The organism is Kurthia senegalensis (assembly GCF_000285595.1).
GTDB classification, from domain to species: domain Bacteria; phylum Bacillota; class Bacilli; order Bacillales_A; family Planococcaceae; genus Kurthia; species Kurthia senegalensis.
Genome location: NZ_HE611070.1, coordinates 4,933 through 62,296, shown reverse-complemented (window position 1 = coordinate 62,296; position 57,364 = coordinate 4,933). Strand labels below are relative to the sequence as shown.

The window sequence follows — 57,364 nt, the reverse complement described above, 5'->3', positions numbered from 1 at the left end:
CTCGTTGAACAAAATGCGCATATGGCACTTTCTATTGCGCAGCGAGCGTACGTTATTGAAACGGGGAAAGTCGTTTTATCAGGCGATGCGAAAGAGCTACAAGAGAGTGATGAAGTACGAGCAGCTTATTTAGGTGGTTTGTAAAATAAAGATGTGAGAAGCGGTGTGGAATGTGATTCTACACCGCTTTCTTATCCTTTATATTTGTAAAAACAATTCATTTGTAAGATAATATTTGTATGAAACAGAATATTTTTATTTTTCTGTTAAAAAATTGTGAAGGGGAGATTTGAACGATGATTTATGCAAATCCGAATACCGATGGAGCAGTTGTAAAATTTAAAGCACAATATGAAAACTATATTGGCGGCGAATGGGTAGCACCTGTGAAAGGCGAATACTTCGATAACGTGACACCTGTTACAGGAGAAGTTTTCACGAAAGCACCTAAATCAACTGCAGAAGATATTGAATTAGCTTTAGATGCAGCGCATAAGGCGAAAGATGCTTGGGGTAAAACATCGGCTGCTGAACGTGCGAAAGTGTTAAACAAAATTGCGGATCGCTTAGAAGAAAATCTAGAACTTCTTGCTGTTGCTGAAACATGGGACAACGGCAAAGCGGTACGTGAGACGCTGAACGCAGACATTCCGTTAGCAATCGATCACTTCCGTTATTTCGCTGCAGCAATTCGTTCACAAGAAGGCGGCTTGACGCAACTAGATGATGATACGGTAGCGTATCATTTCCATGAGCCACTAGGTGTAGTTGGTCAAATTATTCCTTGGAACTTCCCAATTTTAATGGCGGTATGGAAACTAGCGCCTGCATTAGCAGCTGGTAACTGTGTTGTATTGAAACCAGCTGAGCAAACGCCAGCATCTATTTTAGTTATGATGGAATTAATTGAAGACCTTGTTCCGGCAGGGGTTATTAACATCGTCAATGGCTTTGGCGCAATCGTCGGTAAAGCATTAGCGACGAATAAACGAATTTCAAAAGTTGCCTTCACTGGTTCGACAGCTGTTGGTCGCTTAATTATGCAATATGCAACAGAAAATATTATTCCAGTAACGTTAGAATTAGGTGGTAAATCACCGAACATTTTCTTCGCCGATGTAATGGACGAAGATGATGAATTTTTAGATAAAGCAGTAGAAGGGTTCGTTATGTTTGCATTGAACTCTGGTGAAATTTGTACATGTCCTTCACGCGCACTCGTACACGAATCAATTTATGATCGTTTTATCGAACGAGCGATTGAACGTGTGAAAGCAATCAAAATCGGGAATCCACTAGATACAGAGACGATGATGGGTGCGCAAAATTCAAATGAGCAACAAGAGAAAATTAAATCATATTTACAAATTGGTAAAGATGAAGGCGCCGAAGTATTAGTAGGTGGCGAAGAAAATCATTTAGAAGGTTTAGAAAATGGTTTTTATATTAAGCCAACGATTTTCAAAGGGCATAACAAAATGCGTATTTTCCAAGAAGAAATTTTTGGACCTGTATTATCGCTTACGACATTTAAAGATTTCGATGAAGCAATCGAAATTGCGAATGATACAGAATACGGTTTAGGTGCGGGTGTATGGTCACGTTCAGGCGATACAGCATATCGTGCAGGTCGCGCAATTCAAGCGGGACGTGTATGGACGAATACGTATCATCAATATCCAGCAGGTGCGGCATTCGGTGGTTATAAACTATCAGGCATCGGTCGCGAAAACCATAAGATGATGTTAGATCATTACCAACAAACGAAAAACTTACTCGTAAGTTATAACCGTAGTCCTCAAGGTTTCTTCTAAACCGAAAGGAGCGAGCAACATGGTAGAACGTGTTGTAGCAACAGATAAAGCGATTGATTTAATTCATTTTTTAAAAGAAAAGTATGGGAAAGGACTCGTATTTCATCAATCAGGTGGTTGTTGTGAAGGGTCTAAACCGCTTTGTTTATTAGAAGGTGATTTTAAAAAAGGTCAAATTGATGTATTACTCGGTTATTTAGATGGCGATGTGCCATTTTATATGCATGAAAACTTGTACAACTATTCAAAACATACGCAACATGTATTAGACGTTGTAGATAGTTTTGGGAGTGGTTTCTCGATTGAAGCAGTCGAAAATAAAAGTTTTCTAATTCGGGCACGTGTTTTTTCTGATGAAGAATATGCCGAAGTGAAAAAAATCATTGAAGCAGAACAGCAAACGCAGTCATAAGAAATGAGACAGGTGAGGAAACTTGCTTGTCTTATTTTTTTATATAAAAATATTGATACAGATTAAACGTTAATAAAACAGTTAAAAATAGTTGAATTAGTACAGTTAAACATTTATGATAGAAACAGAATAAAATTACGAGGAGAGTTGTTCATGTTAGAACCAATTCCAATGAGTACGTCTAAAACGATTCAAACAAGGCTTGTTTTGCCACCTGATACGAACCATATGAATACGATTTTTGGTGGTAAAATTTTAGCATATATTGATGAAATTGCTGCGATTACATCTATGAAGCATGCGAAGATGCAAACGGTAACAGCTTCTTTCGACTCAGTTGATTTCTTTTCACCTGTACGTTCAGGGGAAGTGCTGGAATTAGAAGCGATTGTAAGTAGTACAGGACATTCATCGATGGAAATTTATATTCGTGTTCAATCACGTGATATTGAAACACACGAAAAAAAATTAACGACGGAATCTTTCGTAACGATGGTTGCCGTCGGTGAAGATGGGAAACCACGTGAAGTAGCTGCGGTTTATCCAGAAACGAACGAAGAACGTCGTTTGTTTGAAACAGGACCTGCACGTCGTGCGCACCGTAAAGCGAAAAGAGATTTACCACATTCATTTTTATAAAACGAAAAAAGACAGATGCATTTGTCACATCTGTCTTTTTTATTTGCCATTGCCCATTTTTGAGCAGAATGGACGGTCTTCTGGTAAATGTTCGACGTCACCAACCGCTTGAATGTGATAAGTGCCTTTTTCGTAACGAACGATCGTTAAACTCGTTCCTTCAATAGAAGGTGTGTCCCAAAGATGTTCGATCGATTCGTTGGAGAATGCATTAATTAATACGCGTTTTACGATGCTGTGTGTCACGATTAAGACGTTATCTTCTTCATCATACTTGTCGATAATCGTATCGATCACTTTTTGTGCACGTGTTCGAACGTCGTAAAAATTTTCTCCTTCATTCGAAGTGAAGTTTTCAGGATGATGGAAATATTGTTCGTATTGTGTCGGATACTTTTCAGCAATGGCTGGTAAAGTCATTCCTTGCCATTCTGCAACGTTAATTTCTTTAATGCCAGGTTTAATAAATAACGGTGTTTGATGCCCATCTAATATAAATTTAGCTGTGTCTAATGCTCTTCCACTCGGGCTCGAATAGGCTGCGATAAAGGGTGTTTTACTAAGACGTTTACATAATGCCTTACTTTGTTTTTGACCGTAGGCTGTTAATGGAGAATCAAACCAACCTTGTATGCGTTGTTGAGTGTTCCATTCTGTTTGTCCATGGCGTGTAATATACAATGTAACCATATTGTCGATCCTTTCAAGTGAAATAAAAGATAGTATAGAAGATATTAAAACGAATGTCAAAGCAATAAAAAAGAATCGCTGTGCGATTCTTTTTTTTATCACCACTATAGTAATAGTGGAATTTATTCATTCATTTCTGTTGCGACTTCAAGAAGGCGTTCTGCGGAATCGGCTACTTGTGAAGTAACTTCAGAAATTTCATCTAATATGAGTGTAATTGTCGATACGTCTTGTGTCGTAGACGTATGATTCACTTTAATGCCGGAAACTGCTTTCGTAATCGTTTCAAACGATGTCGATAAATCTTTTTGCATGTCGACACCGACTAAAATTTGTTTATCAACATTTTTAACGGAACTTGACATATTCGCAATGTTTGTTTCCGTATCATGAATGAGCGTCGATACGTTTTGGACGGCTTTTTTCGTTTCCTCTGCTAGTTTTCGTACTTCATTGGCTACGACAGCGAATCCTTTTCCGTGTTCACCTGCGCGAGCTGCTTCAATTGAAGCGTTCAAAGCGAGTAAGTTCGTTTGGTCAGCAATTTCCGTTACGAGGTGGACGATTTCAGAAATTTTTTGTGAAGACGTTTTTAATTCACCCATCGTTTCGTCAAGCTGCTTCACAGAAGAAGACATCGTGCCCATTAACTCGTTTTGTTTCGTTAAAAGAATCGATCCTTTTGTCGATTTTTCTTCGGTTTCATTTACGAAAGCGAGCCCTTGTTTCGTCGCGTTTGAAATGTCTTCTGATTGATTGACTAACGATTGAATCGAAGCGGTCGTTTCTTCACTAATGGCACTTAATTCTTGTGCCGTACTTTGTACAGAGTGCATTAAGGCTGCTTTTTCACGTAAATGACGTTGTTGCAATTCCATCTGTTCATCATCGTACGCTTCAATAACGATTTGTTGCTCTAAATTAATGAACTTCGAAAAAGCATTTACAGCTGTCATAAAGTCTTTCGGTGATAGTTCTTTTCGTTCGCAAAAACCGATAAACGTACTATTCAATGCTTGGAAAGAATTTAAATACCATTTTGAAGGAAGACCGATGACAACGTGTATGTGTGCAATTCGTTTGCGGTCTTCTACGTAAGTATCGTTAATTTGGGCGTCAAACATCGCTTTAATGTGACGCGTCAATGTAACTTTCAAACGCTCAATTGAAGAGTGGTCGTTAATGATTTTCGTTAGTTCAGCCGCTTTGTTAATTGTATTGTAAAACTCTTCAACCATTAAGGGCACAAGTTCGTCGCAATATTTTTTGAAGTGCGAAATAATGGCTAAATCGTCTTTTGTTAAGTTTAATAAGTTAATTTGTTTTGATAAACCGGGGAAGTTACGTACGTCTAACGTGACAGTTGAACGATATGTCTCAATGTTGAACTGTGATTCTGTTTGACGAGATACGGAGCGTTTCCAAATGCTCACTCAATCATCTCCATTCGAATGCGTCTAATCGCGCATTATTCATTATTTATATCGGTCATAAGAAAACATATTGTATAAAAATGATAAAATCTTTAGTTCATAAAAAAATCCTAAGTTTCCTTAGGATTACAATTTAAAATAATCGAGCCAACCTTTGATTTTGAACCAAGCAATCATTGAAATGGCGATAACAAACATACACGCTAAAACGATGTAATATCCGTAATGCCATTCGAGTTCTGGCATGTGTGCAAAGTTCATACCGTACACACCTGCGATAAATGTTAAGGGGATGAAAATCGTCGATACGATCGTTAAAATCATCATAATACTATTCATGCGCACGGCATTCATTGACATGTGACTATCGCGCATATCTGCTGTTAGTTCACGGTTAGATTCAATCATTTCTGTCAGTTTAACGAGATGATCGTGAATATCGCCAAAGTAAGCACGTTCTGGGCCTGCTAGTCCGAGTCTTCCCGAGTTCATAATGCGGTATAAAAGGTCACGCATCGGCAGAACGATTCGACGAATATGGAGTAAGTCACTTCGTAAATCGAATACGTCGTTCATCGCCTTGGCATTTTTTTGATAGTTTAATTGGTCTTCCATTTCATTTAAATGATCTTCGATATTGTAGACCATTGGGAAATAGCTATCGACGAGTTTATCGATGACTTGGTACATCGCATAATAAGAGCCACGTTCCCAAGTCGTTCCTTGATTTATAATACGTTTACGTGCAATTTCTAATTCAGGAACGGCTGTTTTGTGATACGTCACAATGAATTGATCGGCTAAAAAAATATTTACTTCTTCTGCTTCTAATTCACTCGCATTCATTTTATGGACGACTAAAAAATGCGTGTCGTCGTAATAATCAACTTTCGGTCGTTGCAAGCGCATTAAACAGTCTTCGATTGCTAAAGGATGAAAGTGGAAAAAGTTACTAAGCAATGAATTTTCTTTCGGTGTCGCTTGATCAAAATCAATCCAATACCACTCTAGATTTAACTGCTTTAATTCGCTTAGTGGAAAGTCAACGATCGTTTCTTGATCTTTTGTAATCCCTAATGTCCGAATCATCATAACGCCTCTTTTACTAAAAAGTTATTTTTATTTTCCCATAATTACAAGGGGTTTGTCGATGGATTACAAGTATGTATATGTAAAAATCCCGTCATTTCTCATGAGAGATGCGGGATTCTTTTATGAATATCGCTACGTTAAGGTTTCGTCGGAAACCAAGAAGCAAAGGAATGTTCTATTTTAAAATTGGTCGTAATATCCATTGAATTTAAATCGCGTTGAGAAAAGGATGTCTTTAAAAGGAAATATGGCATGACGAGTAAAACGACACAGCACAAAAGAGCAATCGCGCATGTAACAAAAGCTTTTTTCAATAAAATCTTCCTTCCTTTCAATCATGTACATTCAAGGACGTTGAGTCGATGAAAAAAGTTTCTTTTCATTTAGTTATAAAATGCGAATTGTTTGTCAAAAAATAGGGAAGCTTTTATAATATAGTCAAAGATAGTCAAAGTCAGTATGGTAAGCGAGGTGAATGCAGCGAATGAAAAATATTTCGGATATTATTGAAGGCTATTTAAAAGAAGTGATTGAGTTGAATGATAAAGGGTTAGTTGAAATTAAGCGAAGTGAAATTGCAGATATGTTTCAATGTGTACCTTCTCAAATCAATTATGTTATTAATACACGTTTTACAGAAGAACGAGGGTATCAAGTAGAAAGTAAACGTGGTGGTGGCGGTTATATTCGTATTGTTCGCATAGAGCTAACTTCTATTACAGATTTGATTGATGAGATGATTGGGCAACTAGGAAATGCAGCACCTCAACAAGTAACAGAGGATATTGTATTTCGGTTGATAGATGAAGAATTGATTACGAAAAAAGAAGCGAAGCTCATGCTTTCTGCCGTAGATCGCAATGTGTTGAGTCTTAATTTACCGCTTCGAGATGAAATACGTGCACGTATATTTAGAGCCATGTTAACGACTTTAAAATTTGATATGGCAAGAAGATAAGAGGTGTTCATCGTGATTTGTGAAAATTGTAAACAACGTCCTGCAACGGTGACTGTCACACAAGTAAGAGACAATCAAAAAGTGGTCCGTCATTATTGTTCGACGTGTAGCCAACAACTAAATAATATAGGGGTAGAGGAACCCGTATCTGTACAACAAATGTTTGCAGATTGGTTTGGAATTCCGACGTGGTCGACGAATTCACCGAAAAGTCAGCAAGATATAGAACAACCAAATGCTTGCCCAGATTGTGGGATGACCTATCAACAATTTTTGCATGATGGAAAATTCAATTGTCCGACGTGCTATGACGCCTTTAGAGAACAGCTTCCTCAAGTGATGAAACGGCTTCATAACGGAGCGGTACAACATAATGGGAAAGTGCCTGGTGCAGTCAACGAAACGTATCAAATTAAACAACAAATAGAACAAGCAAGAACGGAAATGCGTAAAGCGGTTGAAGAGGAACATTTTGAAGAAGCGGCTGTTTTACGAGATCAAATTAAAACGCTAGAGCGACAACTTCGAGGGGGTGAGATCGATGGAGCATGAGTCTTTATTTAATGCAACAGACGTCAAATGGATGCAAGGGGACGAGGAATATGGAGACATCGTGATGAGTACGAGAATTCGACTCGCACGAAACATTCAACATTTTCGCTTTCCACGTGCATTTTCAGAAGACGAAGCATTTAAAATAGACCAACTCATTTCCAGTGCCTTACTAGATAGTGATGAGTTAGATCAAACGTTTGAACATTTTGATATGTCGAGGATGCCAATTTTACAAAAAAATGTACTCGTCGAAAAGCATTTGATTAGCCCACAGCTAGCGCATAAAGAGCGTACCGGTTCGGTATTAATTGCCCGAGATGAATCGGTCAGTGTGATGATCAATGAAGAAGATCATATTCGAATTCAATGTATGGAACCGGGATTGAATTTAGAAAAAGCGTATTTTAATGCCGATACGATTGATCGTTGTTTAGAAGAGGAAGTCCCTTATGCATTCGACAGTGAGTTTGGATATATGACGAGTTGTCCGACGAATACAGGAACTGGAATGCGTGCATCGGTTATGATGCATTTACCTGCACTGATGATGACGGAACAAATTGAACAAATTATCAGCATGATGCCGAGACTTGGAATGGTCGTTCGAGGTATTTACGGTGAAGGAACGAGCGCTGTAGGGAACTATTTTCAAATTTCAAATCAAGTTACACTCGGTAAAAGCGAGGAAGAAATCTTAACGGATTTACAATCGATTGCCGAACAAATTGTGCAGCGAGAAGTAGAATCGAGACGGGCTTTATTAGAACATGCGTCGGTCGTCATTCATGACCGTGTAAGCCGCGCACTCGGTACGTTGAGATACGCTCAATTCATCACGAGTGATGAGGCTGCAAATTGTTTATCGAACGTACGATTGGGTATAGATTTAGGACTTATAGATAGTATTCCAACAGCGATTTTAAACAAATGTATGTTAATCATACAACCGGGGTTCCTTCAACAATATGTTGGTACGATGTTGAAACCGAATGAGAGAGATATCCATCGTGCCTCGCTGTTGAGAACTTTATTAACAGATAATCATTTACATGAAAAAGGAGACGATTCATATGATGTTTAACCACTTTACGCAACGAGCTCAAAAAGTTTTACAATTAGCACAAGAAGAAGCCATTCGCATGAAACACGAAGCGATTGGTACAGAACATATTTTGCTAGGGCTTATTCGCGAAGGCACAGGAATCGCAGCGAAAGCACTAGAAGCAATCGAAGTGACGCCTGAAATGATTGAAGAAGGCATCGAGAAATTAGTAGGCGTGGGTACGAAAGATTCAGGCCCGGTCGTTCACTACACACCTCGCGCTAAAAAAGTCATTGAACTATCAGTAGATGAATCTCGTAAATTAGGACATACGTACATTGGTACAGAACATATATTGCTTGCGCTAATCCGTGAAGGTGAAGGCGTGGCAGCTCGTGTATTAAATAACGAGGGCGTTAGCTTAAGTAAAGCAAGACAACAAGTGCTACAACTTTTAGGTAGCCATGATACGAATGCAGGAACGGGTGGTGCAAACGCTACTCAAACAGCAAGCACACCAACGCTTGATAGCTTGGCACGCGATTTAACACAAATTGCACGCGAAGGTTCACTTGACCCTGTTATCGGTCGTAGTAAAGAAATTACACGCGTGATTGAAGTATTATCTCGTCGTACGAAAAATAATCCTGTTTTAATCGGGGAACCAGGTGTTGGTAAAACGGCGATTGCAGAAGGTTTAGCACAACAAATCATTCATAATGAAGTGCCTGAAACATTACGTGGGAAACGCGTTATGACACTTGATATGGGGACGGTCGTTGCGGGAACGAAATACCGTGGTGAGTTTGAAGATCGTCTGAAAAAAGTAATGGATGAAATTCGCCAAGCGGGTAACGTTATTTTATTCATCGATGAATTGCATACATTAATCGGTGCAGGTGGTGCGGAAGGTGCGATTGATGCGTCGAATATTTTAAAACCGTCATTAGCACGTGGAGAACTACAATGTATCGGTGCGACAACGTTAGATGAGTACCGTAAATATATCGAAAAAGATGCTGCTTTAGAACGTCGTTTCCAACCTATTCAAGTAGACGAACCATCACCGGAAGAAGCAATTCAAATTATTCGAGGCTTACGTGATCGTTATGAAGCGCATCACCGTGTAAAAATTACAGATGAAGCGGTAGAAGCAGCTGTCACATTAAGTAACCGCTACATTTCAGACCGTTTCTTACCAGATAAAGCGATTGATTTAATGGATGAAGCCGGTTCGAAAGTACGCTTACGTTCATATACGACGCCACCAAATTTAAAAGAACTTGAACAAAAATTAGAGCAAATTAAAGCAGAGAAAAACTCAGCTGTTCAAGGTCAAGAATTTGAAAAAGCGGCAGGCTTGCGTGATACAGAACAAAAATTAAAAGATGAATTAGACGCAACGAAAAAAGAATGGAAAGAAAAACAAGGTCGTGCTGAATCAAAAGTGACAGTGAATGATATTGCAGAAGTAGTGGCAATGTGGACAGGTATTCCGGTAGCGAAAATTGCACAGGAAGAATCTGAAAAGTTACTGAACTTAGAAGAAGAGTTACACAAACGTGTCGTAGGGCAAGGTGCAGCAGTAGAAGCAATTTCTCGTGCAATTCGCCGTGCACGTGCGGGCTTAAAAGATCCGAAACGTCCGATTGGTTCATTTATTTTCTTAGGACCAACAGGTGTCGGTAAAACAGAACTAGGTCGTGCGTTAGCAGAAGTGATGTTCGGTGATGAAGATGCAATGATTCGAATCGACATGTCTGAATACATGGAAAAACATTCGACTTCTCGTTTAGTAGGCTCACCTCCAGGTTATGTCGGTTATGATGAGGGTGGTCAATTAACTGAAAAAGTTCGTCGTAAACCATACTCTGTCGTATTATTAGATGAAATTGAAAAAGCACATCCAGACGTGTTCAATATTTTATTACAAGTATTAGATGATGGTCGTTTAACGGATTCTAAAGGACGCGTTGTTGATTTCCGTAATACGGTTGTCATTATGACATCGAACATCGGTGCGGAAGCATTGAAATACCGTAAGTCGGTTGGTTTCGGTGCACAAGAAACGGCAAAAGCGGCAGAAACATCAAAAGATGTAATGTTAGAAGAATTGAAAAAAGCATTCCGTCCAGAGTTCTTAAACCGTATAGATGAAACAATCGTCTTCCAATCACTGAAAAAAGAAGAACTTGTAGAAATTGTTAGCAAAATGTCAGAGCAATTAACGAAACGTTTAGCTGAACAAAAAATTGAACTTGAATTAACACCAGCAGCACTCGATAAAATCGCAGAAGAAGGATACGACCCAGAATACGGGGCTCGCCCAATTCGTCGAGCATTACAAAAACATGTAGAAGACCGTTTATCAGAAGAAATTCTGAAAGGTGAAGTTTTAACAGGAAATGTGGTCGTTTTCGATGTTGATGCAGATGGGAAGTTCATCGTTTCAACGAAACAACCGGCAACTACAGAAAAATAAACGATTTAATAAAAATGGAACGTCTTGCTTAACGCTAGGCGTTCTTTTTTGTATATAATCGAAGTAACAACAGAACGGCTTGAGGAGGATTTTATGGCTAAGAAGAAATCAAAATTTGTATGTAATGAATGTGGATATGAAACAGCTAAATGGATGGGGCGTTGTCCGGGTTGTGGACAATGGAATACGATGGTGGAAGCGATAGAAATTGTATCAAAAGGACCACGTGGCGCTTTTAAACATTCAGAAAGTGTAGCGGCAAAAGCGACACCAATTATTTCAATTGAAACGCAGGAAGAACATCGTGTTCCGACAGAGTTAGTTGAATTCAACCGCGTACTCGGTGGAGGAATCGTTCCGGGTTCACTTATTTTAATCGGTGGAGACCCGGGGATTGGGAAGTCAACATTGCTACTACAAGTGTCTGCGCTACTATCGAATAAAGGACAGCGCGTACTGTACGTATCTGGGGAAGAATCGATTCGCCAAACGAAATTGCGTGCTGAACGACTCGGCGTTAAGTCAGAAGAGTTGTACATTTATGCAGAAACAAATTTAGAAATGATTAGTGAAACAATCGAACAAACGTCACCGAAATTCGTCATTATTGACTCTATCCAAACCGTGCATCATCCGGAAGTGACGTCTGCACCGGGTAGTGTGACACAAGTACGAGAATGTACGGGTGAGTTGATGCGTATCGCCAAAACGAAAAACATTGCTATTTTCTTAGTCGGTCACGTGACGAAAGAAGGTCAAATTGCCGGTCCACGAATTTTAGAACATATGGTAGATACGGTGCTTTATTTTGAAGGCGAACGCCACCACAATCACCGTATTTTACGTAGTCAAAAAAACCGCTTCGGTTCAACGAACGAAATTGCTATTTTCGAAATGGTTCATGGGGGATTAAAAGAAGTGTTAAATCCATCTGAAATGTTTCTAGAAGAACGATCTCAAGGAGCACCGGGTTCGACAATCGTTGCGTCAATGGAAGGGACGAGACCGATTTTAGTTGAAATTCAAGCGCTCGTTTCACCATCGAGTTTTAACTATCCGAAACGTATGGCAACAGGACTTGACCAAAACCGTGTATCACTTTTAATGGCGGTACTTGAGAAACGAATGGGCTTCATGTTGCAGTCTCAAGATGCGTATATTAAAGTCGCTGGTGGTGTAAAATTAGATGAGCCTGCGATTGATTTGGCAGTACTCGTTTGTATCGTTTCAAGCTTTAAAGATTTATCAGCGAATCCGACTGATTGTTTTGCTGGAGAAGTTGGACTGACAGGAGAAGTACGTCGTGTGACGCGAATTGAACAACGTGTAAACGAAGCATCGAAATTAGGGTTTAAACGTATTTTCATTCCGAAATCAAATATCGGTGGATGGGATTTTCCAGAAGGAATTGAAGTTATCGGTATTGAGACGGTCAACCAAGCATTGAAACAAGCGTTCAAAGAATTGTAAGAACAAGGTTAGAGAAAGCGAAAAAAAGGCAATGTATGTATAATGAGGTAGTAAGAGGAGGTGCATTAAAATGTTGAAAAGAATGATCCAAATTATGTTCTTGTTAATTGGGGGAACACTCGGACTTGTCTTGTTACCGCCTTTATTTTCACTTATTCATTTATCTGATAATCCGTGGATTAACAACCCGTACGTTTCTGTTTTATTAGGAGCAATCGTTTTGTTCGTAGTATCCCTCTTTGTTGCTGATTACTTTGTAAAACTTTTGAAATGGATGGAAGAACGTTTATTGAAAGTGCCGAGTGGTGATGTACTGTTCGGAACGCTCGGTTTAATTATCGGACTGTTACTCGCTTACTTAGTGAGCGTTGCATTATCAAGCATTCGTATTCCGGTGTTTTTAACAGTTATTCCAATCTTAGTGTCAATCATATTAGGGTACTTAGGTTTCCAAGTAGGATTTAAACGAAGAGAAGAATTAATGTCTGTCTTTTCATCACGAGCTGCTAAAAAGAAACAACAAGATGTAAAAGAAAGTACCCTTGGTACGTATAAATTACTCGATACGAGCGTGATTATTGATGGACGTATTGCAGATATTTGCCGTACTGGTTTTGTGGAAGGAACACTTGTAATCCCTCAGTTCGTATTGACGGAGTTGCAACATATCGCCGATTCTTCTGATACACTAAAAAGAACGAAGGGACGCCGAGGGTTAGATATTTTGAAAACATTGCAAAAAGAATATGCCTCACAAGTTCTACTCACAGAAGTTGATTTTGAAGATGTACCAGAAGTCGATTTGAAACTTGTTCGTCTCGCTAAAAAGATGGATGGTCAAGTTGTAACGAATGATTTTAATTTAAATAAAGTGTGCGAGTTGCACAAAGTGAAAGTATTAAATATTAATGATTTAGCGAATGCTGTGAAACCGGTCGTTATTCCCGGCGAAGAAATGCACGTCGTTGTCATTAAAGAAGGGAAGGAACACAATCAAGGTGTTGCTTACTTGGATGACGGAACGATGATCGTCGTGGAAGATGGTAAGACGTATATCGGGGATGCGATTACTGTTGTCGTAACGAGCGTACTTCAAACATCTGCTGGACGAATGATTTTTGCTAAAAAGAAAAAAGAAAAAGAAAACGGCTAGAAGCTTGTCTTCTAGTTCTTTTTTTGTAGAGGAGTTTACTACATGCAATACGATGTAATTTTACCGGCAGCCGGAAGTGGCAAACGAATGGGTGCAGGAAAAAATAAATTGTTTTTACAATTGAAAGAAAAAACAATTTTAATTCATACGCTACAAGTATTTGAAGAAGATTCATGGTGTAGAGGGATTTACTTAGCTGTGAAAGATACAGAGCGTGAAGTAATTGAAGCGCTACTACAAACGCACGGTATTACGAAAGTAAAGGCGATGCCAACTGGTGGAGATGAACGCCAACATAGCGTGCAATCTTGTATGAAAGAAATTGGACAAGGTGAAATCGTTCTCGTTCACGATGCGGCACGTCCATTTATTACACAATCGATTATTCATGAATTAGCGGAAGCAGCACTCGAAAAAGGTGCGGCTGTAGCAGGCGTTCGTGCGAAAGATACGATGAAGCGTGTAGAAGCAGGAGTTATTCAAGAAACGGTCGATCGCTCAACGCTTTGGATGATTCAAACGCCGCAAGCTTTCCGATTTGATTGGTTGAAAGAAGCGGAAGATGCTGCGGAGCGTGACGACTTTTTAGGTACAGATGAATCGATGCTCGTCGAACGCCAAGGACAATCTGTTCATATTGTTGAGAGTAGCTATGAAAATGTTAAAATAACAACAAAAGAAGATTTGGTTTTCGGTGAAGCTATCTTAAACCAACGTATTGGAGGATAAATTATATGTTTCGCGTAGGACAAGGTTTTGATGTACATGAATTTGCAGAAGGACGCCCATTAATTATCGGCGGTATTGAAGTGCCGAGTGACAAAGGATTACTCGGTCATTCAGATGCAGACGTTTTATTACACACAGTGACAGATGCAGCATTAGGTGCAATTGGTGAAGGCGATATCGGTCATCATTTCCCAGACACAGACCCTGAATGGGAAGGAGCAGACTCTGCTAAATTACTTGCGTACATTTGGGAGAAAGTCGAAGCAAAAGGGTACAAATTAGGGAATGTCGATTGTACGATTATGGCACAAGCACCTAAGATGGCACCTTACGTTGATCAAATGCGTGCGCGTATCGCACAGTTGCTTCATGCAGACGTAGATCAGGTGAACGTGAAAGCAACGACAACTGAAAAATTAGGGTTCGTCGGTCGTAAAGAGGGGATTGCAGCGATGGCAACAATTCTATTAATTAAAGGCTAACTTCCTTTAAATTTCCCAACTCGAGTGGTAAAATGAAAAAAGTTGAATTTTTTTCTCGACAAAATAGGAGGATTTTAATCATGACTAACAAAGTTCGTGTTCGTTATGCACCAAGTCCAACAGGACATTTACACATCGGTGGCGCACGCACAGCACTATTCAATTACTTATATGCAAAACACTATGACGGAGACTTCGTATTCCGTATTGAAGATACAGATGTAGCTCGTAATATCGAGGGCGGAGAAGAATCACAACTTCATAACCTAGCTTGGTTAGGGATTGAACCTGTAGAATCTCCAATAATCGGTGGTCCATACGCGCCTTACCGTCAAATGGAACGTTTAGATATTTACAAAGAACACGCTGAAAAATTAATCGAAATGGGCATGGCATACAAATGTTTCTGTTCATCAGAAGATTTAGAAGCAGAACGTGAAGCGCAACGTGCAAACGGTGTTGCTGCTCCAATGTATAACGGCCACTGTCGTAACTTATCTGCAGAAGAAGTGGCAGAAAAAGAAGCATCCGGCGCACCTTACACAATTCGTTTCAAAGTACCAGAAAACGAAACGTACAAATTCACTGACTTAATTCGTGGCGAAGTAACATTCGAATCGAAAGATATCGGTGACTGGGTAATCGTGAAAGCAAACGGTATCCCAACTTACAACTATGCAGTCGTATTAGATGACCACTTCATGAAGATGACACACGTTTTCCGTGGTGAAGAACATTTATCAAATACACCTAAACAATTAATGGTTTACCGTGCATTCGGTTGGGAAGCTCCTCAATTCGGTCACATGACTTTAATCGTTAATGAAAACCATAAAAAACTTTCAAAACGTGATGAATCAATTATCCAATTCATCTCTCAATACAAAGAACTTGGTTACTTACCAGCTGCAATGATTAACTTCCTTGCATTATTAGGTTGGTCTCCAGAAGGTGAAAATGAAGTATTCTCTATGGAAGAGTTAATCGAACAATTCGATGAAAAACGTCTTTCTAAATCACCATCTATGTATGATACACAAAAATTAAAATGGATGAACAACCAATACATGAAGAAATTAACTCATGAAGAAGTTGTAGCGCTATGTCTTCCATTCTTACAAAAAGCTGGTCGCATTGCTGAAAATCCAACTGCAGAAGAAGCAGAATGGGCTGGTAAATTAATCGGTCTTTATCACGAACAAATGAGCTTCGGTGCTGAAATTGTTGAGCTTTCTGAGATGTTCTTCACAGATTCTTTAGAATTAACAGATGAAGAAAAAGAAGTATTAGCTGGCGAACAAGTTCCTGAAGTACTTGCTACATTCAAGAAAAACCTTGAAGAATTAGAAGAGTATGAAGCTCCAGCAATCAAAAAAGCAATCAAAGCAGTTCAAAAAGAAACAGGTCATAAAGGTAAAAACTTATTTATGCCAATCCGCGTAGCGACAACTTTCGAAATGCACGGTCCTGAACTTGCAGACGCTTTAGAAATTTTAGGTAAAGAAACAGTAATCAAACGCCTAGAAAGTTTCAATAAATAATTGAAATGAAAAAAAGCTGTACTTCTTTGCTTCATGCAAAAGGTGCAGCTTTTTGTTATGCGTGACAATGTAGTATGCAAAAGATGTGTTTCATTGTAAAATAGCGTATAACTAGTATACTGATTTTATTATTTTAAAACGATGAAGAGGAGAAGTACGGATGACCAGCTCACGAGAGAGAATCACCACGGCTGAAAGTGATTTGAGTGATGGAGTCCGGAAATGCACCTCAGAGTATTGAGCTGAAAGACAGTAGGCCAATCGGTTTCGTCCACGTTATCGGACGTTTAAGCGGGAATGTATCGATTACATTTCAAGCAGAGTGGAACCGCGCGAAAGGCGTCTCTGTCTACACGTTAGATAGAGATGTCTTTTTTTATGGCTATTAAAGGGTAAGAGAGTTACTAGCAACTGCGAAGTCATTTCGTATAAAATAAAAGCATATACAATTTAAATTTTTAGCAAATAAGCTTGATTATAAGGAGAGAATAAATTTATGGCTATTCAAATTTTTAACTCACTTACACGAGAAAAAGAAAACTTCGTACCGATCGAAGAAGGCAAAGTGCGCATGTACGTATGTGGACCGACTGTTTATAATTACATTCACATCGGGAATGCACGTCCTGTAATCGTTTACGATACAGTACGCCGTTATTTAACATACCGTGGATTTAAAGTAGATTACGTTTCAAACTTCACGGACGTTGATGACAAAATCATTAAAGCAGCAAATGAATTAGGCGAAGAAGTACCTGAATTAACAGAACGCTTTATTAACGCTTATTTTGAAGACATTACAGCATTAGGTTGCCAAAAAGCAGATTCTCATCCACGTGTAACAGAACATATGGATGCAATCATTAACTTTATCGCTGTACTTGTAGAAAAAGGCTACGCTTATGAATCACAAGGAGATGTGTATTACCGTACTCGTAAATTCCAAGGATACGGTAAGCTATCTCATCAATCAGTAGATGATTTAAAAGTCGGTGCGCGTATTGAAGCGGGCGACAAAAAAGATGATGCACTTGATTTCGCTCTTTGGAAAGCTGCGAAACCAGGTGAAATTTTTTGGGAAAGTCCATGGGGTAAAGGCCGCCCGGGTTGGCACATTGAATGTTCTGTTATGGTTCACGAACATTTTGGTGATACAATTGATATTCATGCTGGTGGACAAGATTTAACATTCCCTCACCATGAAAATGAAATTGCTCAATCAGAAGCTTATACAGAGAAGAAATTCTCGAACTATTGGATGCATAACGGCTATATTAATATCGATAACGAAAAAATGTCAAAATCACTTGGTAACTTCATTTTAGTGCATGATATTATTCAACAAATCGATCCACAAGTATTACGTTTCTTCATGCTATCTGTTCACTATCGTCACCCAATTAACTTTGCGCAAGATTTAGTAGAAGCGGCAGAAAATGGTTTAGAACGTCTACGTACGTCTCGCAAAAACCTTGTTCACCGTTTAGAAAATACAGCAGATTTAGCAGGGAAAGAAGATGCTATTTTTGCGGCAGTAGCAGAAGAACGTGAAAATTTTATCGCAGCAATGGATGATGATTTTAATACTTCAAATGCGATTGCAGCATTGTTCGGTTTATCAACAATTGCTAATAAATATTTGAACGAAGAAAATACAAATGCGGCAACATTACGTAGCTTAATCGAAGCGCTTGATGAATTATCTAGTGTATTAGGTTTAGTATTAAACGTAAAAGAAGAATTGCTAGACGAAGAAATCGATGCATTAATCGAGGAACGCCAACAAGCTCGTAAAGACCGTAACTTTAAACGCTCAGATGAAATTCGTGATCAACTAAAAGATATGAATATTATTTTAGAGGATACGCGTCAAGGCGTTAGATGGAAACGAGGTTAAGAGAAGTGGGAGAACTTCGAAATATAGATGTTAAACAACTGAACGCATTAGCTTTAGCTTATATGGGAGATGCTGTTTTGGAAATTGCGATTCGCGAGCATTTATTGCGCGCAGGTCGTGTGAAACCAAAAGTATTACACCATGAAGCAACACATTACGTATCGGCAAAAGCACAAGCAATGGTCGTGCATAAAATGATGGACGAACAATACTTCACAGAAGAAGAATTAGCTGTACTACGTCGTGGGCGTAATGCAAAATCGGGTTCTGTACCGAAAAACACAGACGTACAAACATACAATTACAGTTCTGCTTTTGAAGCGGTCTTAGGCTTTTTACATTTAACAGGTCAAAAAGAACGTGCAGACGGTATTATTCAATATGCGATTAAAGCTGTTGAAGAGAATAGAGAGGTGTCTAAATAAATGAAATATGGTCGTAGTAATAGCCAAGATGCAGGTCGCAAAAAACCTGCTCGTAAACCAGAAGGTAGCCGCAAGTGGAACGAACAAAGTTCTGAAGGTGGACGTAACCAAGAAGGTCGTAAATTTGATGGCAATCGTAAACCAGAAGGTCGCAAATGGGATCAAGAACGTCCACAACGTAAAGAACGCCAAGAAACTGTAGCGAACGATGTAACAGTAGGTGAAGAAGAAATCGATCATTCGAAAGAAATGATTGCAGGGAAAAATCCAGTACTTGAAGCACTTCGTTCTACACGTGACATTAATAAAATTTGGATCGCAGAAGGCGTGAAGAAAAACGGTATTAAAGAATTGTTAGACATGGCGAAAGAACGCCAAATCGTCGTTCAATTCGTACCGAAACAAAAAATTGATAACTTATCATCTGAAAACCACCAAGGTGTCGTAGCTTCTGTTGCTGCATACAATTATGCTGAATTAGATGACGTTTTCAAATTAGCAGAAGAACGTGGAGAAGATCCGTTCATTATGATTTTAGATGAACTAGAAGATCCTCATAACTTAGGTTCTATTATGCGTACTGCAGATGCAGTTGGAGCGCACGGTATTATTATTCCTCGCCGTCGTTCTGTATCGTTAACAGCAGTCGTTGCAAAAGCATCTACTGGTGCGATTGAATACATCCCAACTGTTCGTGTAAATAATTTATCTCAAACAGTAGATGAACTAAAAGAACGTGGTGTTTGGATTGCAGGAACAGATGCCAAAGGGTCACAAGATTATCGTCGTATGGACGCTACATTACCTTTAGCTGTTATTATCGGCAGTGAAGGTCGCGGTATGGGTCGTTTATTAAAAGAGAAATGTGATTTCTTATACAACTTACCAATGGTAGGTCACGTAACATCACTGAATGCTTCAGTTGCAGCTTCTCTATTAATGTACGAAGTATATCGTAAACGTCACGAATTGTAAGAGAGGTTTGCCTATGAAGGAATTGTTAATCGTCGACGGGTACAACATGATAGGTGACTGGGAAGAATTGAAGCAGTTAAAAGACTATCAATTACTCGAAGCACGTAATCGTCTAATTGAGTTGTTAGCTGAATATCAAGCGTATTCGCAATATACTATTACTGTCGTATTCGATGCGTATCAAGTCCCAGGTATTGCCACGAAAGAAAAACAACATGATATTGAAATTATTTATACAAAGATTAAAGAAACAGCCGATGATTGTATTGAAGCGTTGACGATGGACTTGTTAGAAAAGTACGGTCGACGCACGCATATTACGGTTGCAACATCAGACATGGCAGAACAAAATATCATTTTCGGAAATGGTGCACTTCGCATGCCCGCACGCGAACTTGAAACAGCTGTGAAAGAAGCTTTATCTCATATTTCAAAAACAGTTCAAACTGATTATACTAAGCATCGAAAATTTTCGAATCGTTTGCAAGTGGAACCAGAAATCGCTAGCAAATTGGAACGAATTCGAAGAGGCTTGGAGTAAGACGATTCTACGAAAAAACGTATTTGAGGTGATTTTGTGATAAATGAATTACAACATCTAAACTTGAAAGACATGACCGACGAGCAGCTCGTTCTAGCATCTCGACACGGTAATGATGAAGCGTTAGAATTTTTAATTACGAAATACAAACCGTTAGTTCGCATGAAAGTGAAGTCTTATTTTTTAATTGGCGCAGATAAAGAAGATATTATTCAAGAAGGGATGATTGGGTTGTTTAAGGCAACGCGAGACTTCAATTCTGAGCAAGCTTCTTTCAAAGTATTCGCTGAAGTATGTATTATGCGTCAAATTATTACGGCAATCAAAACAGCGACACGTCAAAAACACATTCCGCTTAATTCATATGTTTCACTCGATAAACCGATTGGTGATGACGAACAAGCGAGTACGTTACTTGATATTTTAGAATATGGAGAAGACGGAGATCCTGCTACATTTTTAATTAATCGTGAACGTTTAGCAGACGTTCAAAATGAAATAAATAAAAAATTGAGCAGACTCGAGCAAAAAGTTTTAGCGTTGTATGCAGAAGGTTGTACTTATCAAGAAATTGGTCAAATTTTGAACTGTGAAGTAAAAACTGTAGACAATGCTTTGCAACGAGCAAAGAAAAAATCCGGGCTACAAAAGTCCTCTAAACAGGCTTAAGCATTTATTGACATCTTATGGTATTAGATGTTAGGCTGTATAAGGACAAATGCCTGAAAGGTGATATGTTATTATGTCAAATAAAGTTGTGCTATGCTGCGAAAAATGCGGTGCACGTAATTATAATTTACCCGCCCCAAAGGATAGCTCAAAAAGAATGGAATTAAAGAAATATTGTTCTAACTGTAATGAACATACATTACACAAACAGACAAGATAAATTTCGTTAATCATATAAGATTTTTATTTTATTCGGAGGTTAGGTTAGATGGGAAAGCTTAAAACATTCTTCAGAAATGTTCTTTCTGAAATGCGAAAAACTAGCTGGCCTAAACGTAAAGAGCTTAGCAAATACACACTAGTTGTACTTTCTACATTACTCTTTATGGCAGTGTTCTTTATGCTAGTGGATTTAGGAATATCAAAATTATTCCGCATGTACTTGGATTTATAAGCGAAAAAATGTTAATATTTCTGAAAGGGCCCGTAGCAACACGGGTTTTTTCATTTGCCTTTAAAAAAGGAGGGAACGGACTTTAACGTCCTAACTACTATGGAAAAAAATTGGTATGTCGTTCATACTTACTCTGGTTATGAAAACAAAGTTAAATTAAATCTTGAAAAACGTATTGAAACAATGGGTATGCAAGATAAAATTTTCCGTGTAATCGTTCCGGAAGAACAAGAAACAGAAGTAAAAGATGGTCGTAAAAAAGTATATATGCGTAAAACATTCCCAGGTTATGTTTTAGTTGAATTAATCATGACAGATGACGCTTGGTATGTTGTTCGTAATACACCAGGAGTAACTGGTTTCATCGGTTCTTCAGGTGGTGGGGTAAAACCAACTCCTTTACTTCCGGAAGAAGTAGAACACATTTTAAATAAAATGGCTGAAAACAATCAAGGTGTTGATCTTGACTTCGCTGTTGGCGATTTAGTTGAAGTATTAGAAGGGCCTTTTGCGCACTTCCAAGGTACTGTTGACGAAATTCTTGCAGAAGAAGGAAAAATTAAAGTTACAGTTGATATGTTCGGTCGCGAGACTACAATGGAAATGAACTTTGAACAAGTATTAAAAGTTTAATTAATTTAATGTACTTGCCTTGAATTATTAAAAGTGTTATTATTTTTTAGGTCAGACTATCAGATAGTCGACTATAGTAATTTTTAATGTTATCGGAAATAAGCCGACAGACAGATATTGAGTGGGAGGGGTAACCCTTTGACCACATCACGGACTTAAGGAGGTGTGTCTCGTGGCTAAAAAAGTTGTAAAAGTTGTAAAACTTCAAATTGGCGCTGGTAAAGCAAATCCAGCACCACCAGTTGGTCCTGCTTTAGGTCAAGCAGGTGTTAACATCATGGGATTCTGTAAAGAATTCAATGCTCGTACACAAGACCAAGCAGGTTTAATCATCCCAGTTGAGATTTCTGTATTTGAAGATCGTTCATTCACTTTCATTACAAAAACTCCACCAGCTGCAGTATTATTAAAAGTTGCAGCAGGTATTAAATCTGGTTCTGGTGAACCTAACAAGAAAAAAGTAGCTACAGTGAAACGCGATCAAGTTCGCGAAATCGCTGAAACTAAAATGCCTGACTTAAACGCAGGTTCAGTAGAAGCTGCTATGTTAATGGTAGAAGGTACTGCACGTAGCATGGGTATTATCGTAGAAGACTAATCCCATTACTTGATAAAGTATTGTTTTTTGGAGGTTGCGCCCGTTTCTGATAGAAATATTTGAAACACGCAGCCTTTATTCGTGGGAGGGAATTCCCGCTATAACCACAATCAAGGAGGAAATTTATAATGTCTAAACAAGGTAAAAAATTACAAGACGCTGCTAAATTAGTAGATAAAACTAAAACTTATTCTGTAGCAGAAGCTGCTGAACTAGCAAAAGAAACTAGCAAAGTAAACTTCGATGCAACAGTAGAAATCGCTTTCAACTTAAATATCGATACTCGTAAAAACGACCAACAAATCCGTGGTGCAATCGTGCTTCCAAATGGTACTGGTAAAACTCAAAAAGTTTTAGTATTCGCTAAAGGTGACAAAGTGAAAGAAGCTGAAGCTGCTGGCGCTGATTTCGTAGGCGATGCAGAATACATCCAAAAAATTAAAGATGGCTGGTTCGATTTCGATGTTATCGTTGCAACACCAGACATGATGGGTCAAGTTGGTCAACTTGGTCGCGTATTAGGACCTAAAGGTTTAATGCCAAACCCTAAAACTGGTACAGTTACTTTCGATGTAACTAAAGCAGTTAACGAAATCAAAGCTGGTAAAGTTGAATACCGTGCTGACAAAGCTGGTATCGTACACGCACCAGTAGGTAAAGTTTCATTCGAAGCTGATAAATTAGCTGAAAACATCCAAACTTTAGTTGATGTTATCGTTAAAGCTAAACCTGCTACTGCTAAAGGTGTTTACCTTAAATCAGTACACGTTACAACAACTATGGGACCATCAATCAAACTTGATCCTTTAGCTCTTGTAAAATAATTTAATGTTTGACAAACAAAAACTCATCTGATAAGATGAGTTTTGTTGTGAATTATCCATTTGTACCAAAGATAGTAGGGGCGGCTTAGTATCGCTTAATCATCCTGCCGAGGGCAAAGGAATCATTCTCTATTTAGATGATGAATTTCTGCTCCTTGTCAGTCAAATGATGAGGAGCTTTTCTTTTGTTGGTATAAATGACTCATTCTTATAGGAGGTGTCAATAATGAGCAAAGCAGTAGAAGCAAAACAAACTGTTGTTGAAGAAATCGTTGGTAAATTCCAAAACGCTGCATCTGTAGTCGTAGTAGATTACCGCGGTCTTACTGTTGGTCAAGTAACTGAATTACGTAAACAATTACGTGAAGCAGGCGTTGAATTAAAAGTATACAAAAATACTTTAGTTCGCCGTGCTACTGAACAAGTTGGCCACGCTGAACTTAATGAAGTACTTACTGGTCCTAACGCAATCGCATTTTCTAACGAAGATGTTGTTGCTCCAGCACGTATTATCAATAACTTCGCTAAAGAAAACGAAGCTTTAGAAATTAAAGCTGGTTTAATCGAAGGAAACTTCTCTACTTTAGAAGAAGTAAAAGCTTTAGCAGAACTTCCATCACGCGAAGGTTTACTATCAATGCTTTTATCAGTGCTACAAGCACCAATGCGCAACTTCGCGCTTGCAACAAAAGCTGTTGCAGACCAAAAAGAAGAACAAGGCGCTTAATAGCTGCTTAGTCTTCACCGCATCTTGAGATGCACAAAAAATAAAAAATTAGATTCCAATATAGGAGGAACTCATAATGAACCAAGAACAAATCTTAGCTGCAATCAAAGAGATGACAGTTTTAGAATTAAACGACTTAGTAAAAGCAATTGAAGAAGAATTCGGCGTAACTGCTGCTGCTCCTGTAGCTGCTGCAGGTGCTGCTGCTGGCGCTGCTGAAGAAAAAACAGAATTCGATGTAGTATTAACATCTGCTGGTGATTCTAAAATTAAAGTAATCAAAGTGGTTCGCGAAATCACTGGCTTAGGTCTTAAAGAAGCTAAAGAAGTTGTAGATAACGCTCCTAAAGCTCTTAAAGAAGCTGTAGCTGCAGCTGAAGCTGAAGAAATCAAAGCTAAACTTGAAGAAGTTGGCGCATCTGTAGAAGTTAAATAATTTCTACTAACTTACTGAAAAAGCTCGTCAATTGCGACGGGCTTTTTCTTCATTTTACGTGATGGGAGGGCATCGAAATGCCAGATCATTATTATTCAAAAAACCCTGGGGTTGAGAGTAAACCGCGTAGATGGAACTTTAATCTGAGAGGATTTTCCTTTATATTTGAAACCGATGCAGGTGTTTTTAGCAAAAGCGAGGTAGATTTTGGATCCCGTGTGCTAATTGATCGATTTGAGTTACCAAATGTCGAGGGGGATATTTTAGACGTAGGTTGTGGCTATGGCCCGATTGGTTTATCAATCGCAAAAAGCTATCCGGAACGCATCGTTCATATGATGGATGTCAATGATCGTGCGATGAACTTGGCACGTAAAAATGCTGAGTTAAACGGAGTTCAAAATGTGCGTATTTACGAGAGCGATGCTTTAAGTGTTGCTCAAACAGAGGATGTCGCTTGCGTTTTGACGAATCCGCCAATTCGTGCCGGTAAACAAACTATTTTCCGCTTTTACGATCAAGCTTATGAATTACTAAAAGAAGATGGAGAACTTTGGATTGTTATTCAAAAGAAACAAGGTGCACCATCGACTGTAGATCATTTAGGGTTGAAATTTAAAGAAGTCACAGTAGTCGATAAAGAAAAAGGGTATTGGATTATTAAAGCAGTGAAATAACTTAAATAATTGAATAAACTGTTCGTCAATATTTATAGATTGACTTGACAAAAACGCTGTGTTATTATAAGAAAATGCAAAAATATTAATTTGAAGTCGTATGCCTACTTGACGAAAAAGTCAATAGGATGGCTGAAAATTAAATTTGGTTAATCGAAAATGAGATCATTTTAGACTCGTTTTCTTTTTTGTCTTGTGAAAAATTGCAATTCACAAGATCTAATATCGCTTTATTGAGGGGTGAATGAGTTGACAGGTCAACTAGTTCAGTACGGACAACACCGCCAGCGTAGATGCTTCGCGCGTATTAAAGAGGTGCTAGAACTTCCGAATCTTATCGAGATTCAAACTGCTTCTAACGAGTGGTTTTTAGAAGAAGGCTTACGTGAAATGTTCCACGATATTTCACCGATTGAAGACTTCACAGGAAATCTTTCACTAGAATTCGTCGACTACAGTCTTGGAGAACCAAAATATGATGTCGATGAATGTAAACAACGTGACGTTACTTACGCAGCACCACTTCGCGTAAAAGTACGTCTTCATAATAAGGAAACTGACGAAGTTAAAGAACAAGAAGTATTCATGGGTGACTTCCCACTTATGACAGAAACTGGTACTTTCGTTATTAACGGCGCAGAACGCGTTATCGTTTCCCAATTAGTAAGATCACCAAGTGTATACTATCACGATAAAACAGATAAAAACGGTAAAAAAGGTTTCGGCGCTACAGTCATTCCTAACCGTGGTGCATGGCTTGAATACGAAACAGACGCTAAAGATGTTGTCTACGTTCGTATCGACCGTACACGTAAATTACCTGCAACGGTATTATTACGTGCATTAGGTTTTGCATCAGATCAAGAAATTATCGAACTTGTTGGCGACAACGAGTATTTACGTAATACTTTAGAAAAAGATAACACTGATAGTACTGAAAAAGCACTATTAGAAATCTATGAACGTCTACGTCCAGGTGAACCACCTACAGTAGAATCAGCTCAAAACCTATTGTATTCTCGTTTCTTCGACCCTAAACGCTACGATTTAGCAGCTGTAGGTCGTTACAAAATGAACAAAAAACTTCATATTAAAAACCGCCTATTCAACCAAACATTGGCTGAAACATTAGTGAACCCTGAAACTGGGGAAATCTTAGCGGAAAAAGGTACAGTAATCGATCGTCGTGTGTTAGACCGCATTACGCCATTCCTAGAAGGCGGCGTAAACTTCAAAACACTTTCTAAAGTGGGCGGCATCATCGAAGGCGATATTCTTGTACAAGAAGTTAAAATCTTTGCACCAAATGATGAGTCTCAAAAAGAAATTAAAGTTATTAGCAACGCTTATATCGATGATGAAGTAAAACATCTTACTCCAGCTGACGTAGTAGCTTCTGTTTCTTACTTCTTTAACTTATTACACGGTGTGGGCGATACTGATGATATCGATCACCTAGGTAACCGTCGTTTACGTTCAGTAGGCGAATTACTACAAAACCAATTCCGTATCGGTTTATCTCGTATGGAACGTGTTGTACGTGAACGTATGTCTATCAATGATACTGCTGCAATTGTTCCACAACAATTGATCAATATCCGTCCAGTAATTGCGGCTATTAAAGAATTCTTCGGTAGCTCTCAATTATCACAATTTATGGACCAAACGAACCCATTAGCAGAATTAACGCACAAACGTCGTCTTTCTGCATTAGGACCTGGTGGTTTAACACGTGAACGTGCTGGTTTCGAAGTACGTGACGTTCACTATTCTCACTATGGCCGTATGTGTCCAATCGAAACACCAGAGGGTCCAAACATTGGTTTAATTAACTCTCTATCATCATATGCAAAAGTAAATCCATTCGGTTTCATCGAAACACCATATCGTCGTGTTGACCCTGAAACAGGAAAAATTACAGAACATATCGATTACCTTACAGCAGACGAAGAAGATAACTACGTAGTTGCTCAAGCAAACTCACCACTTAGTGAAGATGGTACATTTGCTGAGGAAGAAGTAGTAGGTCGTTTCCGTGGTGATAACTCAGTATTCAAACGCGATACTGTAGATTATATGGACGTATCTCCTAAACAAGTAGTATCTGCTGCAACAGCATGTATCCCATTCTTAGAAAACGATGACTCTAACCGTGCTCTTATGGGTGCCAACATGCAACGTCAAGCTGTTCCACTTCTAAACCCAGAAGCACCATTCGTTGGTACTGGTATGGAACACGTCAACGGTCGTGATTCAGGTGCCGCAGTTGTAGCTAAATACAAAGGTATCGTTGAGCACGTTGAAGCTCGTTACATCTCAGTTCGTACAATCGAAGAAGTAGATGGTAAAGAAGTTAAAGGCGATTTAGTTCGTTATAAATTACAAAAATTCACTCGTTCTAACCATGGTACATCTATCAACCAACGTCCGTTAGTTAAAGTAGGCGATCGTGTTCAACCACGTGACATCCTTGCAGATGGTCCTTCAATGGAAAAAGGTGAACTTGCACTTGGCCGTAACGTAGTCGTGGCATTCATGACTTGGAACGGTTACAACTATGAAGATGCCGTTATCATGAACGAACGTTTAGTGAAAAATGATGTATACACTTCTGTTCATATTGAAGAATACGAATCAGAAGCTCGTGATACAAAACTTGGACCTGAAGAAATCACTCGTGATATTCCGAATGTCGGCGAAGAAGCGCTTCGTAACTTAGATGACCGTGGTATTATCCGTATCGGTGCTGAAGTTAATGATGGCGATATCTTAGTAGGTAAAGTAACGCCTAAAGGTGTAACAGAACTTACTGCTGAAGAACGTTTATTACATGCAATCTTCGGTGAAAAAGCTCGTGAAGTACGTGATACTTCACTACGTGTTCCTCATGGTTCTGGTGGTATTGTACTTGATGTTAAAGTATTCCACCGTGAAGATGGCGACGAATTATCTCCAGGTGTAAACCAAATGGTTCGCGTTTATATCGTTCAAAAACGTAAAATTCGCGTTGGGGATAAAATGGCCGGCCGTCATGGTAACAAAGGGGTTATCTCTCGTATTCTTCCAGAAGAAGATATGCCATTCTTACCAGACGGTACACCAGTCGACATCATGCTTAACCCATTAGGTGTACCATCACGTATGAACATCGGACAAGTACTTGAATTACATTTAGGTATGGCTGCACGCTATTTAGGCGTACACATGGCTACACCGGTATTTGATGGTGCTACTGATGAAGACGTATGGCATACAATGGAAGAAGCCGGCATGAACCGTGACGGTAAAACAATTCTTTATGATGGACGTTCTGGTGAAGCGTTCGACAACCGCGTATCAGTTGGGGTTATGTATATGATCAAACTTGCGCACATGGTTGATGATAAACTTCACGCACGTTCAACTGGACCATATTCACTTGTTACGCAACAACCATTGGGTGGTAAAGCTCAATTTGGTGGACAACGTTTCGGTGAAATGGAAGTTTGGGCTCTTGAAGCATATGGTGCTGCGCACACACTTCAAGAAATCTTAACTGTTAAATCAGATGACGTTGTAGGTCGTGTGAAAACATATGAAGCAATCGTTAAAGGTGAACCAGTTCCAGAACCAGGCGTTCCAGAATCATTCAAAGTATTAATTAAAGAACTTCAATCATTAGGTCTAGACGTGAAAATGTTAAACATCAATGATGAAGAAGTTGAATTACGTGATGATGAAGAAGATGATGTTCCATCAGCTGACTCATTAAACATCGCTGCTAAAAAAGAAGAAGCAAAAGAAACTTCTTCTGAACAATAAGATTTAAACTTTTACGGGACATGGACAGGACCTCTTTTGGGCTTGTCCTACTTCCCGTTTATAAACTAAAAATCAGTCGTCGAGCTAATTAAAAAGTCAAAAATGACTTCATTACTAGAGGGAGGTAGGCTCCTTGATAGACGTTAATAATTTTGAATATATGAAAATTGGTCTGGCTTCACCTGATAAGATCCGTTCTTGGTCTTACGGTGAAGTTAAGAAGCCCGAAACAATTAACTATCGTACTTTAAAACCAGAAAAAGATGGTTTGTTCTGTGAACGTATCTTTGGACCAACAAAAGACTGGGAATGTCACTGTGGTAAATACAAACGTGTACGTTATAAAGGTGTCGTTTGTGACCGTTGTGGCGTAGAAGTCACACGTGCAAAAGTTCGTCGTGAACGTATGGGTCACATTGAATTAGCAGCACCAGTATCACACATTTGGTACTTCAAAGGTATTCCAAGTCGTATGGGACTTATCTTAGATATGTCTCCACGTGCACTTGAAGAAGTAATTTACTTTGCTTCTTATGTAGTAATTGAATCTGGCGATACTCCTTTAGAGAAGAAACAACTTCTTTCTGAAAAAGAATATCGTGCTTACCGTGAAAAATTCGGTAATACATTCAAAGCTGCAATGGGTGCAGAAGCGATTAAAGACTTATTAAGAGAAATTGATTTAGAAAAAGAATCAATTGAACTTAAAGAAGAGTTAAAAACTGTTCAAGGACAACGTCGTACACGCGCTATTAAACGTTTAGAAGTTGTTGAATCATTCCACCACTCTGGCAACCGTCCAGAATGGATGATTTTAGATGTACTACCAGTAATTCCTCCAGAATTACGTCCAATGGTACAACTTGATGGTGGTCGTTTCGCAACATCTGATTTAAATGATTTATATCGTCGTGTCATCAACCGTAACAACCGTTTAAAACGTTTATTAGACTTAGGTGCTCCTGGCATCATCGTTCAAAATGAAAAACGTATGTTACAAGAAGCTGTTGATGCATTAATTGATAATGGTCGTCGTGGCCGTCCTGTTACAGGTCCTGGTAACCGTCCATTAAAATCTCTTTCTCATATGTTAAAAGGTAAACAAGGTCGTTTCCGTCAAAACTTATTAGGTAAACGTGTCGATTACTCTGGTCGTTCTGTAATCGTTGTTGGTCCATCTTTAAAAATGTACCAATGTGGTTTACCAAAAGGTATGGCAATCGAATTGTTCAAACCTTTCTTAATGAAAGAATTAGTTGAACGTGGCTTAGCTCACAACATCAAATCTGCTAAACGTAGCATCGAACGTCAAAAAGAAGAAGTTTGGGATGTTTTAGAAGACATCATGCGCGAACACCCAGTATTACTGAACCGTGCACCAACTCTTCACCGTCTTGGTATTCAAGCGTTCGAACCAACACTAATTGAAGGTAAAGCAATCCGCTTACACCCATTAGTATGTACTGCCTACAATGCCGATTTCGATGGTGACCAAATGGCGGTCCACGTTCCACTTTCTGCTGAAGCCCAAGCTGAAGCTCGTTTATTAATGCTTGCCGCACAAAACATCTTGAACCCTAAAGATGGTAAACCAGTAGTAACGCCATCTCAAGATATGGTCTTAGGTAACTACTACCTAACTCTTGAACGTAAAGGTGCTATCGGTGAAGGTACAGTATTCGCTGATCGTGATGAATTAAATGTTGCATACGAAAACAACGAAGTGCATTTACACACTCGTATTGCGATTCGTGCTGCATCTCTTAACAACAACACATTCACTGAAGAACAAAATAAACAATTATTAATTACATCTGTTGGTAAAGTTATTTTCAATGAAATCTTATATTCTGATTTCCCTTACATTAACGAACCAACTACTGATAATTTACAAGTTGGTATTGCAGATAAATACTTCGTACCAACGACTACGAATGTTAAAGAACACTTAGCAGAAATGGAAGTTTCTAAACCATTCACTAAAAAATATCTTGGTAAAGTTATTGCCGAAGTATTCGATCGCTATCACATTACAGAAACATCTAAAATGTTAGATCGTCTTAAAAACTTAGGCTTTAAATATTCTACAAAAGCTGGTATTTCAATTGGTATTTCAGATATCATCGTATTACCAGATAAACAAGAAATTTTACATGAAGCTCAAGTAAATGTAGATAAAGTTCAAAAACAATTCCGTCGTGGTTTAATTACTGAAGACGAACGTTATGATCGTGTTATCTCATTCTGGAGTGACGCAAAAGATGTTATTCAATCTAAACTGATGAAATCTCTTCCAGATACTAACCCTATCTTCATGATGAGTGACTCAGGTGCCCGTGGTAACGCATCTAACTTTACGCAATTAGCTGGTATGCGTGGTCTGATGGCCAACCCGGCTGGTCGTATTATCGAATTACCAATCAAATCTTCATTCCGTGAAGGTTTAACGGTATTAGAGTACTTCATCTCTACCCATGGTGCTCGTAAAGGTCTTGCCGATACAGCACTTAAAACAGCCGATTCAGGTTATCTTACTCGTCGTCTTGTTGACGTTGCACAAGATGTTATTATCCGTGAAGACGACTGTGGTACAGATAAAGGCCTTGAGATTTCTGCCCTTAAAGAAGGTAACGAATTAATCGAAACATTAGAAGAACGTGTCTTAGGCCGTTATGCTAAGAAAACGATTGTTAACCCGCAAACTGGCGAAGTAATCGTTGCACCTGATGAATTAATCACAGCTGAACTTGCTCGTAAAATCGCTGAAGCTGGTATCGAAACAGTTACAATCCGTTCTGCTTTCACATGTAACACGAAACACGGCGTATGTAAAAAATGTTACGGTATGAACTTAGCTACTGGTGACGAAGTAGAAGTAGGGGAAGCAGTTGGTATTATCGCTGCCCAATCTATCGGGGAACCAGGTACACAGTTAACAATGCGTACTTTCCATACAGGTGGGGTTGCCGGTGCCGATATCACTCAAGGTTTACCTCGTATCCAAGAAATTTTCGAATCTCGTAATCCTAAAGGTCAAGCTTTAATTACTGAGATTTCAGGTACTATTGTAGAAATCGAAGAAATTCGCGAAGGCTTGAAAGAAATTACAATCCAAAGCCCAATCGAATCTCGTAAATACACAGCTCCATACAACGCTCGTTTATTAGTTCAAGAAGGCGACCAAGTGTCACACGGTCAAATGTTGACTCAAGGTTCAATTGATCCAAAACAATTGATCAAAGTTACAGATGTAGCAACTGTAGAAAAATATTTACTAAAAGAAGTACAAAAAGTATACCGTATGCAAGGTGTAGAAATCGGTGATAAACACATCGAAGTAATGGTACGTCAAATGTTACGTAAAGTTCGTATTATCGAAGCTGGTGACACTGAATTGCTACCAGGATCTCTTGTTGATATCCACCAATTCACTGAAGCAAACCGCGCGATCTTAATGGCTGGTGACAAAGCACCTGCTACTTGTCGTCCGGTAATCTTAGGTATTACTAAAGCTTCATTAGAAACTGAATCATTCTTATCTGCGGCTTCATTCCAAGAAACAACTCGTGTGTTAACGGATGCAGCAATCAAAGGTAAACGTGATGAATTACTTGGCCTTAAAGAAAATGTTATTCTTGGTAAACTTGTACCAGCTGGTACAGGTATGCAACGCTACCGTCAAATCGAACTTGCCGGTCCAGCAGCACAATCTAAAGAAGAAGCAACTTCTGCTGAATAATAAATCAGTAAAAAACCCTAGCGATTTTCGCTAGGGTTTTTTATTTAGTTGACAACGTTTGTATACAATGATAATATATTTTAGGTTGATAGTTGATTGTCTATCATTTCATGGACGAAACGTCTAAGGGAAAAAATAAAACAATAATCCATGTTAATAAGCAGACAGTAAGCACAGATACGGTTGGTCGTGGAACGTAGCGTTGTTACTCTAAGATGTAACAGGTGAATAAACCACGCATGCGGTGCGACGGCACAAATTTTGGTGTTCCCGTTGCATTGAATAACCAGGCAGACTCTTGGTAGAGATAATCACGCTCATGTAAAATGCCACTGTAAAAGGAAATACTGAATTGTAGTTTTTGCGCAGATCACGCAAAAGCTTTTGTTTTTAACTAAAAATGAACCACCTGGATGTGTGGATTTAAACAAAGCAATGAGAGGAGGACATATCGATGCCTACAATTAACCAATTAGTACGTAAGCCTCGTCAATCCAAAAGTAAGAAATCTAATTCACCAGCTTTAAACAAAGGCTACAACAGCTTTGCTAAAAGCTTAACTGATGTTAACTCACCACAAAAACGTGGTGTTTGTACTCGTGTTGGTACAATGACACCTAAAAAACCTAACTCAGCGTTACGTAAGTACGCTCGTGTACGTTTAACTAACCAAATCGAAGTTAACGCTTATATTCCTGGTGAAGGCCATAACTTACAAGAACACAGTGTTGTTCTTATCCGTGGCGGACGCGTAAAAGATTTACCAGGGGTACGTTATCACGTAGTTCGTGGTGCTCTTGATACTGCAGCTGTACAAGGACGTATGCAATCACGTTCATTATACGGTGCTAAAAAACCAAAAGAAAAAAAATAATCTTAAAATAAGTATTTAATGCTTGAAAGGAGGAAAACACATGCCTCGTAAAGGTCCTGTTTCCAAACGTGACGTGTTACCAGATCCACTTTATAATTCAAAACTAGTAACTCGTTTAATCAACAAATTGATGGTAGATGGTAAAAAAGGTACTTCTCAAAAAATCTTATACGGAGCGTTCGATTTAGTTAAAGAACGTGCTGGTAAAGATCCTCTAGAAGTATTTGAAGCAGCATTAGAAAACGTAATGCCAGTTCTTGAAGTTCGTGCTCGCCGTGTCGGTGGTGCAAACTATCAAGTACCAGTAGAAGTTCGTCCAGAACGTCGTACTACTTTAGGTCTTCGTTATTTAGTAAACGCTTCTCGTCTTCGTGGCGAAAAAACTATGGAAGAACGTCTTGCTAATGAAGTACTTGACGCTTCTAACAACACTGGTGCGGCAGTTAAAAAACGTGAAGATATGCACAAAATGGCTGAAGCCAACAAAGCATTCGCTCACTACCGCTGGTAAGATTTATCCTATACTAAATATCCATTATGGAAGGAGAAATTCCGCATGACTAGAGAATTCTCACTTGAGAACACTCGTAATATCGGAATCATGGCTCACATTGATGCTGGTAAAACAACAACTACTGAGCGTATCCTTTATTACACTGGTAAGATTCACAAAATCGGTGAAACTCATGAAGGCGCTTCTCAAATGGACTGGATGGAGCAAGAGCAAGAACGTGGTATCACTATCACTTCTGCTGCGACAACAGCCCAATGGAAAGGCCACCGTGTAAACATTATCGATACACCAGGACACGTAGACTTCACTGTTGAAGTTGAACGTTCTCTTCGTGTACTTGATGGTGCGGTTACTGTACTTGATGCTCAATCAGGTGTAGAACCACAAACTGAAACAGTATGGCGTCAAGCTACAACTTACGGCGTACCACGTATCGTATTCATTAACAAAATGGATAAAATCGGTGCGAACTTCTTATACTCTGTAGGAACTTTACATGAACGTTTAGAAGCAAACGCTCATCCAATTCAATTACCAATCGGTGCTGAAGACGAGTTCCACGCTATCATTGACTTAGTAGAAATGAACGCTACTTTCTACAAAGAGGGCGATGACGGTTCTCACGCAGAAGTTAAAGAAATCCCTGCTGAATTCAAAGAACAAGCAGATGAATACCACGAAAAACTTATCGAAGCAGTTGCTGAATTAGATGAAGATCTAATGGAAAAATACTTCGCTGGTGAAGAAATCACTAAAGAAGAATTAAAAGCAGCTATTCGTAAAGCTACTTTATCAGTAGAATTCTACCCAGTAGTATGTGGTACTGCATTTAAAAATAAAGGTGTTCAATTAATGCTTGATGCAGTAATTGACTACCTTCCAGCACCAACAGATGTTGAATCTATTAAAGGTACATCTGTTGATGGAGACGAAGAAATCGTACGTCATTCTTCTGATGATGAACCATTCTCTGCACTTGCGTTTAAAGTTATGACTGACCCTTATGTTGGTAAATTAACTTTCTTCCGTGTATATTCTGGTGTTCTTCAATCTGGTTCATACGTACAAAACTCTTCAAAAGGTAAACGTGAACGCGTAGGTCGTATCCTACAAATGCACGCTAACAGCCGTGAAGAAATCTCTGAAGTTTACGCTGGTGACATTGCTGCTGCAGTAGGTCTTAAAGCTACAACTACTGGTGATACTCTATGTGCAGAAGATAGCTTAGTTATCCTTGAATCTATGGAATTCCCAGAACCAGTTATTTCTCTATCTGTTGAACCTAAATCTAAAGCTGACCAAGATAAAATGGGTCAAGCCCTACAAAAACTTCAAGAAGAAGATCCAACTTTCCGCGCTCACACTGACGTTGAAACTGGTGAAACAATCATCTCAGGTATGGGTGAACTTCACTTAGATATCTTAGTTGACCGTATGAAACGTGAATTCCACGTTGAAGCTAACGTAGGTGCTCCTCAAGTATCTTACCGTGAAACTTTCCGCCAAGCGGCTAAAGTTCAAGGTAAATTCGCTCGCCAATCTGGTGGTCGTGGTCAATACGGTGATGTTCATATCGAATTCTCACCAAATGAAGAAGGTAAAGGCTTTGAGTTCGAAAACGCTATCGTTGGTGGTGTAGTTCCTCGTGAATACATCCCAGCTGTAGAAGCAGGACTTAAAGACGCATTAGCAAACGGTGTATTAGCAGGTTTCCCTCTAATCGACGTTAAAGCTCGCCTTGTTGATGGTTCATACCATGATGTCGATTCAAATGAAATGGCATTTAAAGTGGCTGCATCACTTGCAGTTAAAAAAGCAGCAACTGCTTGTAACCCAGTTCTTTTAGAACCAGTTATGAAAGTAGAAGTTGTAATGCCAGAAGAATATCTTGGCGATATTATGGGTAACATCACTGCACGTCGTGGACGCGTAGAAGGTATGGAAGCTCGCGGTAACGCTCAAGTCGTTCGTGCGATGGTTCCTCTTGCTGAAATGTTTGGGTATGCAACTACTTTACGTTCATCTACTCAAGGTCGCGGTACATTCTCAATGGTGTTCGATCACTACGAAGAAGTTCCAAAATCAGTTTCAGAAGAAATTATCAAAAAACACAAAGGTTAATTTCTAATTAAATAATTTTTAATTGAAATTTCCGTTGTTTTCAAGTATAAATAACTTGTATGCTATATCTTTCTTGTAATACAGGGCCCGTTTTACAAGAAGATATGACTATAAAACTTATAACTAAAAAACTTTATAAACCCTAGGAGGCACATTTAAAATGGCTAAAGAAAAATTCGACCGTTCTAAAACCCATGCTAACATTGGTACAATCGGACACGTTGACCATGGTAAAACAACTTTAACTGCAGCAATCGCTACTGTTCTTGCTAAAAAACAAGGCGGTGAAGCTAAATCATACGCTGATATCGATAACGCTCCAGAAGAAAAAGAACGCGGTATCACTATCAACACTTCTCACATTGAATATGAAACTGACACTCGTCACTACGCTCACGTTGACTGTCCTGGACACGCCGATTATGTTAAAAACATGATCACTGGTGCTGCACAAATGGATGGCGCGATCTTAGTAGTATCTGCTGCTGATGGTCCAATGCCTCAAACTCGTGAACACATCCTTTTATCTCGTAACGTTGGTGTACCATACATCGTGGTATTCTTAAACAAATGTGATATGGTTGATGACGAAGAATTACTAGAATTAGTTGAAATGGAAGTTCGTGACTTATTATCTGAATACGGCTTCCCTGGCGATGATGTTCCTGTAATCAAAGGTTCAGCTCTTAAAGCTTTAGAAGGCGAAGAAAAATGGGAAAATGCGATCGTTGAATTAATGGACGCTGTAGATTCTTACATCCCAACTCCAGAACGTCAAACTGACAAACCATTCATGATGCCAGTCGAAGATGTATTCTCTATCACTGGTCGTGGTACAGTTGCAACTGGCCGTGTTGAACGTGGTCAAGTTAAAGTCGGCGATGTTGTTGAAATCGTTGGTATCACTGACGAAACTGCTCAAACTACTGTAACAGGTGTTGAAATGTTCCGTAAATTATTAGATTACGCTGAAGCTGGCGATAACATCGGTGCTTTATTACGTGGTGTTGCTCGTGAAGATATCCAACGTGGTCAAGTACTTGCTAAACCAGGTACAATCACACCTCACACTAAATTCTCTGCAGAAGTTTACGTGTTATCAAAAGAAGAAGGTGGACGTCATACTCCATTCTTCTCTAACTACCGCCCACAATTCTATTTCCGTACTACTGACGTAACTGGTGTAATCACGTTACCAGAAGGTACTGAAATGGTAATGCCTGGCGATAACACTAAAATGAACATTGAATTAATTCACCCAATCGCTATTGAAGACGGTACTCGTTTCTCAATCCGCGAAGGTGGACGTACAGTTGGTTCAGGTGTTGTTTCTAACATCGAAAAAGCTTAATTCTTTCTTTAACTAGATTGATTTAACTTTCATAAAAGAGTGTGTAGCATTTATGCTGCACACTCTTTTTTTATTGTTCTTTCTTAAAAGAAGTACGTGTTTCTTCTATATAAAGAAATTTCTTTTTAATAACTATTTATTTTTAAGTTAGATCGGAAAATTACGCAATGTTATAAGAAGTGCAATCTACTACAAACGTAAGCGTTTTCGAATAAATGAGTTAATTAACAGAAAAATTACTCTTCTTTTTAATGAAGGGGAATGGGTTGCTATCTTATGAAAAATTTTATATACTAGAAAACGTTGAAAAGCAGGCGAAATAAATTATTATTTAGAGAAGAACCGCATAGAATAGCGCAATTAATTTTTTAAAAGAAAGTTGTTGCACATAATATAAATATTATGTATAATATAAATGTTGGTCTTTGACTGCGATGAAACGGGAGGTTACCGACACACCCGGCCGCATTGCCATGGCGAGTGTTTGGAAAATTTCCGTGGAGAATTGTCTAGGAAATAGGCGAAAAGGAGGGAAAATAATGGCAAAACAAAAGATTCGTATTCGTTTAAAAGCATATGATCACAGAATTTTAGATCAATCTGCTGAAAAAATCGTAGAAACTGCTAAACGTTCAGGTGCTGGTGTATCAGGTCCGATCCCACTACCAACAGAACGCTCTGTTTATACAATTTTACGTGCTGTCCACAAATATAAAGACTCACGTGAACAATTTGAAATGCGTACGCATAAACGTCTTATCGATATCGTTAACCCAACACCACAAACTGTTGATGCGTTAATGAAATTAGATTTACCATCAGGCGTTGATATTGAAATCAAATTATAATGCATGGTAAACAATAAAAAACTTTTTTAATTATCCACAGGAGGTGTGACACATGACCAAAGGAATCTTAGGTAGAAAAATCGGTATGACGCAAGTCTTCGCTGAGAATGGTGATTTAATCCCTGTAACAGTTATCTCTGCTACTCCAAACGTAGTTCTTCAAAAGAAAACAACTGAAACAGACGGCTACGAAGCAATCCAAATTGGTTTCGAAGATAAACGCGAAAAATTATCTAACAAACCAGAACAAGGACACGTTTCAAAAGCTAACACTGCTCCTAAGCGCTTCATTCGCGAAATTCGCAATGCTGACTTAGCTGATTACGAGATTGGTCAAGAAGTCAAAGTTGAAATTTTCGCAGAAGGCGATGTAGTAGATGTAACAGGTGTTACTAAAGGTAAAGGGTTCCAAGGTGTTATTAAACGTCACGGACAATCACGTGGTCCAATGGCCCATGGTTCTCGTTACCACCGTCGCCCAGGTTCAATGGGTCCAGTTGCTCCAAACCGCGTATTCAAACAAAAGAATTTACCGGGTCAAATGGGTGGCAACGTTGTAACTATCCAAAACTTAGAAATCATTAAAGTTGACGTAGAACGCAACTTATTACTTGTTAAAGGTAATGTTCCTGGTTCTAAAAAAGCATTAGTAACAGTTAAATCTGCTATTAAAGCTAACTAATTTTCCGAAGAAAGGAGGAAACAGGAATGACAAAAGTAAATGTACTTAGTCAAACAGGTTCTTCTGTAGGTGAAATCGAATTAAACGATGCTATCTTCGGAATTGAACCAAATGAAGCTGTACTTTTTGACGCTATCGTTGCACAACGTGCTTCTTTACGTCAAGGTACTCACAAAACTAAAGGTCGCTCAGAAGTTTCTGGTGGTGGTCGTAAACCATGGCGTCAAAAAGGTACTGGCCGTGCCCGTCAAGGTTCTATCCGCTCTCCACAATGGCGTGGCGGTGGTATCGTATTCGGTCCTACTCCACGTAGCTATGCATACAAACTTCCTAAAAAAGTTCGTCGCTTAGCACTTAAATCAGCTCTTTCAACTAAAGTTGCTGAAACAAACTTCTTAGTAGTTGATGCTCTAACTCTAGATGCACCAAAAACTAAAGAATTCGTGAAAGTTCTTGCTGATTTATCAGTAGAAACTAAATCACTTATCGTTACTGCTGACGTGAATGAAAACGTAGCATTATCTGCTCGTAACATCCCAGGCGTAACTGTTCTAACAGCTGAAGGTATCAACGTTTTAGATCTAGTATCTGCAAACAAAGTTGTTATCACTAAAGACGCTGTAGCTAAAATTGAGGAGGTGCTTGGTTAATGGAAGCACGTGAAGTACTAAAACGTCCTGTCATCACTGAGCGCTCTTCAGAACTTATGGCAGAACAAAAATACACATTCGAAGTTGACACTCGTGCCAACAAAACAGAAGTGAAAGATGCAGTTGAATCTATCTTTGGCGTTAAAGTTTCTAATGTAAACATTATGAACGTTAAAGGTAAAAAGAAACGCGTTGGCCGCTACACTGGTTTAACAAACAAACGTCGTAAAGCTATCGTAACTTTAGCTGAAGGCGAAATCGAATTATTCGAAATGTAATTATAGATTGCATTTTTAATTTATAAAGGAGGGAATACACATGGCGATTAAAAAGTACAAACCAACCACAAATGGCCGTCGTAACATGACGTCATCTGACTTTGCTGAAATCACTACTAATACACCTGAGAAATCATTATTAGTTTCTAAAAAACGCAAAGCTGGTCGTAATAACCAGGGTAAAATCACTGTTCGTCATAATGGTGGTGGCCACAAGAAACAATACCGTATCATCGATTTCAAACGTAATAAAGATGGTATCGTAGGTAAAGTAGCTACTATCGAATATGATCCTAACCGATCTGCAAACATCGCATTAATTAACTATGCTGATGGTGAAAAACGTTATATCCTAGCTCCGAAAGGTCTAGAAGTTGGCATGACTATCGTTTCTGGTCCAGAAGCAGATATTAAAGTAGGTAACACATTACCTATCTCTAACATTCCAATGGGTACAACAATCCACAATATCGAGTTAAAACCTGGTAAAGGTGGACAACTAGTACGTTCTGCAGGTACATCTGCTCAAGTATTAGGTAAAGAAGATAAATACGTAATCGTACGCTTACAATCTGGTGAAGTTCGTATGGTCCTTAACACTTGCCGTGCTACAATCGGTGAAGTTGGTAATGAACAACACGAATTAATCAAAATTGGTAAAGCTGGACGTAAACGCTGGATGGGTAAACGCCCAACTGTTCGTGGTTCTGTAATGAACCCTAACGATCACCCACATGGTGGTGGTGAAGGTAAAGCTCCAATCGGACGTAAATCTCCAATGACTCCTTGGGGTAAACCTGCAATGGGTTATAAAACTCGTAGTAAAAGAGCTAAATCTAGCAAATTTATCATTCGTTCTCGTAAAAAATAATGTGATTGAATTGCGTTTCTTCGGGAACGCAATTCAATCATGGAGGGAGGTTCCGAAATGGCTCGTAGCTTGAAAAAAGGACCATTTATTGATGAACACCTTATGAAAAAGGTAGAAGCATCAAATAATTCTGAAAAGAAAAAAGTTATTAAAACTTGGTCTCGTCGTTCTACTATCTTCCCGAACTTTATCGGTGAAACAATTGCAGTATATGACGGACGTAAACACGTTCCTGTATACGTAACAGAAGATATGGTAGGTCATAAATTAGGTGAATTCGCTCCAACACGTACTTTCAAAGGTCACGGTGGGGACGATAAATCAACTAAAGTACGCTAATTAAGAGGGGAGGTAAACTATAATGCAACAAGAAGCTAAAGCTATCGCTCGCACAGTTCGCATTGCTCCTCGTAAAGTACGTCTAGTAGTAGACTTAATCCGAGGTAAACAAGTCGGTGAAGCTATTGCTATCTTAAAACATACTCCAAAAGCTGCTTCTCCAGTAGTGGAAAAAGTTTTAAAATCAGCAATCGCAAATGCAGAGCACAACTATGATTTAGATGTTAACAACCTTGTTATTTCTAAAGTATTTGTTGACGAAGGTGCAACATTAAAACGCTTCCGTCCACGCGCACAAGGACGTGCTAGCGCAATTAACAAACGTACAAGCCACATCACACTTGTGGTATCTGAGAAGAAGGAGGGATAATACGTGGGTCAAAAAGTACATCCAATAGGTTTACGTGTTGGTGTCATTCGTGATTGGGAATCTCGTTGGTACGCTGAAAAAGATTACGCAACATTACTTCACGAAGATATCAAAGTTCGTAAATTCATCGAAGAAACTTTAAAAGAAGCTTCAGTTTCTAAAGTAGAAATTGAACGCGCAGCAAATCGCATCAACATTACAATTAATACTGCTAAACCAGGTATGGTAATTGGTAAAGGCGGCCAAGAAGTGGAATCACTTCGTAAAGCCCTTAACAACATGACTGGCAAACGCGTACACATCAACATTGTTGAAATTAAACGTGCAGATCTTGACGCTCGTCTAGTAGCTGAAAACATCGCTCGTCAATTAGAAAACCGTGTATCATTCCGTCGTGCACAAAAACAAACAATTCAACGTACTATGCGTGCAGGTGCTAAAGGTATCAAAACTCAAGTATCTGGTCGTTTAGGTGGCGCTGATATCGCACGTGCTGAACACTATAGTGAAGGTACTGTTCCACTTCATACTCTTCGTGCTGACATTGATTATGCTCATGCCGAAGCAGACACTACTTATGGTAAATTAGGTGTTAAAGTATGGATCTACCGTGGTGAAGTCCTTCCTACTAAAAAGAACTCTGTGGAAGGAGGCAAATAATTATGTTATTGCCAAAACGCGTTAAATACCGTCGTGTACACCGTGGCAAAATGCGTGGTCAATCAAAAGGCGGCAACACAGTAACATTCGGTGAATACGGCTTACAAGCTCAAACAGCTAGCTGGATCACTAACCGTCAAATTGAAGCTGCTCGTATTGCTATGACTCGTTATACAAAACGTGGTGGTAAAGTATGGATTAACATTTTCCCACACAAACCTTACACTAAAAAGCCTCTAGAAGTACGTATGGGTTCTGGTAAAGGTGCTCCTGAAGGTTGGGTAGCAGTTGTAAAACCAGGTCGTGTAATGTTCGAAATCGGTGGCGTTACTGAAGAAGTAGCCCGCGAAGCACTACGTTTAGCATCTCACAAGTTACCAGTAAAATGTAAGATCATTAAACGTGAAGAAATTGGTGGTGAATCTAATGAAGGCTAATGAAATCCGTGAACTTGCAACTGTTGAACTAGAAGGCAAAGTGAAATCACTGAAAGAAGAGCTTTTCAACCTTCGCTTCCAATTAGCGACTGGTCAATTAGAAAACACAGCTCGTATCCGCGAAGTGCGTAAAGCAATCGCTCGTATGAAAACTGTTATTCGTGAAAGAGAAATCAGTGCAGATTAAACTGATAAAGGAGGTTTGCAATCATGACTGAGCGTAATCAACGCAAAGTTTACACAGGCCGCGTTGTTTCTGATAAAATGGACAAAACTGTTACAGTTGTAGTCGAAACTTACAAGAAACACTCACTTTACGGTAAACGTGTAAAATACTCTAAGAAATTTAAAGCGCATGATGAAAACAACACTGCAAAAGTTGGAGACATCGTACGTATTATGGAAACTCGTCCGCTATCAGCTACTAAACGTTTCCGTTTAGTTGAAGTTGTAGAAGAAGCGGTTATTATCTAATAAATTTCGGTAATTTATTTAATAAAGATCCGAAGGGAGGTAACCTAAGTGATTCAACAAGAAAGTCGTTTAAAAGTTGCCGACAACTCAGGTGCTAAAGAAGTATTAACTATCAAAGTACTAGGTGGTTCTGGCCGTAAAACTGCTAACATCGGTGATGTTATCGTTTGTACTGTTAAGAAAGCAACACCAGGTGGCGTTGTCAAGAAGGGCGAAGTAGTGAAAGCTGTTATCGTTCGTACTAAGTCAGGCGTTCGTCGTAATGACGGTACTTACATCAAATTTGATGAAAACGCATGCGTAATTATCCGTGATGATAAATCACCTCGCGGAACTCGTATTTTCGGACCAGTTGCACGTGAACTACGTGATGACAACTTCATGAAAATCGTTTCATTAGCTCCGGAAGTTCTTTAATTTCAGGAAAGTGCCAACAAGGAGGTGCGACATAATGCACGTTAAAAAAGGCGATAAAGTAATGGTTATCTCTGGTAAAGATAAAGGCAAAACAGGCGTTATCTTATCAGCGGTTCCTAAAAAGGATCGCGTGTTCGTTGAAGGTGTCAACATCGTTAAAAAACACGTAAAACCAAACCAACTTAATCCACAAGGTGGTATTGTTTCTCAAGAAGCTGCAATCCACGTTTCGAATGTAATGCTAATCGATCCTACAACTGGCGAGCCGACTCGCGTAGGTTTTAAAGTAGAAGATGGCAAAAAAGTTCGTGTATCTAAAAAGTCAGGTAAAGTAATCGACTAATATTTAAAAAAGAAGGGAGGTACACAAATGAGCCGCCTAAAAGAAAAATATTTAAATGAAGTATCAACTTCATTAATGAGCAAATTTGAATATACTTCAACTATGCAAGTACCAAAAGTAGAAAAAATCGTAATCAACATGGGTGTTGGTGACGCTGTTCAAAACTCTAAAGTATTAGATGCTGCTGTTGAAGAATTAACATTAATTGCTGGTCAAAAACCAGTTATTACTAAAGCTAAGAAATCTATCGCTGGATTCCGTTTACGTGAAGGTATGCCAATCGGTACAAAAGTTACTCTTCGCGGTGACCGTATGTACGATTTCCTAGATAAATTGATCTCTATTTCACTTCCTCGTGTACGTGACTTCCGTGGTGTTTCTAAAAAAGCATTCGATGGTCGCGGTAACTACACTCTAGGTGTTAAAGAACAATTAATCTTCCCAGAAATCGATTTCGATAAAGTTTCTAAAGTACGCGGTATGGATATCGTTATCGTAACTACTGCGAACTCTGACGAAGAAGCTCGCGAGTTGTTAACTCAATTCGGTATGCCATTCCAAAAATAAGATAGGAGGGCTAGAACGTGGCTAAAAAATCAATGGTTGTTAAACAACAACGTACTAAAAAATTCAAAGTTCAAGATTACACACGTTGCGAACGCTGTGGTCGTCCGCACTCTGTATATCGTAAATTTAAACTTTGCCGTATTTGTTTCCGTGAACTTGCTTACAAGGGACAAATTCCTGGCGTTAAAAAAGCCAGCTGGTAATCCCCTAAATTGGGAAGGAGGTAAAATGTAATGACAATGACAGATCCAATTGCAGATATGCTTACTCGCATTCGTAATGCGAACATGGTACGTCACGAGAAATTAGAGCTTCCAGCTTCTAATATCAAAAAAGAAATCGCTGAGATTCTTAAACGTGAAGGTTTCGTACGTGACGTTGAGTATGTCGAAGATGATAAACAAGGTATTATCCGTATCTTCTTAAAATATGGTCAAAATAACGAACGTGTTATCACAGGCTTAAAACGTATTTCTAAACCAGGTTTACGTGTTTATGCTAAATCTGAAGATGTACCTAAAGTTCTTAACGGCTTAGGTATCGCTTTAGTTTCAACATCACAAGGCTTAGTTACAGATAAAGAAGCTCGCGCTAAAAAAGTTGGCGGCGAAGTTTTAGCATACGTTTGGTAATAAGCAACAAAAGAATGGAGGTGCAACAATAAATGTCTCGTATTGGTAAAAAAATTATCGAAGTGCCTGCAGGCGTTACAGTTTCAGTAGATGCTGAAAACGTAGCAACTGTTAAAGGTCCGAAAGGCGAACTAGTTCGTGCTTTCCACAAAGATATGAAAATCGTACAAGAAGGTAACGTGATCTCTGTAGAACGTCCTTCTGATTCTAAAGAACACCGTACAAACCACGGTACGACTCGTGCCCTATTAGCAAATATGGTTACTGGTGTATCTACAGGTTTTGAAAAAGCTCTTGAGCTTGTCGGTGTAGGTTACCGTGCACAATTGCAAGGTAAAAAATTAGTTCTTAACGTTGGTTACTCTCATCCAGTAGAATTTACTCCTGGTGAAGGTATCGAAATTGAAGTACCTGCTAACACTAAAGTTATCGTAAAAGGTGTTTCTAAAGAACAAGTTGGTGCATTAGCATCTAACATTCGTGACGTACGTCCTCCAGAACCTTATAAAGGTAAAGGGATTCGTTATGAAGGCGAATACGTTCGTCGTAAAGAAGGTAAAACAGGTAAATAATGCTGCCTAAGCATTAGGAAGGAGTGACCTTTAATGATTACGAAACAAGATAAAAATCAAGTTCGTAAAAAACGTCATGCGCGCGTACGTGCTAAAGTTTCAGGTACTACACAACGTCCTCGTTTAAATGTGTACCGTTCAAACAAACACATCTACGCTCAAGTGATTGATGATATTCAAGGTGTTACACTTGTATCTGCTTCAACAATGGAAACAGGATTTGAAGGTACTGCAAGTAACATCGAAGCTGCTAAAAAAGTTGGCGAAACTATCGCTAAAAAAGCTGCAGACAAAAACATCAAAGCGGTTGTTTTCGACCGTGGCGGTTACTTATATCACGGACGCGTACAAGCTTTAGCTGAAGCTGCACGTGAAAATGGTTTAGAATTTTAATAAGAAGGAGGTTCACATTCAATGGGTCACATTATTGACGCAAACAGTCTTGAACTTGAAGAACGCGTAGTTACTATTAACCGTGTTGCTAAAGTTGTTAAAGGTGGACGTCGTTTCCGCTTTACTGCATTAGTTGTTGTCGGAGATCGCAATGGCCATGTAGGTTTTGGTACAGGTAAAGCACAAGAAGTACCTGATGCTATTCGCAAAGCTGTAGAAGATGCGAAGAAAAACTTAATCGAAGTTCCACGTGTTGGTGGTACTACTCCACACTTAGTAGTGGGTAAATTCGGTGCAGGTAACATCATGATTAAACCTGCTTCTCCTGGTACAGGGGTTATCGCAGGTGGTCCGGTACGTGCCGTACTAGAACTTGCTGGTATTTCTGATATCTTATCTAAATCTCTAGGATCTAACACACCAATCAATATGGTTCGTGCTACAGTCCAAGGTTTATCTGAATTAAAACAAGCTGAAGAAGTTGCAAAACTTCGCGGTAAATCAGTAGAAGAACTTTTAGGTTAAGGGAGGGACATACACAATGACAAACGTATTAGAAATTACCCTTACTAAAAGCCCAATCGGCGCTAAACCAGGTCAAAAGAAAACTCTTGAAGCTCTAGGTTTACGTAAAATGCAACAAACTGTAACAAAAGCAGATAACGCTGCTATGCGCGGTGCTGTTACGAAAGTATCACACTTAGTTACTGTTACTGAAAAATAATTCCATATCTTACAATAAGGAGGTGCCTCTAAATGAAACTTCATGAATTACAACCAGCAGCTGGTTCACGTAAAGTACGTAACCGCGTAGGTCGTGGTATCGCTACAGGTAACGGTAAAACGTCTGGTCGCGGTCACAAAGGTCAAAACTCTCGTTCTGGCGGTGGCGTACGTCCTGGCTTCGAAGGTGGTCAAAACCCATTATTCCGTCGTTTACCAAAACGCGGTTTCACAAACATTAACCGTAAAGAGTTCGCTATTGTGAACCTTGACGCTTTAAATCGTTTTGAAGAAGGCACAGAAGTAACTCCAGCTTTACTTATCGAAGCTGGCGTTGTGAGCAACGAAAAATCAGGTATTAAAGTACTTGGTAACGGTTCTGTTGAGAAAAAATTAACAGTTAAAGCTCATAAATTCTCTGCTTCAGCTAAAGCAGCTATCGAAGCTGCAGGCGGAAACATTGAGGTGATCTAATGTTTCAGACTATCGCTAACCTATTCCGTGTTAGAGATATCCGAAATAAGATCATTTTCACACTTTTGATGTTGGTGATTTTCCGTATTGGAACATTTATCCCGGTACCAAATGTGGATGCAAACGTATTAAAGCAAACCGATGAACAAAGTTTAGTAGGTTTCCTTAATATGTTTGGTGGAGGAGCGTTACAAAACTTCTCCATTTTCGCGATGGGAATTATGCCTTACATTACGGCATCAATCATCGTTCAACTGTTACAAATGGATGTTGTGAAAAAGTTCACTGAGTGGTCAAAACAAGGTGAAGTTGGACGCAAAAAAAGCGCTCGATTTACACGTTATTTTGCAATTGTCCTAGCATTTATTCAGTCTATCGCTATGTCATATGGCTTCAACCGTATGTATGGCGGTAGTTTGATTAATGAAGAAGGTTTATTAACTTATTTTACAATTGCAATTGTGTTAACTGCTGGAACAGCATTTTTATTGTGGTTAGGCGAACAGATTACTGAAAAAGGTGTGGGAAATGGTATTTCCATTATCATCTTCGCGGGGATCGTTGCAGCATTACCAAATACAGTTAATCAAATTTATGCGCAAGAATTTGAAAATGCCGGTGATCAATTATTCATCAACATCGTCAAATTCGCCCTTATTGCTCTAGTCGTTTTAGCTATTGTTGTTGGAGTTATCTACTTCGAACGCGCAAGTCGTAAAATTCCAATTCAATACTCAAAAGGCTCAGGCAATATTCGCGGAGCGCAAAAATCTCATCTTCCGTTGAAAGTTAATGCGGCTGGGGTTATCCCAGTAATCTTCGCTGTTGCGTTTATCGTAACACCTAGAACAATCGCAACTTTCTTCGGTGATGGAAAAGTCGCTACTTTCATTCAAAACACGTTTGATTATTCAAAACCTGTTGGGATGATCATTTACGTTGCATTGATTATTGCATTTGCATACTTCTATGCATTCGTACAAGTAAATCCTGAGAAAGTAGCGGATAACTTGAAGAAACAAGGTGCTTATATCCCGGGTATTCGCCCAGGTAAAAGTACTGAATCGTATCTTACAAGTGTGTTATATCGCTTAACTTTTGTAGGGTCTATTTATTTATCAATTGTTGCAGTGTTACCGATTTTATTCGTTAACATTGGTGGTCTTCCACAATCTGCACAAATTGGTGGTACAAGCTTAATCATCGTAGTCGGCGTAGCTCTTCAAACGATGACTCAACTTGAATCACAATTAACTAAACGACACTATAAAGGTTTTATGAAATAACTTTGGTTGGCTTAGAGACGTTCTTGGACGTTTCTGATACAACCATAAATTATATATTGGAGGGTTTACCGTATGAATATCGTTTTAATGGGTCTACCTGGTGCTGGTAAAGGTACTCAGGCAGATAAAATTATTGAAAAGTACGACATCCCTCATATTTCTACAGGCGATATGTTCCGTGCAGCTATGAAAAATGGTACGGAACTAGGCTTACAAGCAAAATCTTTCATCGATCAAGGTGCTTTAGTACCCGATGAAGTAACGATCGGTATCGTTCGTGAACGCTTAGCTGAACCTGACTGTAACCAAGGATTCCTATTAGATGGTTTCCCACGTACAATTGAACAAGCTGAAGCTTTAGATCAAATCTTAGCAGATCTTGGACGTAAAGTTGAACATGTGATCAACATCGAAGTAGAACAAGATGAATTGGTTAAACGTCTAACAGGTCGTCGTATCTGTAAAGTATGTGGCTCTTCTTATCACTTAGTATTCAACCCACCAAAAGTTGAAGGCGTATGTGATAAAGATGGAGGAGAACTTTATCAACGAGCTGACGATAATCTAGAAACGGTTTCTAACCGTCTAGAAGTAAATATCAAACAATCTCAACCATTGCTTGATTTTTACACTAACAAAAAAGTTTTAACAGATATTAACGGTCAGAAAGATATCAATGATGTCTTTGCTGATGTTGATGCTCTTCTTAAGAGCAGCCGCAACTAATACCCGAGTCACGGGCGCAGAAATCTCTGCCTCGGCGAGGAAAACGTGCTGCGGTAGCACAACGGAAAGTTATTTTCGAGAGCTGCAAAAGCATATTGTGCCCGGTCTATGCACTGATGAATTATTGCTTCGTTCGAAGGATTCCCTTTGTCCTTGATGCAATATTAATTCTGAAAGGGTATAATGGGTTTCGTGTAAAGTATCTGTAGATTACAGGTATGCACAGATCTCATCCAAGGACATACATTCCAAGTGATCGCGTTGACATTAAGGATACTGATTCTGGAATTTTTCCAGGGATGTGAGAACGAACCCAAGACGTCTTTCGAACATCTCTCATATAATCCAAGCAATGTTAGACGAGTATTTTTAAAGAACACTTGACTGAATACGTTTGAATTTTACGGTGAGAACCTGAATTGCATATAGAAGGGAGACAGGCTTGATGGCGAAAGACGATGTAATTGAAATCGAAGGTACGGTTCTTGAAACTTTGCCAAACGCGATGTTTAAGGTAGAATTAGAAAATGGTCATACAGTTCTAGCTCACGTAAGTGGCAAAATCCGTATGCACTTTATTCGTATTCTTCCAGGAGACAAAGTTACAATTGAACTATCTCCATACGACTTAACTCGCGGTCGTATCACATACCGTTTTAAATAATCTTTTGCGCTCCGGACCACTAAGGAGGTTAGGTAAGATGAAAGTAAGACCATCTGTGAAACCAATCTGCGAAAAATGTAAAGTTATTCGTAGACGCGGTAAAGTAATGGTAATCTGTGAAAATCCTAAACACAAACAAAAACAAGGATAATATAAAGGAGGTGCACATCGTACATGGCACGTATTGCTGGTGTTGATATTCCTCGCGAAAAACGCGTTGTAATTTCATTAACTTACATCTACGGTATTGGTAGCACTACTGCTAAAGCTGTTTTAGCTAACGCAGGTATTGCTGAAGATATTCGTGTAAAAGATCTTACTGAAGATCAATTAAACAAAATCCGTGAACAATTAGACACTTACAAAGTGGAAGGTGACTTACGTCGTGAAATTTCACTTAACATTAAACGTCTAATGGAAATCGGTTCATTACGTGGTATCCGCCACCGTCGCGGTTTACCTGTTCGTGGTCAACATACGAAGAACAACGCACGTACGCGTAAAGGTCCTCGTAAAACTGTAGCGAACAAGAAAAAATAATTAAGTAAAGGAGGTCGCGCTTAACAATGGCACGTAAACAACAAGCTCGTAAACGTCGTGTGAAAAAAAATATCGAAGCCGGTATTGCTCACATCCGTTCTACATTTAATAACACAATTGTTACTATTACAGACGTACAAGGTAACGCAATTTCTTGGTCATCAGCTGGTGCACTAGGTTTCCGTGGTTCACGTAAATCTACTCCATTCGCTTCTCAAATGGCTTCAGAAACTGCTGCCAAAACTGCAATGGAACATGGTTTAAAAACTATCGAAGTAACTGTTAAAGGTCCTGGTGCTGGTCGTGAAGCTGCAATTCGTGCACTTCAATCTGCTGGTCTAGAAGTTACAGCTATCAAAGACGTAACTCCAGTTCCTCATAACGGTTGCCGCCCACCAAAACGTCGTCGTGTATAATAAATAGTTGCAACTTAATCATGAATTAAGTTAAACTATCATATGCACTAACTTTGTATTAGGACAATCTTATTTGATTGACATTCGATTTTAACAAACAAATGATGGATTGAAACCATACATTCGATGTTTTATAAGGAGGGTAAATTGAATGATCGAAATTGAAAAACCAAAGATTGAAACCGTTGAGATCAGTGATGATTTAAAATACGGCAAGTTTGTTGTAGAGCCACTTGAACGTGGTTATGGAACTACTTTGGGTAATTCTCTACGTCGTATCCTTCTGTCTTCTTTACCAGGAGCTGCTATTACATCAATTCAAATTGACGGCGTATTACACGAATTCTCTACTATTGAGGGTGTCGTAGAAGATGTTGCTTCAATTATCTTGAATCTTAAAAAGCTAGCTTTAAAAATTTACTCTGATGAAGAAAAAGTCATTGAAATTGACTTTAAAGGCTCAGGTACAATCACTGCCGCTGATATTACTCACGACAGCGATGTAGAAATTTTAAACCCAGATCTATATATTGCAACTGTTGCTAATAATGGTCATCTTCGCATGCGTATGTATGCACAACGTGGACGTGGATACACTCCAGCTGATCAAAACAAACGCGAGGATCTTCCTATCGGCGTTATCCCGATCGACTCTATTTACACTCCAGTTTCACGCGTCAACTTCACAGTGGAAAACACTCGTGTTGGTCAATCGACTGACTTCGACAAACTTTCACTTGATGTATGGACAGATGGCAGCATCGGTCCTAAAGAGGCGATTTCGCTCGGAGCTAAAATTTTAACCGAGCACTTGAACATCTTCGTTGGTTTAACTGATGAAGCACAAACTGCTGAAATCATGGTTGAAAAAGAAGAAGACCAAAAAGAAAAAGTTCTTGAGATGACTATCGAAGAATTAGATCTTTCTGTTCGTTCTTACAACTGCCTAAAACGCGCTGGCATCAATACTGTTCTTGAACTTGCACACAAGTCTGAAGACGATATGATGAAAGTACGTAACTTAGGTCGTAAATCATTAGAAGAAGTGAAAGCTAAGTTAGAAGAGCTTGGTTTAGGATTACGAGAAGAAGACTAAGCATACACTTTTAAACATATATTTTATTACGATCAGTAATTGAACAAAGGAGGGAAATATCCATGGGTTACAGAAAACTTGGACGTACAAGTTCTCAACGTAAAGCAATGCTTCGCGATTTAGCTACAGACTTAATCGTAAACGAACGCATTCAAACTACAGAGACTCGTGCCAAAGAATTACGTTCAGTAGTTGAAAAAATGATTACTTTAGGTAAACGCGGTGACTTACACGCTCGTCGTCAAGCTGCAGCTTTTATCCGTCGTGAATTAGCTACAACAACTGACGCTGAAGGCAACGAAGCAACTGTATTCGCACTTCAAAAGTTATTTGATGATGTAGCTCCACGCTACGCTGACCGTCAAGGCGGTTATACTCGCATTATGAAAGTTGGACCTCGTCGTGGTGACGGTGCTCCTGTAGTTGTGATTGAATTAGTTTAATTTAATCCTGCTATGCTAAATGCAGTGGAGGGTGTACTGTTCGCATCATAATGATGAACTTTGCACCCTCTTTTTTTAAAATATGATTTATACGACAACAACAAAAAGCTGAGTGTTATGATGAGCGATTACGGTCGACTCGTTTAGCTCTACGCACCCCATTCGCTTTTAAGTCTGAGCAACTTAAAAGGAGATTTTCGATTTTAGCGCATTTCTCTGAATGGGGTGCGCGCTTTTTTTGTTTATGGCGATAATTTGCAATAAACTGATAAAAAGACGACTTTGCTGAATAGGCAAAGTTGTCTTTTTTGTATACAATAAACTTTATCGGAACGATAACGTCCGTTAGAATGAATAGTAGAGAATAGCTGAGCGAGAGAGGAGCTTTACATGATGAATGAAATACTGAAATTAAACAATATTACATTTACATATGCTCCAGAACAAGAAGAAGTGAAGAATGCGGTAGAAGATGTCTCTTTCACTGTGAATGAGGGAGAATGGATTGCGATCGTAGGTCACAATGGTTCTGGAAAATCAACGTTAGCCAAAATTATTAATGGCTTATTGTTTACGGAGCAAGGAACAGTAGAAGTAATGCAAAAACTGATGAATGAAGAAAATTTATGGGACATTCGTTCTCAAATGGGGATGGTCTTTCAAAATCCGGACAATCAATTTGTCGGTGCAACGGTGCAAGATGATGTCGCTTTTGCGCTCGAAAATAATGGTGTTCCTCATGAAGAGATGGTTGCACGTGTACATGAAGCACTTGCACAAGTGAAAATGGAGCAATTTTTAGATCATGAACCACAACATTTATCAGGTGGTCAAAAACAACGTGTTGCGATTGCAGGCGCACTTGCATTGAAGCCACGTTTATTAATTTTAGATGAAGCGACTTCTATGTTGGACCCACAAGGACGAAAAGAAGTACTTGCGACAGTACGAAAATTACGTGAAGATACGGGACTTACCGTACTGTCAATTACGCATGATTTAGAAGAGGCTATTTTAGCGGATCGTTTGTTATTTATGAACGGTGGACAAAAATTTGCGGAAGGTACGCCGAAAGAGATTTTTGATTTAGGCGACCAACTAATCGAGTTAGGTCTCGACTTACCTTTCCCTATCAAAATGTCAAAATTACTAATGGCTCAAGGTGTCTCTCTACAAGGAAATGCGATGTCAGAAGAAGAGTTGGTGAATGATATATGGATATCAAACTTCAAAAAGTAAGCTATCGTTACGGGATGGGTACACCTTTCGAAAAACGTGCACTTTATGATGTCGATTTACACATTCGCAGTGGTAGTTACCAAGCAATTATCGGGCATACCGGTTCTGGAAAGTCGACGATTTTACAACATTTAAATGCTTTGCTGAAACCGACAGAAGGACAAGTTCAAATTGGGGATGCGATAATCGAACGTAAGAAAAAACCGAAAGATTTACGACCTGTCCGTCAAAAAGTAGGAATCGTATTTCAGTTTCCAGAGCATCAATTGTTTGAAGAGACGGTTTTGAAAGACGTTATGTTCGGACCGATGAATTTTGGAGTGGAAGAGGCGGAAGCAGAGCAGCGTGCACGGAATATGCTAACGCTCGTTGGTTTACCAGAAACGGTGCTAGAAAAATCACCATTCGATTTATCAGGTGGACAAATGCGTCGTGTCGCCATCGCAGGTGTTCTTGCGATGCAGCCAGAAGTCATCGTTTTAGATGAACCGACAGCAGGGTTAGATCCAAGAGGTCGTCAAGAAATTATGGAGTTATTTTATCGTTTGCATAAAGAACAAAATTTAACGATGATTCTCGTGACACATAGTATGGAAGATGCTGCACGATATGCAGACCAAATTGCAATTATGCATGAAGGTCGTTGCGTGCTGAATGGAACACCGCGCGACATATTTAGCGATTCTGAACAGCTTGCGGCATATCGTTTAGAAGTACCGCGCATCATTCAGTTTCAAAAGCAATTAGAAGCGCGTATCGGTCTTTCATTAGGAGAATTATGCTTGACGGAAGAACAGCTCGTTAGGGTATTATCACGTGTTGTGAAGGAGCGTGAAGCGCAATGACTAAAATGATATTTGGACGGTTTCTACCAGGGGATTCATTCGTTCATAAAATGGATCCACGTGCAAAACTATTATTCGTCTTTATTTTTATTATTGCCGTATTTATCGCAAACAGTACGTGGTCTTATGCAGCATTACTCGTGATCACGTTGCTTATTATGCTCATGTCGAAAATTAAATTACGTTATTTAATTAATGGCTTAAAACCTGTATTGATTTTGATGGTGTTTACGTTACTCTTGCACGTTTTCTTCACGAAAGGTGGCGCGTTAGTCGTTGATTTTGGTTGGGTGAACATATACGAAGAGGGGATTCGACAAGGGATTTTTATTTCAGTTCGATTTTTAGTACTCGTATTCATTACGTCTATTTTAACGCTGACGACATCTCCGATTGCGATTACAGATGGATTAGAAATTTTACTATCACCGTTTAAGAAAGTGAAGTTACCTGTGCATGAGTTGGCATTGATGATGTCGATTGCGCTACGCTTCATTCCAACGTTGATGGACGAAACAGATAAAATAATGAAGGCACAAATGGCACGTGGTTCAGATTTAACGACGGGTCCAGTGAAAGATCGTGTGAAAGCCGTCGTTCCATTGCTTATTCCTTTATTCGTAAGTGCGTTTAAACGCGCGGAAGATTTAGCGACAGCTATGGAAGTACGAGGTTATCGCGGAGGTGAGGGGCGCACGCGTTATCGTTTATTGAAATGGACGATGCGAGATACGCTTGCATTACTCGCTTTACTCGTGATGATTGCAATCCTCGTATTGTTACGTAATTAGGAGGTACAGCATGAAAAAACGTTTGAAAGCAGTTATTTCTTATGACGGAACGAATTTTGCGGGGTATCAAGTACAACCGAAGCAACGTACCGTACAGGAAGAAATTGAAAAAGTATTAACGCGCATGCACAAAAGTAAAGAGACGGTGCATATCGTAGCGAGTGGTCGTACAGATGCACGTGTACATGCGCTCGGACAAGTGATTCATTTTGATACGACATTAAACATTCCGATGGATAAATATATTATTGCCCTAAACGTACAATTACCACATGACATTCGCTTTTTAGAAATGGAAGAAGTCGAAGCGGATTTTCATGCGCGTTACAGTGTACACGGCAAACAATATCGTTACATTTGGTCATGCTCGGATATATTAGATCCGTTCCGTCGTTTTTATACGACGCCAACGAATGGGCATAAACCAGATGTAGCACGTATGGAAGCGGCAGCGAAGTACATTATAGGGACACATGATTTCTCTTGTTTTTGCGCAGCGAACACGAGTGTGAAAGATAAAGTCCGTACGGTTGAGTCGTTGCGCTTCGAGACACATGGTGATGAATTGCACATGGTGATTTCGGGAAATGGGTTCTTATATAACATGGTTCGCATTATTGCGGGCACATTGTGGGAAGTAGGAACTTTGAAACGCGAGCCAGAAGAACTACAACAAATCGTGGAATCAATGGATCGAGGACGTGCAGGAAAAACAGCAGCACCTCAAGGGTTGTATTTAGAAAAAGTACATTATCCGCATTAATACAACACGTCCTCGTGTTTTTTCAAAAACGCTTGACTTAAGTTGCTCGATGTTATAAGATGATGTATGGTATTTTCATTACCCCACAAGATGAGCCCCGAATCTTTTCTTATGCGGATAAAGAAAACAATTGGAACAGATTTTATAGAATTAATTGAAATTGTAGGAGGATACTAACAATGATGCGTACAACATTCATGGCTAAAGGCCACGAAGTAGAACGTAAATGGTTCGTTGTTGACGCTGAAGGCCAAACTCTTGGTCGTTTAGCTTCAGAAGTAGCAGCTATTTTACGTGGTAAAAATAAACCAACATTCACACCGAACGTTGACACTGGTGATCACGTGATCATCATCAATGCAGAAAAAATCGAATTAACAGGTAACAAATTACAAGGTAAAATTTATTATCGTCACACTCAATACTCAGGCGGTTTAAAACAACGCACTGCTGGCGAAATGAAAGAAAAATACCCTGTACAAATGCTTGAATTAGCAGTTAAAGGCATGCTTCCTAAAAACTCTTTAGGTCGTCAAACTTTCACAAAATTACACGTTTATGCTGGCGCTGAACACCCACACGCAGCACAACAACCAGAAACTTATACGCTTCGCGGATAATTAATTAGAGGAGGACAATATCTTGGCACAAGTTCAATATATCGGCACAGGCCGTCGTAAAAGCTCTACTGCCCGCGTACGTTTAGTACCAGGCGAAGGCAAAATCGTAATCAACAATCGCGCAGTTGAAAACTACGTACCATTCGAAACTTTACGCGAAATTATTAAACAACCATTAGTAGCTACTGAAACTCTTGGCAGCTATGACGTTTTTGTAAATGTTAACGGTGGTGGTTTCACAGGTCAAGCTGGCGCAATCCGCCACGGTATCGCTCGTGCGTTACTAACAGTTGACCCTGATTTCCGTCCAGCACTTAAATCTGCAGGTTTACTTACTCGTGACCCTCGTATGAAAGAACGTAAAAAACCAGGTCTACGCGGCGCTCGTCGTGCACCTCAATTCTCAAAACGTTAATCTTTCTTTACAGATTACAAAAAAGCCATTTTCTTCGGAAAA

General features: G+C 39.2%; 70 protein-coding genes and 2 other annotated features (1 of these 72 cut by a window edge). Of the genes, 67 read left to right on the top strand and 3 right to left on the bottom strand.

All coding sequences use genetic code 11. The features are described 5' to 3' along the window. From KSHG_RS13730 to KSHG_RS13715, 4 genes are all read left to right on the top strand, one after another. A protein-coding gene (locus KSHG_RS13730; RefSeq protein WP_010308119.1) for an ABC transporter ATP-binding protein crosses the window boundary here: on the top strand, positions 1-144 show its end. The gene continues 567 nt to the left of window position 1, outside the view; the window shows 144 of its 711 coding nt (coding positions 568-711); its start codon lies off the left edge, out of view; it ends in the stop codon at positions 142-144. 152 nt (positions 145-296) lie between these two features. Further along, on the top strand, positions 297-1,814 hold the full coding sequence (gene exaC / locus KSHG_RS13725) for an acetaldehyde dehydrogenase ExaC (RefSeq protein ID WP_010308115.1): 1,518 nt from the start codon (positions 297-299) through the stop codon (positions 1,812-1,814). Between the two features lie 19 nt (positions 1,815-1,833). Beyond that, on the top strand, positions 1,834-2,226 hold the full coding sequence (locus KSHG_RS13720) for a DUF779 domain-containing protein (RefSeq protein WP_010308112.1): 393 nt from the start codon (positions 1,834-1,836) through the stop codon (positions 2,224-2,226). Positions 2,227-2,379: 153 nt separating this feature from the next. Beyond that, positions 2,380-2,865, top strand: coding sequence for an acyl-CoA thioesterase (locus KSHG_RS13715; RefSeq protein ID WP_010308108.1), 486 nt, complete (start codon positions 2,380-2,382; stop codon positions 2,863-2,865). A gap of 39 nt (positions 2,866-2,904) precedes the next feature. Here the strand turns inward: KSHG_RS13715 and KSHG_RS13710 are convergent, their stop codons facing one another. From KSHG_RS13710 to corA, 3 genes are all read right to left on the bottom strand, one after another. After that, on the bottom strand, positions 2,905-3,555 hold the full coding sequence (locus KSHG_RS13710) for a histidine phosphatase family protein (protein WP_010308104.1): 651 nt from the start codon (positions 3,553-3,555) through the stop codon (positions 2,905-2,907). 122 nt (positions 3,556-3,677) lie between these two features. Continuing rightward, positions 3,678-4,988, bottom strand: coding sequence for a globin-coupled sensor protein (locus tag KSHG_RS13705; protein ID WP_010308100.1), 1,311 nt, complete (start codon positions 4,986-4,988; stop codon positions 3,678-3,680). 126 nt (positions 4,989-5,114) lie between these two features. Beyond that, positions 5,115-6,077: a magnesium/cobalt transporter CorA gene (gene corA, locus KSHG_RS13700; RefSeq protein ID WP_010308097.1), complete on the bottom strand. Its 963-nt coding sequence runs from the start codon at positions 6,075-6,077 to the stop codon at positions 5,115-5,117. Positions 6,078-6,564: 487 nt separating this feature from the next. On the opposite strand from corA, the gene KSHG_RS13695 reads away from it, so the two are divergent. The 63 genes from KSHG_RS13695 to rpsI all read left to right on the top strand — a co-directional run bounded on the left by KSHG_RS13695 (position 6,565) and on the right by rpsI (position 57,322). Beyond that, positions 6,565-7,038, top strand: a complete 474-nt coding sequence (locus KSHG_RS13695) for a CtsR family transcriptional regulator (RefSeq protein WP_010308094.1) — start codon at positions 6,565-6,567, stop codon at positions 7,036-7,038. 12 nt (positions 7,039-7,050) lie between these two features. Continuing rightward, on the top strand, positions 7,051-7,590 hold the full coding sequence (locus KSHG_RS13690; RefSeq protein ID WP_010308092.1) for a UvrB/UvrC motif-containing protein: 540 nt from the start codon (positions 7,051-7,053) through the stop codon (positions 7,588-7,590). Continuing rightward, a complete protein-coding gene (locus tag KSHG_RS13685; RefSeq protein ID WP_010308088.1) occupies positions 7,580-8,674 on the top strand; it encodes a protein arginine kinase in 1,095 nt (364 codons plus the stop codon). Before KSHG_RS13690 ends, KSHG_RS13685 begins: the two co-directional genes overlap by 11 nt. Further along, positions 8,664-11,117, top strand: coding sequence for an ATP-dependent Clp protease ATP-binding subunit (locus KSHG_RS13680; protein ID WP_010308086.1), 2,454 nt, complete (start codon positions 8,664-8,666; stop codon positions 11,115-11,117). Before KSHG_RS13685 ends, KSHG_RS13680 begins: the two co-directional genes overlap by 11 nt. A gap of 93 nt (positions 11,118-11,210) precedes the next feature. Then, the gene (gene radA / locus KSHG_RS13675) at positions 11,211-12,587 is read left to right on the top strand and encodes a DNA repair protein RadA (RefSeq protein ID WP_010308084.1); all 1,377 of its coding nucleotides are present in this window, start codon (positions 11,211-11,213) and stop codon (positions 12,585-12,587) included. A gap of 70 nt (positions 12,588-12,657) precedes the next feature. Next, on the top strand, positions 12,658-13,740 hold the full coding sequence (locus KSHG_RS13670) for a PIN/TRAM domain-containing protein (RefSeq protein ID WP_010308078.1): 1,083 nt from the start codon (positions 12,658-12,660) through the stop codon (positions 13,738-13,740). Positions 13,741-13,782: 42 nt separating this feature from the next. Then, positions 13,783-14,469 (top strand): 2-C-methyl-D-erythritol 4-phosphate cytidylyltransferase, encoded by a 687-nt coding sequence (gene ispD / locus KSHG_RS13665; RefSeq protein ID WP_010308074.1) that lies wholly within the window; start codon positions 13,783-13,785, stop codon positions 14,467-14,469. Between the two features lie 5 nt (positions 14,470-14,474). After that, positions 14,475-14,951 (top strand): 2-C-methyl-D-erythritol 2,4-cyclodiphosphate synthase, encoded by a 477-nt coding sequence (ispF, locus tag KSHG_RS13660; RefSeq protein ID WP_010308070.1) that lies wholly within the window; start codon positions 14,475-14,477, stop codon positions 14,949-14,951. An 80-nt stretch (positions 14,952-15,031) separates the two neighbouring features. Continuing rightward, on the top strand, positions 15,032-16,492 hold the full coding sequence (gene gltX / locus KSHG_RS13655) for a glutamate--tRNA ligase (protein ID WP_010308066.1): 1,461 nt from the start codon (positions 15,032-15,034) through the stop codon (positions 16,490-16,492). A gap of 132 nt (positions 16,493-16,624) precedes the next feature. Further along, positions 16,625-16,842: a binding site (T-box leader), on the top strand. A gap of 146 nt (positions 16,843-16,988) precedes the next feature. Beyond that, positions 16,989-18,389 (top strand): cysteine--tRNA ligase, encoded by a 1,401-nt coding sequence (cysS, locus tag KSHG_RS13645; RefSeq protein ID WP_010308063.1) that lies wholly within the window; start codon positions 16,989-16,991, stop codon positions 18,387-18,389. A 5-nt stretch (positions 18,390-18,394) separates the two neighbouring features. Beyond that, positions 18,395-18,814: a Mini-ribonuclease 3 gene (locus tag KSHG_RS13640; protein WP_010308060.1), complete on the top strand. Its 420-nt coding sequence runs from the start codon at positions 18,395-18,397 to the stop codon at positions 18,812-18,814. 249 nt (positions 18,815-19,063) lie between these two features. Next, positions 19,064-19,789, top strand: a complete 726-nt coding sequence (rlmB, locus tag KSHG_RS13635) for a 23S rRNA (guanosine(2251)-2'-O)-methyltransferase RlmB (protein WP_042232210.1) — start codon at positions 19,064-19,066, stop codon at positions 19,787-19,789. A gap of 13 nt (positions 19,790-19,802) precedes the next feature. Continuing rightward, complete coding sequence (locus KSHG_RS13630; protein ID WP_010308053.1) at positions 19,803-20,330, top strand: NYN domain-containing protein; 528 nt, start codon at positions 19,803-19,805, stop codon at positions 20,328-20,330. 36 nt (positions 20,331-20,366) lie between these two features. Continuing rightward, the gene (gene sigH, locus KSHG_RS13625; RefSeq protein ID WP_010308049.1) at positions 20,367-20,999 is read left to right on the top strand and encodes an RNA polymerase sporulation sigma factor SigH; all 633 of its coding nucleotides are present in this window, start codon (positions 20,367-20,369) and stop codon (positions 20,997-20,999) included. 73 nt (positions 21,000-21,072) lie between these two features. Next, positions 21,073-21,219: a 50S ribosomal protein L33 gene (rpmG, locus tag KSHG_RS18145; RefSeq protein ID WP_010308045.1), complete on the top strand. Its 147-nt coding sequence runs from the start codon at positions 21,073-21,075 to the stop codon at positions 21,217-21,219. A gap of 48 nt (positions 21,220-21,267) precedes the next feature. Then, positions 21,268-21,453 carry a preprotein translocase subunit SecE gene (gene secE, locus KSHG_RS13620; RefSeq protein ID WP_010308043.1) on the top strand — a complete coding sequence of 62 codons (186 nt, stop codon included), beginning with the start codon at positions 21,268-21,270 and terminating at the stop codon, positions 21,451-21,453. Between the two features lie 99 nt (positions 21,454-21,552). Next, positions 21,553-22,086: a transcription termination/antitermination protein NusG gene (gene nusG, locus KSHG_RS13615; RefSeq protein ID WP_010308039.1), complete on the top strand. Its 534-nt coding sequence runs from the start codon at positions 21,553-21,555 to the stop codon at positions 22,084-22,086. A gap of 172 nt (positions 22,087-22,258) precedes the next feature. Further along, positions 22,259-22,684, top strand: coding sequence for a 50S ribosomal protein L11 (gene rplK / locus KSHG_RS13610; RefSeq protein ID WP_010308035.1), 426 nt, complete (start codon positions 22,259-22,261; stop codon positions 22,682-22,684). Positions 22,685-22,812: 128 nt separating this feature from the next. Then, positions 22,813-23,508 carry a 50S ribosomal protein L1 gene (gene rplA, locus KSHG_RS13605; RefSeq protein ID WP_010308031.1) on the top strand — a complete coding sequence of 232 codons (696 nt, stop codon included), beginning with the start codon at positions 22,813-22,815 and terminating at the stop codon, positions 23,506-23,508. Positions 23,509-23,555: 47 nt separating this feature from the next. Then, positions 23,556-23,701, top strand: a sequence feature (ribosomal protein L10 leader region). Between the two features lie 33 nt (positions 23,702-23,734). Beyond that, entirely contained in the window at positions 23,735-24,235 is a 501-nt protein-coding gene (gene rplJ, locus KSHG_RS13600) for a 50S ribosomal protein L10 (RefSeq protein ID WP_010308028.1), read from the top strand. Positions 24,236-24,311: 76 nt separating this feature from the next. Next, positions 24,312-24,671, top strand: coding sequence for a 50S ribosomal protein L7/L12 (gene rplL / locus KSHG_RS13595; RefSeq protein ID WP_010308025.1), 360 nt, complete (start codon positions 24,312-24,314; stop codon positions 24,669-24,671). Between the two features lie 77 nt (positions 24,672-24,748). Continuing rightward, positions 24,749-25,348, top strand: coding sequence for a class I SAM-dependent methyltransferase (locus KSHG_RS13590; RefSeq protein ID WP_010308022.1), 600 nt, complete (start codon positions 24,749-24,751; stop codon positions 25,346-25,348). Between the two features lie 249 nt (positions 25,349-25,597). Further along, complete coding sequence (gene rpoB / locus KSHG_RS13585) at positions 25,598-29,149, top strand: DNA-directed RNA polymerase subunit beta (RefSeq protein WP_010308019.1); 3,552 nt, start codon at positions 25,598-25,600, stop codon at positions 29,147-29,149. 133 nt (positions 29,150-29,282) lie between these two features. Next, complete coding sequence (gene rpoC, locus KSHG_RS13580; RefSeq protein WP_010308016.1) at positions 29,283-32,888, top strand: DNA-directed RNA polymerase subunit beta'; 3,606 nt, start codon at positions 29,283-29,285, stop codon at positions 32,886-32,888. 454 nt (positions 32,889-33,342) lie between these two features. After that, a complete protein-coding gene (rpsL, locus tag KSHG_RS13575) occupies positions 33,343-33,762 on the top strand; it encodes a 30S ribosomal protein S12 (RefSeq protein ID WP_010308011.1) in 420 nt (139 codons plus the stop codon). Between the two features lie 40 nt (positions 33,763-33,802). Next, complete coding sequence (rpsG, locus tag KSHG_RS13570) at positions 33,803-34,273, top strand: 30S ribosomal protein S7 (RefSeq protein WP_010308008.1); 471 nt, start codon at positions 33,803-33,805, stop codon at positions 34,271-34,273. Between the two features lie 45 nt (positions 34,274-34,318). Then, positions 34,319-36,397, top strand: a complete 2,079-nt coding sequence (fusA, locus tag KSHG_RS13565) for an elongation factor G (RefSeq protein ID WP_010308004.1) — start codon at positions 34,319-34,321, stop codon at positions 36,395-36,397. 160 nt (positions 36,398-36,557) lie between these two features. Beyond that, the gene (gene tuf, locus KSHG_RS13560) at positions 36,558-37,748 is read left to right on the top strand and encodes an elongation factor Tu (RefSeq protein WP_010308000.1); all 1,191 of its coding nucleotides are present in this window, start codon (positions 36,558-36,560) and stop codon (positions 37,746-37,748) included. Positions 37,749-38,287: 539 nt separating this feature from the next. Beyond that, positions 38,288-38,596 (top strand): 30S ribosomal protein S10, encoded by a 309-nt coding sequence (gene rpsJ, locus KSHG_RS13555; protein WP_008406970.1) that lies wholly within the window; start codon positions 38,288-38,290, stop codon positions 38,594-38,596. A gap of 52 nt (positions 38,597-38,648) precedes the next feature. Next, complete coding sequence (gene rplC / locus KSHG_RS13550; RefSeq protein ID WP_010307978.1) at positions 38,649-39,278, top strand: 50S ribosomal protein L3; 630 nt, start codon at positions 38,649-38,651, stop codon at positions 39,276-39,278. A gap of 26 nt (positions 39,279-39,304) precedes the next feature. Then, positions 39,305-39,928 carry a 50S ribosomal protein L4 gene (gene rplD / locus KSHG_RS13545; protein ID WP_010307975.1) on the top strand — a complete coding sequence of 208 codons (624 nt, stop codon included), beginning with the start codon at positions 39,305-39,307 and terminating at the stop codon, positions 39,926-39,928. Further along, complete coding sequence (rplW, locus tag KSHG_RS13540) at positions 39,928-40,206, top strand: 50S ribosomal protein L23 (RefSeq protein ID WP_010307973.1); 279 nt, start codon at positions 39,928-39,930, stop codon at positions 40,204-40,206. The genes rplD and rplW overlap by 1 nt, the downstream gene beginning before the upstream one ends. Before the next feature lie 40 nt (positions 40,207-40,246). Then, positions 40,247-41,077 (top strand): 50S ribosomal protein L2, encoded by an 831-nt coding sequence (rplB, locus tag KSHG_RS13535; protein ID WP_010307971.1) that lies wholly within the window; start codon positions 40,247-40,249, stop codon positions 41,075-41,077. 57 nt (positions 41,078-41,134) lie between these two features. After that, positions 41,135-41,416: a 30S ribosomal protein S19 gene (gene rpsS / locus KSHG_RS13530; RefSeq protein ID WP_010307968.1), complete on the top strand. Its 282-nt coding sequence runs from the start codon at positions 41,135-41,137 to the stop codon at positions 41,414-41,416. A 22-nt stretch (positions 41,417-41,438) separates the two neighbouring features. Further along, entirely contained in the window at positions 41,439-41,786 is a 348-nt protein-coding gene (rplV, locus tag KSHG_RS13525; protein ID WP_010307964.1) for a 50S ribosomal protein L22, read from the top strand. Positions 41,787-41,789: 3 nt separating this feature from the next. Next, positions 41,790-42,446: a 30S ribosomal protein S3 gene (gene rpsC / locus KSHG_RS13520; protein WP_010307960.1), complete on the top strand. Its 657-nt coding sequence runs from the start codon at positions 41,790-41,792 to the stop codon at positions 42,444-42,446. A gap of 2 nt (positions 42,447-42,448) precedes the next feature. After that, positions 42,449-42,883, top strand: a complete 435-nt coding sequence (gene rplP / locus KSHG_RS13515; protein WP_010307956.1) for a 50S ribosomal protein L16 — start codon at positions 42,449-42,451, stop codon at positions 42,881-42,883. Next, the gene (rpmC, locus tag KSHG_RS13510) at positions 42,873-43,070 is read left to right on the top strand and encodes a 50S ribosomal protein L29 (protein ID WP_010307952.1); all 198 of its coding nucleotides are present in this window, start codon (positions 42,873-42,875) and stop codon (positions 43,068-43,070) included. Before rplP ends, rpmC begins: the two co-directional genes overlap by 11 nt. Positions 43,071-43,093: 23 nt before the next feature. Then, positions 43,094-43,357, top strand: coding sequence for a 30S ribosomal protein S17 (rpsQ, locus tag KSHG_RS13505; protein ID WP_010307948.1), 264 nt, complete (start codon positions 43,094-43,096; stop codon positions 43,355-43,357). 48 nt (positions 43,358-43,405) lie between these two features. Beyond that, entirely contained in the window at positions 43,406-43,774 is a 369-nt protein-coding gene (gene rplN / locus KSHG_RS13500; protein WP_010307945.1) for a 50S ribosomal protein L14, read from the top strand. A 34-nt stretch (positions 43,775-43,808) separates the two neighbouring features. Further along, positions 43,809-44,117 carry a 50S ribosomal protein L24 gene (gene rplX, locus KSHG_RS13495; protein WP_010307941.1) on the top strand — a complete coding sequence of 103 codons (309 nt, stop codon included), beginning with the start codon at positions 43,809-43,811 and terminating at the stop codon, positions 44,115-44,117. Between the two features lie 27 nt (positions 44,118-44,144). Beyond that, positions 44,145-44,684 carry a 50S ribosomal protein L5 gene (gene rplE / locus KSHG_RS13490; protein WP_010307939.1) on the top strand — a complete coding sequence of 180 codons (540 nt, stop codon included), beginning with the start codon at positions 44,145-44,147 and terminating at the stop codon, positions 44,682-44,684. A gap of 17 nt (positions 44,685-44,701) precedes the next feature. Next, positions 44,702-44,887 (top strand): type Z 30S ribosomal protein S14, encoded by a 186-nt coding sequence (locus tag KSHG_RS13485; RefSeq protein ID WP_010290400.1) that lies wholly within the window; start codon positions 44,702-44,704, stop codon positions 44,885-44,887. A 30-nt stretch (positions 44,888-44,917) separates the two neighbouring features. Beyond that, positions 44,918-45,316 carry a 30S ribosomal protein S8 gene (gene rpsH, locus KSHG_RS13480; protein ID WP_010307936.1) on the top strand — a complete coding sequence of 133 codons (399 nt, stop codon included), beginning with the start codon at positions 44,918-44,920 and terminating at the stop codon, positions 45,314-45,316. Between the two features lie 32 nt (positions 45,317-45,348). Next, the gene (rplF, locus tag KSHG_RS13475) at positions 45,349-45,888 is read left to right on the top strand and encodes a 50S ribosomal protein L6 (RefSeq protein ID WP_010307933.1); all 540 of its coding nucleotides are present in this window, start codon (positions 45,349-45,351) and stop codon (positions 45,886-45,888) included. 33 nt (positions 45,889-45,921) lie between these two features. After that, the gene (rplR, locus tag KSHG_RS13470) at positions 45,922-46,281 is read left to right on the top strand and encodes a 50S ribosomal protein L18 (protein ID WP_010307931.1); all 360 of its coding nucleotides are present in this window, start codon (positions 45,922-45,924) and stop codon (positions 46,279-46,281) included. A gap of 21 nt (positions 46,282-46,302) precedes the next feature. Continuing rightward, the gene (rpsE, locus tag KSHG_RS13465; protein WP_010307928.1) at positions 46,303-46,806 is read left to right on the top strand and encodes a 30S ribosomal protein S5; all 504 of its coding nucleotides are present in this window, start codon (positions 46,303-46,305) and stop codon (positions 46,804-46,806) included. A gap of 16 nt (positions 46,807-46,822) precedes the next feature. Then, entirely contained in the window at positions 46,823-47,005 is a 183-nt protein-coding gene (rpmD, locus tag KSHG_RS13460; protein ID WP_010307927.1) for a 50S ribosomal protein L30, read from the top strand. A gap of 32 nt (positions 47,006-47,037) precedes the next feature. After that, positions 47,038-47,478, top strand: coding sequence for a 50S ribosomal protein L15 (gene rplO, locus KSHG_RS13455; protein WP_010307923.1), 441 nt, complete (start codon positions 47,038-47,040; stop codon positions 47,476-47,478). Then, a complete protein-coding gene (secY, locus tag KSHG_RS13450) occupies positions 47,478-48,764 on the top strand; it encodes a preprotein translocase subunit SecY (protein WP_010307919.1) in 1,287 nt (428 codons plus the stop codon). The genes rplO and secY overlap by 1 nt, the downstream gene beginning before the upstream one ends. 72 nt (positions 48,765-48,836) lie before the next feature. Next, a complete protein-coding gene (locus tag KSHG_RS13445) occupies positions 48,837-49,490 on the top strand; it encodes an adenylate kinase (protein ID WP_010307915.1) in 654 nt (217 codons plus the stop codon). Between the two features lie 445 nt (positions 49,491-49,935). Continuing rightward, on the top strand, positions 49,936-50,154 hold the full coding sequence (infA, locus tag KSHG_RS13440; RefSeq protein WP_010290388.1) for a translation initiation factor IF-1: 219 nt from the start codon (positions 49,936-49,938) through the stop codon (positions 50,152-50,154). 37 nt (positions 50,155-50,191) lie between these two features. Continuing rightward, positions 50,192-50,305 (top strand): 50S ribosomal protein L36, encoded by a 114-nt coding sequence (gene rpmJ, locus KSHG_RS13435; protein WP_000868344.1) that lies wholly within the window; start codon positions 50,192-50,194, stop codon positions 50,303-50,305. A gap of 23 nt (positions 50,306-50,328) precedes the next feature. Beyond that, positions 50,329-50,694, top strand: a complete 366-nt coding sequence (rpsM, locus tag KSHG_RS13430) for a 30S ribosomal protein S13 (protein WP_010307910.1) — start codon at positions 50,329-50,331, stop codon at positions 50,692-50,694. A 26-nt stretch (positions 50,695-50,720) separates the two neighbouring features. Beyond that, positions 50,721-51,110 carry a 30S ribosomal protein S11 gene (gene rpsK / locus KSHG_RS13425; RefSeq protein ID WP_010307906.1) on the top strand — a complete coding sequence of 130 codons (390 nt, stop codon included), beginning with the start codon at positions 50,721-50,723 and terminating at the stop codon, positions 51,108-51,110. 151 nt (positions 51,111-51,261) lie between these two features. After that, positions 51,262-52,206, top strand: a complete 945-nt coding sequence (locus KSHG_RS13420) for a DNA-directed RNA polymerase subunit alpha (protein WP_010307902.1) — start codon at positions 51,262-51,264, stop codon at positions 52,204-52,206. A gap of 62 nt (positions 52,207-52,268) precedes the next feature. Then, complete coding sequence (gene rplQ, locus KSHG_RS13415; protein ID WP_010307899.1) at positions 52,269-52,649, top strand: 50S ribosomal protein L17; 381 nt, start codon at positions 52,269-52,271, stop codon at positions 52,647-52,649. Between the two features lie 393 nt (positions 52,650-53,042). Continuing rightward, positions 53,043-53,888 (top strand): energy-coupling factor ABC transporter ATP-binding protein, encoded by an 846-nt coding sequence (locus KSHG_RS13410; protein WP_010307895.1) that lies wholly within the window; start codon positions 53,043-53,045, stop codon positions 53,886-53,888. Then, positions 53,864-54,733: an energy-coupling factor ABC transporter ATP-binding protein gene (locus KSHG_RS13405; RefSeq protein WP_010307891.1), complete on the top strand. Its 870-nt coding sequence runs from the start codon at positions 53,864-53,866 to the stop codon at positions 54,731-54,733. Before KSHG_RS13410 ends, KSHG_RS13405 begins: the two co-directional genes overlap by 25 nt. After that, a complete protein-coding gene (locus KSHG_RS13400; protein WP_010307887.1) occupies positions 54,730-55,524 on the top strand; it encodes an energy-coupling factor transporter transmembrane component T family protein in 795 nt (264 codons plus the stop codon). The genes KSHG_RS13405 and KSHG_RS13400 overlap by 4 nt, the downstream gene beginning before the upstream one ends. A gap of 10 nt (positions 55,525-55,534) precedes the next feature. Further along, positions 55,535-56,287, top strand: coding sequence for a tRNA pseudouridine(38-40) synthase TruA (gene truA / locus KSHG_RS13395; RefSeq protein ID WP_010307885.1), 753 nt, complete (start codon positions 55,535-55,537; stop codon positions 56,285-56,287). Positions 56,288-56,469: 182 nt separating this feature from the next. Continuing rightward, positions 56,470-56,907, top strand: a complete 438-nt coding sequence (gene rplM, locus KSHG_RS13390) for a 50S ribosomal protein L13 (protein ID WP_010307881.1) — start codon at positions 56,470-56,472, stop codon at positions 56,905-56,907. Between the two features lie 22 nt (positions 56,908-56,929). After that, positions 56,930-57,322 carry a 30S ribosomal protein S9 gene (gene rpsI / locus KSHG_RS13385; protein WP_010307875.1) on the top strand — a complete coding sequence of 131 codons (393 nt, stop codon included), beginning with the start codon at positions 56,930-56,932 and terminating at the stop codon, positions 57,320-57,322. Positions 57,323-57,364: the final 42 nt, after the last annotated feature.

Coding starts and splice junctions, on each gene's coding strand:
- exaC (WP_010308115.1), top strand. CDS start 297: ATGATTTATGCAAATCCGAATACCGATGGAGCAGTTGTAAAATTTAAA.
- KSHG_RS13720 (WP_010308112.1), top strand. CDS start 1,834: ATGGTAGAACGTGTTGTAGCAACAGATAAAGCGATTGATTTAATTCAT.
- KSHG_RS13715 (WP_010308108.1), top strand. CDS start 2,380: ATGTTAGAACCAATTCCAATGAGTACGTCTAAAACGATTCAAACAAGG.
- KSHG_RS13710 (WP_010308104.1), bottom strand. CDS start 3,555: ATGGTTACATTGTATATTACACGCCATGGACAAACAGAATGGAACACT.
- corA (WP_010308097.1), bottom strand. CDS start 6,077: ATGATTCGGACATTAGGGATTACAAAAGATCAAGAAACGATCGTTGAC.
- KSHG_RS13695 (WP_010308094.1), top strand. CDS start 6,565: ATGAAAAATATTTCGGATATTATTGAAGGCTATTTAAAAGAAGTGATT.
- KSHG_RS13685 (WP_010308088.1), top strand. CDS start 7,580: ATGGAGCATGAGTCTTTATTTAATGCAACAGACGTCAAATGGATGCAA.
- KSHG_RS13680 (WP_010308086.1), top strand. CDS start 8,664: ATGATGTTTAACCACTTTACGCAACGAGCTCAAAAAGTTTTACAATTA.
- radA (WP_010308084.1), top strand. CDS start 11,211: ATGGCTAAGAAGAAATCAAAATTTGTATGTAATGAATGTGGATATGAA.
- KSHG_RS13670 (WP_010308078.1), top strand. CDS start 12,658: ATGTTGAAAAGAATGATCCAAATTATGTTCTTGTTAATTGGGGGAACA.
- ispD (WP_010308074.1), top strand. CDS start 13,783: ATGCAATACGATGTAATTTTACCGGCAGCCGGAAGTGGCAAACGAATG.
- ispF (WP_010308070.1), top strand. CDS start 14,475: ATGTTTCGCGTAGGACAAGGTTTTGATGTACATGAATTTGCAGAAGGA.
- gltX (WP_010308066.1), top strand. CDS start 15,032: ATGACTAACAAAGTTCGTGTTCGTTATGCACCAAGTCCAACAGGACAT.
- cysS (WP_010308063.1), top strand. CDS start 16,989: ATGGCTATTCAAATTTTTAACTCACTTACACGAGAAAAAGAAAACTTC.
- rlmB (WP_042232210.1), top strand. CDS start 19,064: ATGATTGCAGGGAAAAATCCAGTACTTGAAGCACTTCGTTCTACACGT.
- KSHG_RS13630 (WP_010308053.1), top strand. CDS start 19,803: ATGAAGGAATTGTTAATCGTCGACGGGTACAACATGATAGGTGACTGG.
- rpmG (WP_010308045.1), top strand. CDS start 21,073: ATGTCAAATAAAGTTGTGCTATGCTGCGAAAAATGCGGTGCACGTAAT.
- secE (WP_010308043.1), top strand. CDS start 21,268: ATGGGAAAGCTTAAAACATTCTTCAGAAATGTTCTTTCTGAAATGCGA.
- nusG (WP_010308039.1), top strand. CDS start 21,553: ATGGAAAAAAATTGGTATGTCGTTCATACTTACTCTGGTTATGAAAAC.
- rplA (WP_010308031.1), top strand. CDS start 22,813: ATGTCTAAACAAGGTAAAAAATTACAAGACGCTGCTAAATTAGTAGAT.
- rplJ (WP_010308028.1), top strand. CDS start 23,735: ATGAGCAAAGCAGTAGAAGCAAAACAAACTGTTGTTGAAGAAATCGTT.
- rplL (WP_010308025.1), top strand. CDS start 24,312: ATGAACCAAGAACAAATCTTAGCTGCAATCAAAGAGATGACAGTTTTA.
- KSHG_RS13590 (WP_010308022.1), top strand. CDS start 24,749: ATGCCAGATCATTATTATTCAAAAAACCCTGGGGTTGAGAGTAAACCG.
- rpsL (WP_010308011.1), top strand. CDS start 33,343: ATGCCTACAATTAACCAATTAGTACGTAAGCCTCGTCAATCCAAAAGT.
- rpsG (WP_010308008.1), top strand. CDS start 33,803: ATGCCTCGTAAAGGTCCTGTTTCCAAACGTGACGTGTTACCAGATCCA.
- fusA (WP_010308004.1), top strand. CDS start 34,319: ATGACTAGAGAATTCTCACTTGAGAACACTCGTAATATCGGAATCATG.
- tuf (WP_010308000.1), top strand. CDS start 36,558: ATGGCTAAAGAAAAATTCGACCGTTCTAAAACCCATGCTAACATTGGT.
- rpsJ (WP_008406970.1), top strand. CDS start 38,288: ATGGCAAAACAAAAGATTCGTATTCGTTTAAAAGCATATGATCACAGA.
- rplC (WP_010307978.1), top strand. CDS start 38,649: ATGACCAAAGGAATCTTAGGTAGAAAAATCGGTATGACGCAAGTCTTC.
- rplD (WP_010307975.1), top strand. CDS start 39,305: ATGACAAAAGTAAATGTACTTAGTCAAACAGGTTCTTCTGTAGGTGAA.
- rplW (WP_010307973.1), top strand. CDS start 39,928: ATGGAAGCACGTGAAGTACTAAAACGTCCTGTCATCACTGAGCGCTCT.
- rplB (WP_010307971.1), top strand. CDS start 40,247: ATGGCGATTAAAAAGTACAAACCAACCACAAATGGCCGTCGTAACATG.
- rpsS (WP_010307968.1), top strand. CDS start 41,135: ATGGCTCGTAGCTTGAAAAAAGGACCATTTATTGATGAACACCTTATG.
- rplV (WP_010307964.1), top strand. CDS start 41,439: ATGCAACAAGAAGCTAAAGCTATCGCTCGCACAGTTCGCATTGCTCCT.
- rplP (WP_010307956.1), top strand. CDS start 42,449: ATGTTATTGCCAAAACGCGTTAAATACCGTCGTGTACACCGTGGCAAA.
- rpmC (WP_010307952.1), top strand. CDS start 42,873: ATGAAGGCTAATGAAATCCGTGAACTTGCAACTGTTGAACTAGAAGGC.
- rpsQ (WP_010307948.1), top strand. CDS start 43,094: ATGACTGAGCGTAATCAACGCAAAGTTTACACAGGCCGCGTTGTTTCT.
- rplX (WP_010307941.1), top strand. CDS start 43,809: ATGCACGTTAAAAAAGGCGATAAAGTAATGGTTATCTCTGGTAAAGAT.
- rplE (WP_010307939.1), top strand. CDS start 44,145: ATGAGCCGCCTAAAAGAAAAATATTTAAATGAAGTATCAACTTCATTA.
- rpsH (WP_010307936.1), top strand. CDS start 44,918: ATGACAATGACAGATCCAATTGCAGATATGCTTACTCGCATTCGTAAT.
- rplF (WP_010307933.1), top strand. CDS start 45,349: ATGTCTCGTATTGGTAAAAAAATTATCGAAGTGCCTGCAGGCGTTACA.
- rplR (WP_010307931.1), top strand. CDS start 45,922: ATGATTACGAAACAAGATAAAAATCAAGTTCGTAAAAAACGTCATGCG.
- rpsE (WP_010307928.1), top strand. CDS start 46,303: ATGGGTCACATTATTGACGCAAACAGTCTTGAACTTGAAGAACGCGTA.
- rpmD (WP_010307927.1), top strand. CDS start 46,823: ATGACAAACGTATTAGAAATTACCCTTACTAAAAGCCCAATCGGCGCT.
- rplO (WP_010307923.1), top strand. CDS start 47,038: ATGAAACTTCATGAATTACAACCAGCAGCTGGTTCACGTAAAGTACGT.
- secY (WP_010307919.1), top strand. CDS start 47,478: ATGTTTCAGACTATCGCTAACCTATTCCGTGTTAGAGATATCCGAAAT.
- KSHG_RS13445 (WP_010307915.1), top strand. CDS start 48,837: ATGAATATCGTTTTAATGGGTCTACCTGGTGCTGGTAAAGGTACTCAG.
- infA (WP_010290388.1), top strand. CDS start 49,936: ATGGCGAAAGACGATGTAATTGAAATCGAAGGTACGGTTCTTGAAACT.
- rpmJ (WP_000868344.1), top strand. CDS start 50,192: ATGAAAGTAAGACCATCTGTGAAACCAATCTGCGAAAAATGTAAAGTT.
- rpsM (WP_010307910.1), top strand. CDS start 50,329: ATGGCACGTATTGCTGGTGTTGATATTCCTCGCGAAAAACGCGTTGTA.
- rpsK (WP_010307906.1), top strand. CDS start 50,721: ATGGCACGTAAACAACAAGCTCGTAAACGTCGTGTGAAAAAAAATATC.
- KSHG_RS13420 (WP_010307902.1), top strand. CDS start 51,262: ATGATCGAAATTGAAAAACCAAAGATTGAAACCGTTGAGATCAGTGAT.
- rplQ (WP_010307899.1), top strand. CDS start 52,269: ATGGGTTACAGAAAACTTGGACGTACAAGTTCTCAACGTAAAGCAATG.
- KSHG_RS13410 (WP_010307895.1), top strand. CDS start 53,043: ATGAATGAAATACTGAAATTAAACAATATTACATTTACATATGCTCCA.
- KSHG_RS13405 (WP_010307891.1), top strand. CDS start 53,864: ATGGATATCAAACTTCAAAAAGTAAGCTATCGTTACGGGATGGGTACA.
- KSHG_RS13400 (WP_010307887.1), top strand. CDS start 54,730: ATGACTAAAATGATATTTGGACGGTTTCTACCAGGGGATTCATTCGTT.
- truA (WP_010307885.1), top strand. CDS start 55,535: ATGAAAAAACGTTTGAAAGCAGTTATTTCTTATGACGGAACGAATTTT.
- rplM (WP_010307881.1), top strand. CDS start 56,470: ATGCGTACAACATTCATGGCTAAAGGCCACGAAGTAGAACGTAAATGG.